The 47,710-nt window shown below is 73.6% G+C and carries 36 protein-coding genes and 1 pseudogene; 22 read left to right on the top strand and 15 right to left on the bottom strand.

Annotated features, from left to right (window positions below; genetic code table 11):
• The 3 genes from rlmB to R7226_RS17195 all read left to right on the top strand — a co-directional run.
• Positions 1-939, top strand: a 939-nt coding sequence (gene rlmB / locus R7226_RS17205) for a 23S rRNA (guanosine(2251)-2'-O)-methyltransferase RlmB (protein ID WP_318598463.1), incomplete at its 5' end; no start/stop codon positions are given.
• 359 nt (positions 940-1,298) lie between these two features.
• Positions 1,299-1,949 carry an RNA polymerase sporulation sigma factor SigH gene (gene sigH / locus R7226_RS17200; protein ID WP_404827867.1) on the top strand — a complete coding sequence of 217 codons (651 nt, stop codon included), beginning with the start codon at positions 1,299-1,301 and terminating at the stop codon, positions 1,947-1,949.
• A gap of 107 nt (positions 1,950-2,056) precedes the next feature.
• Entirely contained in the window at positions 2,057-2,449 is a 393-nt protein-coding gene (locus tag R7226_RS17195) for a hypothetical protein (protein ID WP_318598461.1), read from the top strand.
• A 10-nt stretch (positions 2,450-2,459) separates the two neighbouring features.
• Here the strand turns inward: R7226_RS17195 and R7226_RS17190 are convergent, their stop codons facing one another.
• Positions 2,460-3,272, bottom strand: a complete 813-nt coding sequence (locus tag R7226_RS17190) for a hypothetical protein (RefSeq protein WP_318598460.1) — start codon at positions 3,270-3,272, stop codon at positions 2,460-2,462.
• Positions 3,273-3,373: 101 nt separating this feature from the next.
• Between R7226_RS17190 and purU the strand changes: the two genes are divergently transcribed.
• Together purU and R7226_RS17180 are read left to right on the top strand one after the other, a co-directional pair.
• Positions 3,374-4,282, top strand: coding sequence for a formyltetrahydrofolate deformylase (gene purU / locus R7226_RS17185; RefSeq protein WP_318598459.1), 909 nt, complete (start codon positions 3,374-3,376; stop codon positions 4,280-4,282).
• 30 nt (positions 4,283-4,312) lie between these two features.
• Entirely contained in the window at positions 4,313-4,708 is a 396-nt protein-coding gene (locus tag R7226_RS17180) for a YidH family protein (protein WP_318598458.1), read from the top strand.
• A 6-nt stretch (positions 4,709-4,714) separates the two neighbouring features.
• On the opposite strand, the gene R7226_RS17175 is transcribed toward R7226_RS17180, so the two are convergent.
• The 6 genes from R7226_RS17175 to R7226_RS17150 form a co-directional block, all read right to left on the bottom strand.
• Entirely contained in the window at positions 4,715-5,107 is a 393-nt protein-coding gene (locus tag R7226_RS17175; protein ID WP_318598457.1) for a hypothetical protein, read from the bottom strand.
• 58 nt (positions 5,108-5,165) lie between these two features.
• On the bottom strand, positions 5,166-5,915 hold the full coding sequence (locus R7226_RS17170; RefSeq protein ID WP_318598456.1) for a hypothetical protein: 750 nt from the start codon (positions 5,913-5,915) through the stop codon (positions 5,166-5,168).
• Positions 5,912-6,454, bottom strand: coding sequence for an RNA polymerase sigma factor (locus tag R7226_RS17165; protein WP_318598455.1), 543 nt, complete (start codon positions 6,452-6,454; stop codon positions 5,912-5,914). The genes R7226_RS17170 and R7226_RS17165 overlap by 4 nt, the downstream gene beginning before the upstream one ends.
• Entirely contained in the window at positions 6,451-7,515 is a 1,065-nt protein-coding gene (locus R7226_RS17160; protein WP_318598454.1) for a type 2 periplasmic-binding domain-containing protein, read from the bottom strand. Before R7226_RS17160 ends, R7226_RS17165 begins: the two co-directional genes overlap by 4 nt.
• 26 nt (positions 7,516-7,541) lie before the next feature.
• Entirely contained in the window at positions 7,542-9,554 is a 2,013-nt protein-coding gene (gene ftsH / locus R7226_RS17155; RefSeq protein ID WP_318598453.1) for an ATP-dependent zinc metalloprotease FtsH, read from the bottom strand.
• 267 nt (positions 9,555-9,821) lie between these two features.
• A complete protein-coding gene (locus R7226_RS17150; RefSeq protein ID WP_318598452.1) occupies positions 9,822-11,813 on the bottom strand; it encodes a hypothetical protein in 1,992 nt (663 codons plus the stop codon).
• A gap of 482 nt (positions 11,814-12,295) precedes the next feature.
• On the opposite strand from R7226_RS17150, the gene R7226_RS17145 reads away from it, so the two are divergent.
• The 10 genes from R7226_RS17145 to R7226_RS17100 all read left to right on the top strand — a co-directional run bounded on the left by R7226_RS17145 (position 12,296) and on the right by R7226_RS17100 (position 30,848).
• Positions 12,296-13,759, top strand: a complete 1,464-nt coding sequence (locus tag R7226_RS17145) for a hypothetical protein (RefSeq protein ID WP_318598451.1) — start codon at positions 12,296-12,298, stop codon at positions 13,757-13,759.
• 205 nt (positions 13,760-13,964) lie between these two features.
• On the top strand, positions 13,965-14,609 hold the full coding sequence (locus R7226_RS17140; protein ID WP_318598450.1) for a hypothetical protein: 645 nt from the start codon (positions 13,965-13,967) through the stop codon (positions 14,607-14,609).
• A 197-nt stretch (positions 14,610-14,806) separates the two neighbouring features.
• On the top strand, positions 14,807-18,286 hold the full coding sequence (locus R7226_RS17135; RefSeq protein WP_318598449.1) for a hypothetical protein: 3,480 nt from the start codon (positions 14,807-14,809) through the stop codon (positions 18,284-18,286).
• A gap of 269 nt (positions 18,287-18,555) precedes the next feature.
• Positions 18,556-20,619 carry a hypothetical protein gene (locus tag R7226_RS17130; RefSeq protein ID WP_318598448.1) on the top strand — a complete coding sequence of 688 codons (2,064 nt, stop codon included), beginning with the start codon at positions 18,556-18,558 and terminating at the stop codon, positions 20,617-20,619.
• Entirely contained in the window at positions 20,616-22,376 is a 1,761-nt protein-coding gene (locus tag R7226_RS17125) for a hypothetical protein (RefSeq protein WP_318598447.1), read from the top strand. The genes R7226_RS17130 and R7226_RS17125 overlap by 4 nt, the downstream gene beginning before the upstream one ends.
• Positions 22,377-22,378: 2 nt before the next feature.
• Positions 22,379-26,764 (top strand): hypothetical protein, encoded by a 4,386-nt coding sequence (locus R7226_RS17120; protein WP_318598446.1) that lies wholly within the window; start codon positions 22,379-22,381, stop codon positions 26,762-26,764.
• Complete coding sequence (locus tag R7226_RS17115) at positions 26,761-27,696, top strand: hypothetical protein (protein ID WP_318598445.1); 936 nt, start codon at positions 26,761-26,763, stop codon at positions 27,694-27,696. Before R7226_RS17120 ends, R7226_RS17115 begins: the two co-directional genes overlap by 4 nt.
• Before the next feature lie 62 nt (positions 27,697-27,758).
• Complete coding sequence (locus tag R7226_RS17110; protein ID WP_318598444.1) at positions 27,759-28,718, top strand: CHAD domain-containing protein; 960 nt, start codon at positions 27,759-27,761, stop codon at positions 28,716-28,718.
• Between the two features lie 11 nt (positions 28,719-28,729).
• The gene (locus R7226_RS17105) at positions 28,730-29,197 is read left to right on the top strand and encodes a CYTH domain-containing protein (RefSeq protein WP_318598443.1); all 468 of its coding nucleotides are present in this window, start codon (positions 28,730-28,732) and stop codon (positions 29,195-29,197) included.
• Between the two features lie 76 nt (positions 29,198-29,273).
• Positions 29,274-30,848, top strand: a complete 1,575-nt coding sequence (locus R7226_RS17100) for a bifunctional DedA family/phosphatase PAP2 family protein (RefSeq protein ID WP_318598442.1) — start codon at positions 29,274-29,276, stop codon at positions 30,846-30,848.
• Here the strand turns inward: R7226_RS17100 and R7226_RS17095 are convergent.
• Positions 30,835-31,056 carry a hypothetical protein gene (locus R7226_RS17095; RefSeq protein WP_318598441.1) on the bottom strand — a complete coding sequence of 74 codons (222 nt, stop codon included), beginning with the start codon at positions 31,054-31,056 and terminating at the stop codon, positions 30,835-30,837. The two genes, R7226_RS17100 and R7226_RS17095, sit on opposite strands and share 14 nt — an antisense overlap.
• Before the next feature lie 168 nt (positions 31,057-31,224).
• Here R7226_RS17095 and R7226_RS17090 point away from each other — a divergent pair, with 168 nt between their 5' ends.
• The 5 genes from R7226_RS17090 (at position 31,225) to R7226_RS17070 (ending at position 38,520) form a co-directional block, all read left to right on the top strand.
• A complete protein-coding gene (locus R7226_RS17090) occupies positions 31,225-33,972 on the top strand; it encodes a helix-turn-helix transcriptional regulator (RefSeq protein ID WP_318598440.1) in 2,748 nt (915 codons plus the stop codon).
• Positions 33,973-34,040: 68 nt separating this feature from the next.
• The gene (locus R7226_RS17085) at positions 34,041-34,946 is read left to right on the top strand and encodes an ABC transporter ATP-binding protein (protein ID WP_318598439.1); all 906 of its coding nucleotides are present in this window, start codon (positions 34,041-34,043) and stop codon (positions 34,944-34,946) included.
• On the top strand, positions 34,943-35,701 hold the full coding sequence (locus R7226_RS17080; protein WP_318598438.1) for an ABC transporter permease: 759 nt from the start codon (positions 34,943-34,945) through the stop codon (positions 35,699-35,701). Before R7226_RS17085 ends, R7226_RS17080 begins: the two co-directional genes overlap by 4 nt.
• A gap of 105 nt (positions 35,702-35,806) precedes the next feature.
• Complete coding sequence (locus tag R7226_RS17075) at positions 35,807-36,601, top strand: ABC transporter permease (protein ID WP_318598437.1); 795 nt, start codon at positions 35,807-35,809, stop codon at positions 36,599-36,601.
• An 86-nt stretch (positions 36,602-36,687) separates the two neighbouring features.
• Positions 36,688-38,520 (top strand): metallophosphoesterase family protein, encoded by a 1,833-nt coding sequence (locus R7226_RS17070; RefSeq protein WP_318598436.1) that lies wholly within the window; start codon positions 36,688-36,690, stop codon positions 38,518-38,520.
• A 51-nt stretch (positions 38,521-38,571) separates the two neighbouring features.
• Here R7226_RS17070 and R7226_RS17065 read toward each other — a convergent pair whose 3' ends face one another.
• Both R7226_RS17065 and R7226_RS17060 read right to left on the bottom strand, forming a co-directional pair.
• A complete protein-coding gene (locus tag R7226_RS17065) occupies positions 38,572-39,513 on the bottom strand; it encodes a type IV toxin-antitoxin system AbiEi family antitoxin domain-containing protein (protein WP_318598435.1) in 942 nt (313 codons plus the stop codon).
• 60 nt (positions 39,514-39,573) lie between these two features.
• Positions 39,574-41,154, bottom strand: a complete 1,581-nt coding sequence (locus R7226_RS17060) for a DHA2 family efflux MFS transporter permease subunit (RefSeq protein WP_318598433.1) — start codon at positions 41,152-41,154, stop codon at positions 39,574-39,576.
• A 125-nt stretch (positions 41,155-41,279) separates the two neighbouring features.
• On the opposite strand from R7226_RS17060, the gene R7226_RS17055 reads away from it, so the two are divergent.
• Positions 41,280-41,729: a MarR family winged helix-turn-helix transcriptional regulator gene (locus tag R7226_RS17055; RefSeq protein ID WP_318598431.1), complete on the top strand. Its 450-nt coding sequence runs from the start codon at positions 41,280-41,282 to the stop codon at positions 41,727-41,729.
• On the opposite strand, the gene R7226_RS17050 is transcribed toward R7226_RS17055, so the two are convergent.
• From R7226_RS17050 to R7226_RS17030, 5 genes are all read right to left on the bottom strand, one after another.
• Positions 41,726-42,757, bottom strand: coding sequence for a FecCD family ABC transporter permease (locus R7226_RS17050; protein ID WP_318598429.1), 1,032 nt, complete (start codon positions 42,755-42,757; stop codon positions 41,726-41,728). The two genes, R7226_RS17055 and R7226_RS17050, sit on opposite strands and share 4 nt — an antisense overlap.
• On the bottom strand, positions 42,754-43,761 hold the full coding sequence (locus R7226_RS17045; protein WP_404827868.1) for a FecCD family ABC transporter permease: 1,008 nt from the start codon (positions 43,759-43,761) through the stop codon (positions 42,754-42,756). The genes R7226_RS17050 and R7226_RS17045 overlap by 4 nt, the downstream gene beginning before the upstream one ends.
• A complete protein-coding gene (locus tag R7226_RS17040; RefSeq protein ID WP_318598425.1) occupies positions 43,758-44,825 on the bottom strand; it encodes an iron-siderophore ABC transporter substrate-binding protein in 1,068 nt (355 codons plus the stop codon). The genes R7226_RS17045 and R7226_RS17040 overlap by 4 nt, the downstream gene beginning before the upstream one ends.
• Positions 44,826-44,967: 142 nt before the next feature.
• Positions 44,968-46,170 (bottom strand): ZIP family metal transporter, encoded by a 1,203-nt coding sequence (locus tag R7226_RS17035; RefSeq protein WP_318598423.1) that lies wholly within the window; start codon positions 46,168-46,170, stop codon positions 44,968-44,970.
• The gene (locus R7226_RS17030) at positions 46,170-47,231 is read right to left on the bottom strand and encodes a multicopper oxidase domain-containing protein (protein WP_318598421.1); all 1,062 of its coding nucleotides are present in this window, start codon (positions 47,229-47,231) and stop codon (positions 46,170-46,172) included. The genes R7226_RS17035 and R7226_RS17030 overlap by 1 nt, the downstream gene beginning before the upstream one ends.
• A gap of 97 nt (positions 47,232-47,328) precedes the next feature.
• On the opposite strand from R7226_RS17030, the pseudogene R7226_RS17025 reads away from it, so the two are divergent.
• Positions 47,329-47,710 (top strand): annotated as a pseudogene (locus R7226_RS17025) (hypothetical protein); the annotation flags it as partial.

Genomic DNA, 47,710 nt, shown 5'->3' with positions numbered 1-47,710 from the left:
GGCGAGCGGCGCGAGCGGCCGGTCACGCGCAGATCGCGCAGAGCGGGCGGCGCGCACGGGCCCGGTGCCAGAAGCGCTCGCGCGCGCAGCGCCCGCGGGCCGGCCGAGCCTGGCGTCCGCGGCCCCGGGCGGCCCGGATCGCGCCACGCGCAGCAGAGTCCGTCGCCGGAGGCTCCGGCGGCGCCGGCACGCGAGGAGCGCGCCTTCGACGACTCGATGGTCCTCTACGGGCGCAACGCAGTCCACGAGGCGTTGCGCGGCGCGCGCGAGGTCCAGCACATCTGGGCGACGCGCCACGCCGTCGAGGAGCCGTGGCTCGCCGCGGTCGCGATGGACGCCTCCGCGGTCGACGTCAACGTCGTCGCTGACGGCTCGTGGATCGAGCGGCGCGCCGGCTCGCCGGACCACCAGGGCGTCTGCGCCCAGGTGGGGCCGTTCAGATACGCCTACGTCGACGAGCTGCTGAAGGTGAAGCGGCCGCTGATCGTCGCGCTCGACGAGATCCAGGACCCGCAGAACCTCGGCGCGATCGCGCGCACGGCCGAGTGCGCCGGCGCGACCGGGATCGTGATCCCGGCGCGCCGCTCCGCCGACGTGACGCCGGCCGTCTGCAAGGCGTCGGCCGGCGCCGTCGAGCACATCCCGATCGCGCGGGCGCGCAACCTCGCCGACTTCCTCAGAGACGCGAAGGAGACCGGCGCCTGGATCTACGGCGCCGAGGGCGAGGGCGGCGTGCCGTACACCGGCGTCGACTACGCCGGCGCCGGCGTCGTGCTCGTGATGGGCTCCGAGGGCAGGGGCCTGCGCCCGCGCGTCGCGGCCAACTGCGACGGCCTCGTCGCGCTGCCGCTGCGTGGCCGGATCGAGTCGCTGAACGTCAGCGCCGCGGCCTCCGCGCTGCTGTACGAGATCGTTCGCCAGCGCGACGCCGCCGCCTGAGCGGCCCCACCACCGGAGTGGGGGAGAGGGGGCGATCGGCTGGCGCCGGTCGCCTCGCGAGATCGGCTGGGGCCGATCGCGCGGGCTCGCGCCCGCGCGTCCAGCCTTGGCTGGACGGCGCCTGCGCGCCATGAACCGCCGTCTGCGCGCGCATTCCTGCACATCCGCGTCCGCTCTGCAACCGATCGTGCAACGGTCGCTTGACAGGCGTTCCATAACTGTGGCAACCTGCACGCTCGATAAGGGTGGACCTCAGCTTGAGGCTCGACCCGGACCTATAAAGTGGCAGCGCCTGGGGAGGTAATGCGCTACGAAGCGGCGGCCGGCATTGAGCATGCGGCTGCTGGAAGGGTGTGCTCGTGGCTCGAATCTCCCATAACCCTCAAGGTCAAGTTCAGCTTGACGACGGGTTCCTCATCGCCCTCGCAAAGCAGGGCAACCCCGATGCGTACGACAGACTCGTGCGCCGCTACTACGGCTTCGTCCGCCTGAAGGCGTCGTCGTACTTCCTCGCCGGGGGCGATTCCGACGACCTCATCCAGGAGGGCCTCGTCGGGCTCTACAAGGCGATCCGCGACTACCGCACCGATCGCGAGTCGAGCTTCCGCAACTTCGCGGAGCTGTGCATCACGCGCCAGATCATCACCGCCGTCAAGACGGCGACGCGCAACAAGCACACGCCGCTGAACCAGTACGTCTCGTTCTCGGCCTCTCCCGCCTCGGCCGCCGGCGACGGCGATCCGACGCTCGACGAGGTGATCCCGGGCCCGACCGTCCACGACCCGGTCAACCAGGTGATCAGCAGCGAGGAGCTGCGCGCGCTCGTCGCCTGTCTCTCGACCGTCCTCTCCGACCTCGAGTCGCGCGTGCTGTCGCTCTACCTCGACGGCTACTCCTACGAGGCCGTCGGCGAGAAGCTCGGCTGCGACACGAAGACGGTCGACAACGCGCTGCAGCGCGTCAAGCGCAAGGTCGGCACGCACCTCGCCGCGCGCAACGTGCTGCTGTAGCGAGCCCGACGTCGAGGCCGGACCGGCGGCGCGCCCACACCCCGCGCCGCAGTTCCGCCGCGCCTCGTCACGTCGGCGCTCGTCGCCGACCACGTAGGATCCCGGGCGTGGACACCCTCCTGCTCGTCATCCTCGTCGTCGCCGGCCTGCTGCTGCTGATCGCCGCGCTCGGCGCGATCGCCACCACCCGCCGCACCCGCGCGGGGGCCGACGCCTTCAATCTGAGCCTCACCGCGATGGACCGCCAGCTGGCGGCCGCGACCGCCGAAGACCACGGCTGGGAGCGCGGGACGCTCGACGCGGCCGCGCGCGCCGCTTTCGCCGAGCATCGTCCCGGCGTCGAGCCGCAGACGCTCGAGCTGACGCAGATCGTCGACGAGCCGGGCACCGACTCCGATCTCGCGATCTTCCGCGTCACAGCCCCGGGCGGCACGACGCGCCTCACGCTCGGGCGCCGCAGCGGCGCCTGGTACGCCAAGGCCGTCGAAGACGAGCGCTGAGCCTCGGTCGCTATCTGGCGGCGCGGGCGACGGTGAGCACGTTGCCGCTGCCGTCGAGCAGGGCGTAGTCGCCGACCGACGTGCGCGGGCTCTCGAAGACGTCGTGCTGCAGATGCCAGGCGACGTTGCCGCGCACCGGCAGCCGCGTCGTGTGACCGTCGTCGAAGCGCAGCTCGACGTTCGCGACGCCGTCGGGCACGACGAAGACGTACCGGCCCGATCTGCGGTCGTCGGCGGTGAAGTAGGAGAAGCCGTCCTTGACCCCGGGCAGCGCGTCGCCGCAGGTGATGCTGCCGCCTGAGTATCGGGTCAGCTCGACGTAGAGGCAGAGCTGAGGTCTGTCGGCCAGCCAGCGCGAGCCGACCCACAGCTTGTAGGGGCCCGGGCCGCTCCCGCCGTAGCGCTGCTCGGCGGGATTGGTGCGAACCGTCGCCTGGTGCTCGGGGAGGACCGCGCAGACGGAGGTGTCGACGGCGGTCTGCGGGCGTCGCAGCAGCGCGTAGGCGTCGGCCAGCTCCCGCGGGAGCGCCTCCGTCGTCAGCTCCAGGTCGCTGCGGATGGCGCTCTCGGTGCAGCCGGCGCCGGCGACGGGGGGCGGCGTCGTGCGGGGGGCAGCGGCGGTCGGCGCCACCCGCCGGCTGTCGTGCGGCGGCCCGATCACGACCGCGAGCGTCACCGCGGCCAGCGCCGTCATGGCGGCGGCGGCGCCGACGGCGATCCGCAGGCGGCCGCGCTGCGGTACCGCCCCGCTCTCCTCGGCCTGGCGCCGCGCGGCAGCGAGCAGCTCGCGTTCGAGGCGATCCTCGAACCGGCGTCGCTTCACGGTCGTCGTCCGAAGCGTCTGCGGTCCATCATCTGCACGTTCTTCGCGCGAGCCGGTTCGCCTGTGACGAGCGCGCGCCGAGCACGTAGGATCGGCAGCGGATGGCGCACTCGCATGACTCCACCGAGCCGCTGCTCGGCAACGGCCGGCCCAACACGGCGCGGCTGCTGATCTCCTGCGCCGACCGGCGCGGAATCGTCGCCGCGGTCTCGCGCTTCCTGTTCGAGCACGGCGCCAACATCCTCGACGCCGACCAGCACTCGACCGATCCCTCCGGCGGGACCTTCTTCATGCGGATGGAGTTCCACCTCGAGGGGCTGGACCTCGGCAGACGGGAGTTGGAGCACGCCTTCGCGACGACCGTCGCGGAGCAGTTCGCGATGGAGTGGCGGATCGCCTACGCCAGCAGGCCCAAGCGCGTGGCGCTGCTGGTCTCGCGCGAGGAGCACTGCCTGCTGGACCTGCTGTGGCGCTGGCGCAGCGGCGACCTCGACGCCGAGATCGGCCTCGTCGTCTCCAACCACCGCGACGCCGAGCGCGACGTCGAGAGCTTCGGAGTCCCGTTCGTGCACGTGCCGGTCAGGCGCGAATCTAAGGCTCAAGCTGAGGGTGAGATTCTGGGTCATCTGAACGGTCCTCACGGGCCGTTCGAGCTGATCGTGCTGGCCCGCTACATGCAGATCCTGTCAGGTGACTTCCTCGCGGCCGCGAGCGCTCCGCTGATCAACATCCACCACTCGTTCCTGCCTGCCTTCGCCGGCGCCGACCCGTATCGCCGCGCCAGCGAGCGCGGGGTGAAGATCATCGGCGCCACGGCGCACTACGTCACCGAGGAGCTCGACGCCGGCCCGATCATCGAGCAGGACGTCGCGCACGTCAGCCACCGCGACAGCGTCGCCGACCTCGTGCGCATCGGGCGCGACATCGAGCGCACGGTGCTGGCGCGCGCGGTCGCGCGCCACCTCGCCGATCGTGTGCTGGTGCACGAGAACAAGACCGTCGTCTTCTGAGCGCGGCGGCGTCGGGTACCGTCCCCGGCGGTGACCAACGAGCGCAACCGCGACACCGCGCCCGCGCGCGGCGGCAGATTCGACGCAGACGGCGACGCGACCCGCCGCACCCACCTCGCCAACGAGCGCACGTACCTGGCGTGGTGGCGGACCGGCCTCGCCTGCATGGCCGGCAGCCTCGGTGTCGGCCGCGTCGTGCCGGCGCTGACGACCGGCAGCGAAGCGCTCGCGGCGATCGCGGGCGTGATCTTCGGCCTCGTCGGCGTGGCCTGCTTCGTCTACGGCTGGATGCGCTATCGCCAGGTCGACGAGGCGGTTCGCCGCGGCGAGTACCTGCGCCCGGACGACCGCTTCGTGACGACGCTGGCCGTCGTCGGCATCCTGCTGTCGGCGCTGATCGTCGCGATCGTCGTGATCGACGCGTAGCGCCGCTCAGGCGACGGCGGCGGCCGCGCGCGGCAGGCGCACGCCGCGGCCGTGCGCTTCCAGCTCGCCGACGCGCTTCAGCCGGCTGATCGTCGAGGCGACGACCGTCCGCTTGAGGCCGGTGGCGGCGGCGATCTCCGGCGCGGCGACGCCGGGCTGGCGGGCGACGATGTCGAGGATCAGCTGCTTGTTGGCGCCCTGCGGGGCGCGGCCGTCGCGCTGTCTGCGATCCGCGGGCCGCGTCGAGCCGACGGCGCTGAGGCGGGGCGGGAGCGTCGTGGACGGCGCGTCGATCGCCGCCAGCAGCACGCGCAGCTGCTCGGCCTCGGCAAGCACCGGCTCGAGCTCGCGCAGGCGCGCCTCCGCGGTTCGGCGTATCTCGTCGACGGTCGGGCTCACGGTGACGCTCATTATGAGGCAACACCGCCGTGAACATGACGACGAAATCACATCGTGTTCACATCTGGCGCGCCGGCCCGAGCGCGCGGCCGCGCCGATCGCGCGGGATCGCCGTGACGCGCGCGTCGTCGTGCTCGCCGCGCGGGAGCGCGACGACGATCCAGCGCAGCCCCGCGGGCAGCCGCGACGCCCGCGCCGCGGAACCGTCCGCGACCGCTCGGGTCGCGACCGTCCGCCGGCTTGCGCCGACCCGCAGCTCGATCGTCGCGACGGCGGGGCCGGCCAGCGCCACGACCCAGCGGCCGCGTGGGCTCAGCAGCCCGTCGAGCAGCAGGCCGCGGCGTCCCGGCGCGGGCCCGCAGCGCGTCGCGACGGTCCCGGCGACGATCAGCGCGTCGCAGAGGTCGCGTCCGCGGCGGGCGCCCGACAGCGTCCACGGCTCGCCGTCGCGGCTGCCGCCAGCCAGCTCGGTCGCGGCAGTCGTACGCAGCGACGGATCGTCGCCGGCGCGCTCCTCGCCGCTCACGAGCGAATGCGTCGCGAAGGCGGACGCGCCGACGAGGCCGGTCACACCGGCCAGCAGCGCGGCCCGTCTCAGCACGCGGCGGCCGCCGGCGAGGCGCGCGCGGGAGCGCGCACGGCCGGCCGGATGGGAGGACTCGCGGGCGGCCCGGCGGGCGGCGGGATGCGCGTCGGTCGCGGTCGCAGGCGCGCTCATCAGCGCGAGCGCGCGGGCGTGCAGCGTCTGCTCCAGCTCCGCGAGGATCGGCAGCTGCTGGTCATGGGTCGGGGTCGGGTCGGCGGTCACCGCTGCTCCAGGTTCATTTCAGCCTCGCGCAACCCACGGCTCAGCCTCCGCAGGCCGCGCGAGACGTGGGTGCGCACCAACGGCACCGGCATCCCCATGCGTGCCGCCACCTCCTTGTACGGCAACTCCTCCAGCACGCGCAGCTGCACCGCGACACGCTGGTCGCTCGGCAGCTCCGCGAGCACCCCGGTTATCAGCTCGCGCAGCTGCGTCATGCCGGCGATCTCCTCGATCCGCTCGATCTCGCGATCGGTCAGCGCCCGTCGTTCGACGCCGAGGCGGCGGGCCCCCGCCCGCTCCGTCGCGCCGCGCCGCTCGTAGTCGCGCAACGTGCTGCGGGCGATCGACCAGAGCCAGCCGGACAGCTCCGCGTCGGAGTCGCCGCGAAACTGCTCGTGGCGGTCGAGCGCGGTTGCGAACGTGTCGGACATCAGGTCGGTCGCGAGCTCCGCGTCGTGCACGCGGCGCTGGAAGAAGACCAGCAACGACTGGGCGTGGCGGCGATAGAGGCGGGCGAAGTCATCGGGCTGGAGGTTCACGGCGAGACGGCGAGGCGGTCGACGCGCGCGGCGGCGGTGGTCAGCGCGTCGGTCTCGGTCCAGGCGCGCGCGACCGTCCGCGCCGGCGTGGAGGCGGGCGCGCGGCCGAGCCCCGTGCGCCGCAGGACGCGTGCCCACGCCCTGCTGCGCACGAGCGCCCGCAGGCGCGGCGACAGCGCCCGCCGCTCGCGCGCCGGCAGGGTCGCCGGCGCGACGAGCGCGACCCAGCGGTGGGCGTGCGCGACCGGGCCGTCGTCGGCGAGCAGGTCCGCGAGCGGCGGCAGCGCGGCGTCCGCGCCGACCGCTGGACCGACGCGGAGGCGCCGGTCCACGCGCGGCCCCCTGTCGCTCTGCGCCAGCGGTCGCAGCGCGCCGCGCGTCGTCTGCCCGTGCAGCTCGCTGGCCGGGGCGAGCACGACGTCGACGTCGCGCTCGGCGAGCGCGACGTCGCTGCCGATCGCGGGGACGACGCGGTAGGGGACGCGGCCGGAGGCGTTCGCGCTGGAGACGAAGCCGGCGAGCGCCATGTACGACCAGGCGTCGCCGCCGATCCCGAAGACGAGACGGCCCGGCGCCCGCCGCAGCGACGCGAGCAGCGCGGCCGGCGTCCGCGGCCCGCTGCGGGCGGAGGAGGCGACGACGAGCGTGTCGTCGGCGAGCAGCGCCAGCGGCCGCGCCGCGCGCAGCAGCCGCGTCGCGCGGCGCGCCTGCTCCGGGACGCCGGGCAGTCCGGCGTCGCCGCGCTCGCGCGCGAGGTCGGCGAGCGTGCCGGCGTGGACGACGAGCAGCGGGGCGCTGGTGCCGGCCTCGTCGTCGAGCACGGCGAGCACGGCCGCGGAGGAGCCGCCCCGCACGGTCTCGACGCGTGCGGAGGCGCCGGGCTCGCCCAGCTGGCGGGCGGCGGCGCGGGCGAGGCGCGCCGGCACCGTGCCGGCGTCGGTTCCCGCCAGCCACAGCGTCACGTCGCGCCGCCCGCTCGCGGCGTCACCCGGCGCCGCGCCCTGGAAGGGATGGCGCACGAAGTCGGTCGCGACCATCGCGCAGGCGAGCAGCAGGACCATCGGCCACAGGGTCCGGCCGCGCCCGTTCATCGCCGGTCTGCGTCCCCTCGCGGGAGCTGACGGTTGGCGGGCCCGCTGCCGTTGCCGTTGCGATCCGGCAGGGGGATCTCGTGCAGGTCGACCGGTTCGACGGTCGAGAGGACCGCGTCGAGCGCGACGCCGGAGAGCGTCTCCTGCTCCAGCAGCGAGGTCGCGGTCTCCTGCACCGCCTTCCAGTTGGCGCGCAGGGTGTGCTCGGCGCGCTTCTCCGCGTCCTCGACGATCCGCGCGACCTCCTCGTCGATCACGTTGAGCGTCTCGGGGCCGATCGAGCCGAGGTCCTGCAGCGCGTTGCCGAGGAAGACCTCGCCGCCGGGCTCGCCGACGGTGACGTGGCCGAGGCGTGAGGACATGCCGAAGCTCGTCACCATCGAGCGCGCGAGTCTGGTGGCGGCGTGCAGGTCGTCGGAGATGCCGGTCGACTCCTCGCCGAACTCGATCAGCTCCGCGGCGGTGCCGGCGAGGATCGCGACCAGCTGGCGCTCGAGGTCGCTGCGGCCGTGCATGACGGCGTCGCGGTCGGTCAGCATGTGCGCGGCGGTGCCGAGCTGGCGGCCGCGCGCGACGATCGACAGCTTCTGGGCGCTGACGGTCTGGCCGATCGCGCGCGTGGCGACGGCGTGGCCGGACTCGTGCACGGCGATCGTCCAGCGCTCGTCCTCGGTCAGCACGTGCGACTTCTTCGCCGGGCCGGCGACGACGCGGTCGATCGCCTCCTCCATCGTCGGCTGGTCGATCTCTCTGCGGCCCTCGCGGACGGTCAGGAGGGCGGCCTCGTTGACGAGGTTCGCGATCTCGGCGCCGGAGAAGCCGGGGCAGAGCTTCGCGATCTCCATCAGGTCGACGTCCTTCGTGAAGGTGCGGCCGCGCGCGTGCAGCGTGAGGATCTCGTAGCGGCCGTGCACGTCGGGCACGTCGATCACGACCTGGCGGTCGAAGCGGCCGGGGCGCAGGAGCGCGGGGTCGAGGATGTCGGGGCGGTTGGTGGCGCCCATCACGACGACGCCGGCGTCCCCGCCGAAGCCGTCCATGTCGACCAGCAGCTGGTTGAGCGTCTGCTCGCGCTCGTCGTTGCCCTGGCCGACGCCGGCGCCGCGCTTGCGGCCGGCGGCGTCGAGCTCGTCGATGAAGATGATCGCCGGCGCGTTCTTGCGCGCCATCGCGAAGAGGCTGCGGATGCGGGCGGCGCCGACGCCGACGAGCGACTCGACGAACTCGGCGCCGGAGGCCGAGTAGAAGGTGGCGTTGGCCTCGCCGGCGGTGGCGCGGGCCAGGAGCGTCTTGCCGGTGCCGGGAGGGCCGACGAGCAGCACGCCCTTCGGCGCGGCGGCGCCCATGTCGAGGTATCTCTGCGGGTTGTCGAGGAAGTCGCGGATCTCCTTCAGCTCGTTGAGCGCCTCGCCGGCGCCGGCGACGGAGTCGAACGTGATCGACGCTCTGCCCTTCTTCTTGCCCTTGCCGCGGAAGTTCGAGAAGGCGCCGATGCCGCCGCCGGAGTCGGCGGCCTGGCGCGTGAAGAAGGCGAAGAGGCAGACGAGCAGCAGGATCGGCAGCAGGAACTGGATCACGATCGTGCGCAGCGGCTTGCCGGCCTGCAGGTCGACCTGGTAGTCGGCGCCCGCTCTGTCGAGCTCGTTCATCAGCTGCTGCGTGCCGGCGTCGGAGGCCGGGTAGTCGGCGTACAGCTGCAGGCCGGTGTCGGTCTCCAGCTCGATCTGCGAGTCGTAGTCGAGCAACGTCGCGTCGCGCACGCGCTGCTGGTCGATCAGCCGGTTGACGCTGGAGAGGTCGACCTTTCTGCCCGTCGCGTCGGGTCCGAGCCGGCCGAGCATCGTGAAGAAGGTGAACGCGATCACGATCGAGGCGATCAGCAGGAAGGTCGACAGCGGATCCTTCGCGAGCGCTCTCCCGACCCGCGCCAGCCCGTCGCGCACGCGCTCCGCGGCGAGCTGCCCCTGCGAGCGTCTGCGTTGGGCGGATGTGAGGCGGGGGTTGCTCATCGAGGCTCCTTCTTCGGGGGTCTGCGAGGCGCCGCTCGACGGTCCCCGGCAGCTGCGGTGGAGTCGTCAACACCTGCGACGACTGAGGGCGTTCGCGTAAACACCGGGACCGCGGCGCGCACGGAGACCGGCGCCGCGGTGCAGGCGTGATGGCGCATCGCGCCGAACGATAGGAGCGGCTCCGTCACGAAACCAGAGCGTTTCTCAGGGTCGTAACAACTGTCGTCGCGTCGGCCAGCGGCGACCGTGTTGACGGTGCTGTTGATGTCAGCCGATCGACGTTCTTCTCGGTCTGGCCGCGGCGCCGCGCGGCGCTCTGACGGTCAGGCGGATCGTGTCGAGGTTGCCGGCGGCGTCGAGCGCGCGCACGACGAGGCGGTAGGTGCCGGCTCTGCGGTAGCTGTGCGCGCGGCGGGCGCTGACGTCGTCGTCGCGTCTGCCGTCGCCCCAGACGATCGAGCTCGACTGCGGCGCCGGGCCCGCGACGGTGCCGCGTCTGCCGTCGTCGATCGTGACGACGACGCGTCTGCCGCGTCTGTCGACGCGCGCTATGGCAGTCGGCGCGACGCGGTCGGTCCGCAGCGGCCGCGGGTCGGTCGCGCTCGCCTCTCCGACGGCGTTGGTGGCGACGACGCGAACCTCGTGCGCGCCGTCGGCCAGCGCGCCCTCTCTGAAGCGGTAGCCGAAGCGGGTGGTTCGCGCGACCGCTCTGCCGTCCAGCTCGAGCGTGTACGAGCGCGGGCGGAAGCCGGGCGGCGCCGGGTCCCACGTGACGAGCGGCTCACGCGCGCGAGTCCAGTCGCCGGGCGTCTGCGCGGCGAACGGGACCGGCGGAGCGGTCACGCGCGCGACCGCGATCTGCCCCTCGTCGTCCTCGCCCTGGGCGAAGGCGACGAGCGCGTCGCCGGTGCCGGAGCCGGCGACCGCGATCGAGCGGATCGGACCGCCCTGCGGACCGGCGACCGGCTGCGTCGCGACCACGCGCGCGCCGTCGAGCTGCTGCACGATCACGCGCCCGCCGCCCTCCGGCGAGGCATAGGCGTAGGTGCCGCGGTTGGCGGCGCCGGCGTCGATCGCGGGAGCCGGCGGCTCGCCGGCGCTGGGGACCGGATCGCCGCCGCTGCTCTGGAGGTCGGCGACGCTGTCGTCCTCGCCGGCAGCGAGCGCGGTCGCGCCCGCGCGCGGGAAGGCGACGAGCAGGCTCGTGCGACCGCCGAGGCTGAGCGACGGCGGGCCCGGCGGGACCGTCGCCTTCGCGCCCGCGCCGTCGGCCGGCTGGGGGCCGGTGACGGCGAATCTGAGCGCGTTGTCGTCGGTCGACTCAGGCAGCTCGTTGACGAAGATCCGCGGGGCGGCCGCGCGGTCGCGTGCGTCGGGCAGTTGACGCGAGACGACGACGACGCGGCCGAACGCGGTCATGTCGATCGCGAGCGCATCGGCGTGCGAGCCGACCGGTCTGCTGTCGAGCGTCGCGGGGCTCGCCTGCAGCACCACGCCCGTGCGTGTGTCGAAGACCCGTCGCGCCCAGATGCGATCGATCAGCTGGTCGTCGGGCTCCTGCCAGGCGACGGCGCCTCTGCCGTCCGGGGCGATCGTGACCTGCGGCGAGTTGGCGGCGGTGGGGGCCCGCTGAGGCGCGAGCCGGTTGCGGTTGACCGGCGCGCCGAGCTTCTGCCAGCGCCAGCCGTCGAAGCGGGCGAGACGGATCTCGCCGCGGACGTAGCCGGGCAGCGTCTGCAGGTCGAAGGTCGAGATCGCGCGGTAGGCGAGCAGCGCCGAGCCGCTCGGGGCGATCGCCAGCGAAGGGTGGGTGGCGCGCGCCTCGCCGATCGTCCAGTCGATCAGGGTCGGTGCGAGGAAGCGCGTCGCACGGCGCGGCAGCACGGCCGAATGGAGGCTGTCCTGGTTCGGTGGACCGTCCTGGGTCCAGACGACGACGAGCCGCCCGCCGTCGGCCGCGGCGATCCGCGGCCAGTTCGAGTCGAACCGCTGACCGATGTCGACGCGCTGCGGCGGGTACCAGCGGCGGCCGTCGTAGCGCGCGGCGTAGATGTGCGCGCGGCCCTCCTCGAAGCGCCGGTAGACGAGACCGCCGCTGCCGTCTTCGGCCATCGCGACGCCGCCGAGCTCGCCGATCGCGGCGTCGGGTCCGTCGATCGGCAGGGCGCCCTCGACACGGGCGTGCGCGGGCGCGCACGGAAGCGCGAGCGCGAGCGGGGGAGCGGCGAGCAGGATCGCGGCACAGACGTGACGGCGCATCGGCGTCACAGTAGGGCGAGGGCGTCTGTTTACAAGCTTTGTTTACAGGATTTCAACGGCGTCCCGGCGGTCGATCGGCGATGATCCGCCGCGACCGTCCCGGCAATGGGACATGTCGGGGCGCAGACCGGACGACGTGGGGAGTCGGCGAACGCAAGGGGAACTGGGTCTGACGAGCGGGTGGGCCGCTCGCCAGACCGCCATCGATTGATCCGATAGGAGGATCATGGATGCGTGCGCAACGCTAGCAATGGCGTCGCTCGCACGCGTGCACGCGAGGGCGAACTGCATGGGGACCGGGACGCGAGGGCGCCGCCGGCGCTCGTTCGTTGTCAATCAACGTCGTGCGAAGTGACAAATCGTTGCCGGCATCGGTAACAAAATTAATACCTTCGGTCGTTCAATGATTGGGCTAGGATCAGCGACGGCGAGCGGGTGGGCCGCTCGTCGAGCACGTCATCAATTGATCCGATAGGAGGATCATGCGTCTCAACGTTACGAAGCTGAGCGCGCTGTCGGCCGCCGTCGCGGCTGCCGGCTCGCTCGGTCTCTTGGCCGGCACCGCGGGTGCGGCCACCTTCCCCGCCTCGCACGACACGCAGTGTGAGAACGGGGACAGCATCTTCGGGCGCGGCGCGTCGTTCGCCCGTGGCGCGCACATCGGCTGGGGAGCCGAGATCCTCACTCCCGACGCCTTCTCGCGTCTCGGCCAGGGCTTCGGCTACAACGCGGCCGGCTGCAACAACTCCACCTCGCCGCTGGTGTCGTTCGCGATCGGCAGAGAGTCCGTCTCGTACTACCCGAGCGGTTCCGGCTCCGCGACGGCCCTGTTCGGCTTCGCCAGAGCGAACTCGCGTGTGGCGAGCTCCTTCGAGATCAACTTCGGCGGCACCGACGAGCCGGGGACCTCGACGCAGAACGGCTTCGCCGTCGACGGCGATCCGGCCGTCAGCTACGACAACACCGATCTCGAGACGATCCCGCTGGCGGGATCCGCGATCGCGATCGACGTCAAGCTGCCGGCCGGCTGCTCGGTCGACCCGGCCGATCGCATCCTCTCGCCGACCCAGGTCGAGGGCGTCTTCGCCAACGACGCCGGCTTCACGAGATGGGGCAACATCTTCACGATCACGGGCACGTCGGGTGGGAACGCCTGCTCGTCGCTGACGATCAACCGCGTCGCCCGCTACGACAGATCGGGCACGACCTTCGCGCTCAAGCAGTTCCTGCATGCGGTCGACGGCGCGGAGGGCTGGGCGACCACGTACTCGACCGACAACCGCGATTGGCCGAACAGAAGCACCAACTGGTACACCTCCAACCAGATCAACGGCGCCGGCGCGCTGCTCGACTCGCTCTCCGGCACGACGGTCGCGCGCGACAACGCCGGCTCGACGTCGACGATCGCCGGCGGCATCGGCTACGCCGACCTCGCGACCTCGCGCGGCCGCGCCTACGGCTGGTACGACAGCGCCGCGCCCGACGCCAACGACGAGCGCTTCTGGGTCTACGTCAGACGTCCGTCGGACAACGTCGAGGTGAGCCCGGCCGCGCTCGACGACGCCACGACGACGACCGACTACGGCGCCGCCTGCGACGACGTCAGATACTCCAACATCCCGGCCACCACCGAGGGCGACTGGACCGGCCTCACCGGGACCCCGACCAACCAGGACTACCCGATCTGCACGCCCACCTACGCGCTCGCGTGGGAGGAGCCGGCGGACTTCAACCGCGGGTACAACAGAAGCATCGCGAGCGCGACCGGACCGTTCACGATCGACCAGGCGCGCTCGACGAAGGACTACATCACCTATGCGCTGAGCGCCCATGGCCAGGGTCTGCTGGCCGCGCGCGACTACTCGGCGCTTTCGCCCGACCTGCTGAGAGTCGCTCAGGCGGGCGCGGCGGTGCTCGGCTGGAACAACGCTGAGGCCGGCGAGTAGCAAGACGCTCCAAGGGGCCGCACGGCGGCTCCCAGGCAGCGACACAGGATGGCGGTGAGCGGCCGGGCGAGCGATCGCCCGGCCGCTGTCGTTCACGGGTGAAACGCAGCCGGTCGCAAGCTGTTTACAACGAGCCGGTGGCCTGTGTTTACGCTGGCGCCGCCCGGACCCGGGCTCAACCACTCACTCCACGAGGGAGTCTCCAATGAAGAAGTCGTTCGCCGCCGCGCTCGTCGCGAGCGCGGCGCTGCTGCCTGCCGCCACCGCCGTCGCGCAGGAGCCGGTGCCCGTCACGACCTGCAGAGGCGTGATCGAGAACCAGACGCTCGGTGACGTCAACGTGCCGCTCGGCGCCGACTGCACGCTGCGCAACGTCGTCGTGCGCGGCAGCATCACCGGCAGAAGCAGCTCGAGAGCGCTCGTGATCGAGCGGGCCGCGGTGACGGGGAACGTCACCGTCACGCGCGCTCGGGGCGCCTTCACGCTGCGGGATTCGGTCGTCAGAGGCACGGTCGCGGTCGCTGAGTCGCTCGGTGCGGTCACGCTGACCCGTTCGGCCATCGGCGGCGACACGGCGATTCGCTTCGCGGACGGCGTCGTCACCATCGGCGGCGCCGCGGCCGCCGGCAACCTCTTGGGCGGCGCGCTCGTCGTCGAGGGCAACGACGCGGGTGGCGCGATCGCCCGCAACGTCGTGGTCGGCGCGCTCTCGCTGCTCGACAACGAGGGCGCCTTCGAGGTCGTGCGCAACGTCGTTCGCGGCACGCTCGACTGCGCCGGCAACACTCCCGACCCGACCGTCGCCGACAACCTGGCGGCTGAGCAGCTCGGCCAGTGCGCGACGCTCTGAGCGCGAACGCGTGAACGATTGGCGGCGCCGTGCGGCGCCGCCAACTGTTCACATCGCGGTAGCAAGATGTTTACGTCGTTGGACGGGGGCGCTCATACCGTGGCAGCCCGCGCGCGACGTGTTGACGCTCGCGGCGCATCCGGCCGCTCGCTTCCCCGAGCGAGCGCTGATCGAACCAGCCAGGAGTGAGGATGACGATGCCTTCCAACGACCGCCACGGACGCAGACCGAGGTCGCGACCGCCACTCGCACGCGCAGCGATCGGGCTCTGCGCGACGACGCTGATGGTGCTCTCGGCGACTGTCGCGGAGGTCGCGGCCGCGCCGCTCAGCTCCGGCATCGACCGCAGCTCGCGCATCACCGTCGGCGTGCCGACCGGCTCCTCCAACGCCGTCACGGCGAGCGCCGTCCACGGCGACACGCTCTATCTCGGCGGCTCGATCCACGGCATCGGCCTGCGCGCTCCCGGGCTCGCGGCCTTCGACACCGGCGACGGCCAGCTCGACGAGCAGGTCGCGGAGCTGACCGGCCGCGACGCCGACAGCGTCGCCGCCGCGCGCACGGTCGTCGCGGACGGCAACGGCGGCGTCTACGTCGTCGGCCTCGACGGCAGCGGCGCGAGCGGGGTGCGCCAGAGCGGTCTGTTGCACCTCAGAGCTGACGGCAGCGTCGACGTCGCCTTCCGACCGCGCTTTCAGGACGGCGCCGGCGAGGCGAGCGTCGACGTGCGCGATGCGGCGCTGGGACCGGACGGAACGCTGTACGTCGCCGGCGGCTTCGCGCAGGCCGGCGGCGAGCCGCGCGACGGTCTCGCGGCACTGGACGTCGCGACCGGCGCGCCGAAGGCGTGGAATCCGCAGCTCGGCGGTGCGGGCGGCGCCGACGCGGTCGTCGACAATGTCGAGGTCGTCGGCGCGCAGGTGCTCGCGAGCGGATCGTTCAACAGCGTCGGCGGACAGGCGCGCGACGGGCTGGGGGGCATCGCCCGCGCCGACGCCACCGCCACGGCGTGGGCGCCCCCGGCACTCTCGGCCGCCTCGGCCGAGGTCGCGCTGCTGACCGACGGCGACGCCGCGATCCTCGTCGCGGCGAGAGCCGTCCGCTCGGTCACGACGAGCGGCAGCGGGACCGTCACAGACCTCCCGGTCGCGGCCGACGGCGACATCAAGGCCGCGGCGACGACCGGCGGAAGACTGTACGCCGCCGGTCTCTTCACGCAGATCGGCGGTTCAGCCCGGGACGGGCTCGCGGAGCTCGACCTCGCCACCGGCTCGGCCAGCGCGTGGAATCCCGGCCAAGCCGGCACGACGCAGGGCGTGGCGCTGGCCGTCGACGCCGAGCGCGTCTACGTCGCGCTGCCCGACGCGACCACGCAGGAGCAGGCGTGGGGCGGAGCGCTCCGCTGCGGGCTGGCGGCCGTCAGCCGCAGCACCGGCGCGGTCGCCGCGTGGGATCCCCGCCTCGGCTCTGACGGCGCCTGCAACCGCCCCCCGCGGGGTCTCGCGGTCAGCGGCGGAAAGGTGTGGGCGGCCGGAGGCTTCACGACCGCCAACATCGCGCGCCGCAGCGGCCTCGCCGCGGTCGACCTGAGAACGGACAGAATCCTGCCGTGGGCGCCGAACGCCGGCGCCACCAACGCGAGAGTGCAGGGCCTCGCCGTCTCGCCGGACGGCGCGACCGTCTACGGCGTCGGCAACATGACCGCCGGCCTCAACGGCCAGCCGCGCATCGGCGGCTGGGCGGTCGCGGCCAGCGGGACGGCGAGCAGCGCCGCCGACGTCCGCGCCTGGGACCCGAACATCAGCGGCATCGTCCGCGACGTCGCGCTCGAGCCGACCGCGGCCGGCGATGCCGTCAGACGTGTCTACCTCGGCGGCGCCTTCACACAGATCGACGGCGACGCCGCGTACACCCGTCTGGCGGCGGTGGAGCCCGACTCCGGCGACGCGATCACGAGCTTCAGACCGGCGCCTTCAGGGGTCGTCAACGACATCGAGCTGGCGTCCGACGGCGCGCTGTACGTCGCCGGCGACTTCGCCACGATCGGGCGCACCCCCGCGGCGCGCAGATACCTCGCCGCGTTCGCGGCGGGCAGCGACGAGGTCACCGCGGGCTGGGACGCCCAGGTCGGCGGGGACGTCGCCGGCAAGGTGTTCGACCTGGCACTGGGCGCCGACGCGGTGTACGCGGTCGGGACCTTCGACGGAACGATCGGCGGTCAGACGCGGCAGTACGCGGTCGCGCTCAGACGCGCCGACGGAGCGCTGCTGCCGGCGTGGGCGCCGGCGCCCGACGGCGGCGTGGTGACGGCGACCGCGGGGGCCGACGGCACCGTGTACCTCGTCGGCGGCAACGGCACGAGCGGCAGCGGCTTCGGCAGCCTCGGCGACCAGCCGCGGCCGGCCGGCGTCGGCTCGGTCCTCGGCGGGGCCGTCACCGGCTGGGCACCCCAGACGAGCCAGTTCCGCCCGGTCGCCACGCAGTGGGGCGAGGACGTCCGCGAGGTCGCCGGCAAGTCGGTCGTCGTCGGCCTGCGGCTGCAGGTCGACGGCATCGACGGCCTGCCGCAGGAGGGGATCTACGTCTACGACGACGCCGTCGCCCCAGCCGTCCTCGAGCGGCCGTCGATCAGCGGCTCGCCGAGAGAGGGCGAGCAGCTGAGATGCCAGCCGGGCTCCTACGGGTCCGAGCCGGTCTCGCTGGCCTACCAGTGGCGGCGCGACGGCCAGCCGATCGACGGCGCGAGCGCGACGACGTACCTCGTGCAGGCGGACGATCGCGGCACCGCGATCAGCTGCCGTGAGACGGCCGAGAACGCCGCGGGCAGCGTCAGCGCGACCAGCGACGAGCTCACGATCGCGGTGATCAGAGCGGTCAACCGCGAGCTGCCGGCGGTCTCGGGCGAGGTCAAGGTCGGCGTGCCGGCGCTGTGCGCCCGCGGCGCATGGAGCGACTTCCCGACCAGCTACCGCTACCGCTGGCTGATCGACGGCGCCGCCGTCGGCGGAGCGACCGAGCAGAGATACACGCCGGTCGCCGGTGACGCCAACCGCCAGCTCTCCTGCGAGGTCGTCGCCGTCAACGCGGCCGGCGACAGCGCGCCGGCGGGCAGCGCTGCGCGCGCGGTCACGCCTGGAGACACCCCGCCACCGACGTGCGAGCAGCTCGGAACCTGCCCGAGACCGACCTGCGAGCAGCTGGGAACCTGCCCGAGACCGACCTGCCAGCAGCTCGGCACCTGCCCGAGACCGACCTGCCAGCAGCTCGGCACCTGCCCGCCGCCGCCGTGCACGGTCGGTTGCGGCGGTCCGCCGCAGAAGGTCGATCCGCCGAGCAACCGCATCACGGTCACGGCCGGGAAGGCGAGCGCGCGCAAACTGCCGTTCAGAGTGCGGGTCGCCGCGGCCGGAGCGCTGAGAGTCGTCGCGACGGCGAGACTCCCGGGCGCGAGAAGAGCGCTTCAGCTCGGCAGCGCGCGGGCGAGCGCGAAGGGGGCCGGTGACCTGGCGGTCGACGTCGTGCTCGGCAGAGCGGCCAGCCGCGCGCTCGCGAGAGCGCGATCGCTGCGCGTCACCGTTCGCTTCACGTTCACGCCGGCCGGCGGGACGGCCGCCACGATCGTGCGGACGGTCACCATCAGAGCCGCGAAGGCGAAGGGGCGCGGCGGACGCAAGTAGGGCCGGGGAGGGCGTCTCGCGGCCTGCCGCGAGACGCCCGCGGACCCTGCGCGCCGTGTCGCGCAGGGTCTCGTTCGCATGGTGCGGAGCTGTCGACGCGTGTTTATCCGGATGTTTACAGCGGCCTCTCGATCGCGGCCTATCGTTGCGGGCCGTCGCTGGTTGAACGTCGCCGTTTCGGCGCGGGCCCGCGCGACCCACCCGTTGTGAACACTGCTCAGAGACATGGCCCGCGGCATCGCGAAGGCGCCGTCGCGCGATCCGCGCCGGTGCGCCGCTCAGTCGCGACGATCGCGCTTCTCGCCGGCGTCGCGCTGGGCGGCAGTACGCCGGTCGTGGCAGCCGGCTTCGCGCCGGGAGCGTTTCCGGCGTCGTCGCTCGGAAGCGAACTGGGCGACCGCGGCTCGTCGGCGCCGCTGCTCTCCGGCGACGGGCGCTACGTCATCTTCAACACCAGCGCGGTGACGCTGCTCGGCGCGCCGCCGTCGGCGGACGAGTACTACAGCGACGGCTGGGTCCGCAAAGACCTCGTCAGCGGCGCCGTCGAACTGGTCGCCGCGCCCGAGCGCCGCAGACGCGGCGACCGCGCGCTCGTGCGCGCCGGCGACGCCGACACGGTCGCCGGTGTCAGCGACGACGGGCGCTATGTCCTCCTCGTCAGCAGAGCACCGCTCGTCGACACGGTCAGAAGCAGCGTCACGCCCGAGGTCTACGTGCGCGACATGACGCAGCCGCGCAACGACCCGTCCGGCTACGAGCTGGTCTCGGCCGTCGACGGGGAGGAACGCCCGCCGAGCTACGAGGACCGCGCCGCGGGCAGCGCGCCCGGGGCCGCCGGCTTCTCGCTCAGCGACGACGGCCGGACCGCCGTCTTCGTCACCTCGACCGCGTCGAGCCTGCCGGGCGCGACGGGGCTGGCGACGCCGCGCTGGCAGGTGTTCGTGCGCGATCTCGACGCGCGTACGACGCGGCTGGTGACGCGCGACCGCAGCGATCAGACGTTGCCCGGCACGCCGGCGCCGATGGACGGGCAGGGTCTCTCGGCGCCGACGCCCGCGCTCAGCGGCGACGGCTCGGTCGTCGTGCTGTGGGCGGCCGCGAACGCCGATCGACAGGCGCGCTTCCTCGACGGCGAGCTGTCCGGCGCGCATGCGCGCGCGCTGCTGTGGCGCGACCTCGACGCCGGCCCCGGCTCCGCCGCCCGCCGCGTCGAAGGGCAAGCCGACCCGGAGGACCCTGCCTGCCCGCCCGATGCGGTCTTCGTGCCGAGCGAAACCGCGACGGGACCGTGCTACGGACCGTTCATCGGCGTCCAGGGCACGGATCCCTCCGCCTCCTCGGCGCCCAGCCTGATCGGCATCAGCGACGACGGGCGGCGGGTGCTGTTCGCCTCGTCGATCCCGCAGCGACCGTTCAACGGCATCGCGCGCCCGGACAGCGCGTATCTCGCCGACATGACGCCCGGGAGCTCGCGCAAGCAGGGGATCTCGCTCGCGTGGGGGCAGCGGACGAGCGACCTCGGCGTGGCGGCCGGGTTGCTCGCCGGCGGCGGCCGCCACGCCGCGCTGATCTCGCGCGATCGCGAGTTCGACCGGCTGCGGCCGCTCGGCGGCTTCCAGAACGGCGCGCTGACGACGCCCAACGTCTTCGCCGTCGACCTCGACGCGCGCACGATCGAGCGCGCGACGAGCGACCCGGTCGGCGGCGACTTCGAGCTCCGCAACCCCAACCCGGGCGGCGTGCAGCAGCTCGCGATCAGCGACGACGGCGCCACGATCGCGTTCTCGTCCGACGACGGCGACCTCTTCGTCGGGGACGTCAACGACGTGCAGGACGTGCTGGTCGTGCGCCGGGCCGTCGAGCAGGTCGGGCCGCCACGGCCGCGCGAGCTGCCGCCGCCGCCGGCGCCGCCGGAGGTGCACGAGCCGCCGCTGCACCCGCTCGGGCCGCTGCATGCGGTCGTCGGCCGCGTGCGGGTTGGTCGCGACGGCGTCGCGACGGTGCGCGTTCGCACGCCGCTCGCCGGGACGCTGACGGCGCAGGCGACCGGTCAGCCGCCGCGCGCGAGCGGTCGCCGCGGGACGCGCCTCGCCGTCGGCGCCGCCAGGCGCACGGTCGTGCGCGCGACGACGGTGCAGCTGCGCGTCGTACCCTCGCGCGCCGCGAGAAGCGCGCTGCGGCGCGGCGCTGGGCGCCTCGACGTGACGTTGAGGATCGGCTTCGCCAGCAGCGCCGGCGACAGCGTCTCCCATCAGCGCTACCGGCTCGTCGTCGCGCCGAAGCCGAAGCCGAAGCCGAAGCCGACGACCAGACGCGAGCGCGCCCGCCGATGAGCCTCCGATCGGCCCCTGCGACGCGAGCGGTCGCCGTGCTGCTCGCGTCGCTGCAGCTGCTCGTGGCGAGCGCGAGCGCCGGCGCCGCCGAGTGGCGTCCGTTCCCGCTCCCGGTCCCACCCGGCGGGCAGTTCTCCACGCCGCCCGGCTTCCCCGGCGACCTCTCCTTCTGGGCGCCCGACCGCGGCTTGATGACCGTCGGCGGCAACAGCAGCGTCCCGCGCGGCCTCTACAGCTGGGACGGCAGCAGCTGGCATCAGCTCGCGACCGTCTGCGGCTCGGGTGCCGGCGCGCGGATCGCCTGGGCGGGGCCGGCCGAGTTCTGGACGATCGCCGAGCCGAGTCCCGGTCACGACGGCGTCCACAGCGGCGCGCTCTGCCGCTTCAAGGACGGCGCCGTCATCGGCTCATACGCAACGGTCAACGCACCGGAGTACACGTCGACCGTACGCGCGGCCGCCTGCCGCGCGCCGGACGACTGCTGGTTCGCCGGCGGCTTCGCCGAGACCGTCGACGGCGCCCGCTCCGGCAGCTTCCACCTGCATTGGAACGGCGCCGAGCTGCGCGCCGTCTACGGGCCGCAGGGCCGCGCGGTGACCGACCTGCAAGCCCATCGCGGGCGACTGATCGAGAGCGTGCTCGTCGGTCCCGGGTTCGGGATCTTCGACGGGCCGGTGCTGCGCGCGCCAGAGGCGGCGCCGGCGCTGATCCACTGGGCCGACGGCGAGGTCTTCTCCAACGATGCGTGGCTGCCGCGGCCGCAGCCGGGCGTGCCCGCGGACGGCAGCGAGCTGCGTGCGCTCGACAGCGACGGAGCGACCGCCTGGGCCGTGGGCGGCGGCGCCTACAGCGGGCCGGCCGCCAGAGCTGGAGCGGTTGCGCGGCAGCCGCTCGCGGCGCGGCTCGACGGTGACGGCTGGACCGACCTCGACGCGCGTGGCGCCGGCCTCGCCGAGGGCGAGGCGTTCGGCGACGTCGCGGCGCTGCCCGGCACGCGCACGGCATGGGTGACGGTGCGGGACGTGCGCGACAGCCCGACTGGTGAGAGCGGCGAGGGCGAGCAGCCGCGCGTGGCCTTCGTCGACGCCGACGGTTCCGTGACCGTTCACCAGCTCGCGGGCGATGCCGAGCCGCGGCGCGGTGCGGCCGTCCGCATCGACTGCCCAGCGGCCGACGACTGCTGGGTGGCGACGGCGCGCGGGTACGTCTACCGCTGGGGCGGACGTGACTACGGCCCCAACGGCGATCCTGCCTTCCAGGGCACGATCACGGAGCGGCCGAACGAGAACGCGTCGCAGTTCGTCCCCGACACCCCGCCGGTCGACGACTCGCGGCTGTTCGCGCCGCCGGTCGAGGCCCTCCCGGAGGAACCGCCCGCGGCGCCGGCGTGCCGCCGTCCCGCGCGCCTGATGACCGCTGTCAGAGCCCCGAAGCGCACCCCGGTCCCGCCGCGGAGAGGCGAGCGCAGAGGGGTGCGCTTCCGCCTGGTCGTCAGCTTCAGGCTGGCGCGTCGCGCGCGCGTCGCGCTCGTCGCGGAACGGACCACGGGAGCCGGCGCCCGCGGCGCGGCGAGAGCGAGACGCGTCACGCGCGTCGTGGCGCGCACCCGCCTGACGACGCTGAGAGCGGGACGGCGCAGCCTCGCGGTCACGGTCCGCACCGAACGCTGGCCGAACAGACTCCGCTTCGTCCTGAGAGAGCTGGAGAGACCGCGCTGCGTCAGCGCGTCAGCGGCCCAGACGGCGGCGAGCAGATGAACGTGCGCGCGTCACGTCGCCGCCGCCTGCGGGCGGCGCTCGTCGCCGCGGCGGCGCTCGCGACCGCCGTCGCGGCATTGCTGCTCGTCACCGTCGCGCCGCGTGATTCGTCGGCCCAGCAGGGCGTCGGCGACGTCACGGTCGAGGGCTGGCCCAGCGCGCTCGGCCTGATGCCGCTCGGCGGCGCAGCGCAGGCCGGAGAGGTGTGGGCGATCCGCCGCGCGGCCGGCCGAGGCACCGAGCCGCAGCCGATGCTGGCGCGCTATCGCGCCGCTGAAGGATGGACGCTCGGCGAGACGGCGGTCGACGAGCAGGGGCACCCGTACGGTGGCGCCGCCCTGCGCGACGGCCGCGTCACCCCGGCCGGCGGGATCGTGCTCGTCGGCGATGACGAACGGCGCCCGGACGGCGAGCAGCAGGTGGTGCTCGCGCGCGATCCCGGCGGGCCCCCGCGCGTGCTGCCGGCGCCGCCCGCCGGCATGCTGCTGCCACGCGACGGCAGCGTTCCGGCCGAGGCGCTGTCAGGGCAGGTGCTCGCGGCACGCGACATGGCGAGCGGCACCGAAGCGTTCCTCGGCATCGCTGGCCGACCGCTGCAGACCGGCATCGCGCGATGGGCGGACGCCGCGTGGACGCGCGAGCCGATCTGCGTCGCGGCGGACGCGGGTGGCACGCCGCCGGCGGACTGCTCGCCGGCCGAGACGCTGACCGGAGCCGAAAGCTCGCTCAGAATCGTCGCGCTCGCGGCTGCGGAAGGGAGAGCATGGGCGCTGGCGCACGCGGAGGCGACCCCCGGCGCGGGACCCGTGCTGTTCGAGCGCGTCGACGACGGCGGCACGCCGCGCTGGCGCCGCCGCACGACGGCGGCGCCGCTGTTCGACGTCGCGGCGACCCCCGCGCGAGCGGTCGACGCGGTGCGGGCGATCGACTCCGGCTGGGCGCTGACCGCGACGCCCCAAGGCGTCTGGATCGACGGCAGCTTCAGATTCCGCGCCGAGCCGCGCAGCGTCACGATCTTCACCGACGGTGCGACCGCGACGACCTGGTGCGACGCCGAGGACACGACCGGAGCGCTCTGCGACCACCCGCTCGGGATCGCGTTGGCCGCGGGACAGCGCTCGTTCGCCTGGCCGGGCGCGGGTCACGGTGAGCGGATCGTCGGGCCCGTCGCGCTCGACGGCAGCCGTGCGCTTCACTATGCGACCTTCTCCGGCGACGCCGTCACGCTGCGGCCGACCTTCGCGCAGGCGGGCGCCGCGCTCGCCTTCGCGACGCCGACGGATGGATGGGCCGGCAACGTCCGCGTCACGCGCGAGGCGTGGACGTCGCCGATCGCGCCGTGGTCGGTGCCGGTGCGGCGGCCGCTGACGGCGATCGCCGGCGAGCCCGGCAGATCCCCCGGCGCCCTCGACGCGCAGGCGCTCGCGGTCGGGCTGCGCGGGACGATCCTGCGCTACCGGCCGGGACAGGGCTGGGACAGCGAGGCGCTGCTGTCGGCCGGAGGGGTCGCGACGCCGGCGCTGCGCGGCGTCGCCTGGCCGAGCCCCGAGGTCGCGCACGCCGTCGGCGACGAAGGCGCGATGTGGCGTTGGCGCCAGGCGACCGGCCTGTGGGAGCCCGATCCGGCGGCGCCGTTCGACGACCTCACCCCGTACACCGGCATCGCCTTTCAACCGGGCGTCCCAGAGCGCGGCTACGTGGTCGGCCGCGCCGGCACGCTGCTGCGCTACGGCAAGAGCTGGGAGCGCGAGCCGTTGCCGCCCGAGACGCAGACGGGTGGTCCGCTCGGCGGTCCCGTCGACCTGATGGCCGTCGCCTTCGCGGGATCTCAGGCGCTCGTCGCCGCGCAGCGCCATCTGCTCGTCAACGACGGCGCCGGCTGGCGCGTCGACAGCGGCGCGCAGGAGCTGATCGACCGCGCGAGAGGGACGATCCTCACCGTCGCCGGGCTGCCGGACGGCGGCGCCGTCGCCGCCGGCGACGGCGTCGTGATCGAGCGGGACGGTCCCGGCGCGCCATGGCGCTACAGCGCGCAGCCGCCACAGGGCGTGGCGGTCGCGGCGGCGGCCTTCCGCGACGGAGCCGCGGTGCGCGCGCTGATCTCGATCGCGCCGGCCGCGACGGAGGCCTATCCGCTGCGTGACGAGCTGCAGCCGGCGTGGGTCGATCCAAACGCGCCGCCGCCGCGGCTGGGCGGCTTCACGCTCCCGGCCGACGGCTATCTCGTGCGCGAGACCGCGACCGGCTGGCGCGACGAGGATCGCTCGATGATCGCGTCGCCGACGGCCGACACGGCGCGCAAGCACGATCCCGTGCTGGCACTCCTGACCGGCGCGGCCGGCAGCGGCTGGCTCGTCGGCGGCTGGAACGACTACGCCGACTCGGTCGGTCGCGGCACCCCGCCGGCGGTCGGCCCGCTGCAGCCGCAGCACGAGACGGCCGCGGTCGGCCGCTACGACGCCGGCGGCCCGCAGGGGTCGGACAACGTGCGTCCGGCGACCGTCGAGCTGAACCCCGGACGTGCTCGCTTCGCCGTCGGGGGTGGCGCGCGTTGCCGCGCGGCATGCGCGCAGCTGCGCTCACTCGGGGTCGCTCCCGACCCAACCCTCGCTCGTGCGCTCGCACTCGCCGGCCAGCTCGCGGCGCGGCCGGCCGGACCTCGCGCGTTGCTCTACACAGGCGGCCGCGCAGCGGTGTCCGGGATCGGCGAGCAGCAGCGTTTCGCCGAGCTGATGAGCGCGGCGACGCTGCCGTTGCTCGCCGCGATCGGCGACGGCGAGGCGGCCGGCGACAGCGACGCCTACGAGCAGGCGTTCGCGACCTTCCCGGCGCCGCTCGGGACGGCCGCGCCGCCGAGCGGGATCGCGCCCGTCGCGCTCGGAGCCGCCGCGACCGCCGCGCGTGCACGGACCCACTTCGCTGCCGACAGCGACGGCCCGGAGGGACCGGTCCGGATCGTCGTGATCGACAACGCGACCGGCTCGCTGGCCGCGCGCGATGGTGCCGGCAACCCGGTCGAGGACCAGAAGGCATGGCTGCGGACGGTGCTGGCCGACGCGAGAACACGCGGGATCCCCGCGATCGTCGTCGGCAACCGCTCGCTCAGCGCCCGCACGGAGGGCGCCGCGGCCGACGGCGACGAGGTCGCGGCGATCCTCCGCGACAACGGTGCGTCGGCGTACGTGTTCGAGGGCAGCCAGGAGCATCGCGCCACCACGATCCCGACCGGCTCGGGCGAGGTGCCGCAGTTCGCGACGGGGACGCTCGGCTACCGCGATCCGACGGCGACGCCGTTCTACGACGCGACCGGGCTGTTGCTGCTGGAGCTCGACCTTGCGGGACGCGATCCGGCGACCAACCGCGCGCCGGCGAGCGTGCGCCTGCTGCCCGTGATCGAGGAGCTCGCGCTCGAGGCGGTCGACGGCCGGGTGCTCGCGCGCAGCCAGCCGGGGCTCTTCCGCGGCCTCGGGCGCCGCCCGCGCTCCGGCGACGTCGAGGACAACTACGTCGCGCTTCCCTCCGACCAGTGCACGGGCGGCAACCGCTGCACCGACCGCATCGACCCCGAGGTCCGCTTCAGCTCCAGCGATCCGGACATCGCGCAGTTCGTGAGACTCGACCGCAGTTCTCCGAACCCGCGCAAGCCGTTCGTCGACCCCGCCACCGACAAGGTCGTCCCCGACGCTTCGTCGGGGCTGTTGTGCACCTTCAACGCCGGTACGACCACGGTCACGATCGAGGCCGGCGGTCTCGCCTACTCGACGACCGTCACAGTGCGCGACGGCAGCGTTCTGCGCCCGTGCGGCACGATGCCGCTTGACCCGCGACGGTTTCCGAGCCCGCCACCGTCGAGACCGGCGGTCACGCCTCCGCCTCCGCCGCCGGCATCGACGCCGCCGGAGGACGACCCGCCGCCGGTCGTCCCGCCGCCCCCGCCACCCGCCGAGCAGCCGGTCGTCGCGCCGCCGGTCGCGAGAGCGCCGCAGCCGAGACCGGCGCCGAGACCGCCGCCGACGCCGCGGCCGCAGCCCGAGCCGTCGCCGGTCCCGCAGGCGATCGCGCCGCCCGGCCTCGTGCCGCTCGCGCCGCTGCTGCCGCCGCCGTCGGTCGCGCGCCCGATCCCGCCGTCGGGAACGGCGCCGGTCAGCATCAACGTGCCGGTGGCCCAGCCGGTCGCGCAGGTCGAGCGGCAGAGAGAAGAGGAGGAGGCGCTCGAGCAGTCGCAGGCGTACGTGCGCGTCTCCGCCGACCATGACCCGGGCCGCGTCGCGGTGCCGTTGATCGCGCTGATCCTGCTGGCCGCGGCCGGCGCCGGCGCGATCCGCCGCCCGCGCCGCGACCGCGGCTACGCCTACGCCGACGACCAGTACCGGAGGTTCCGCAGATGACACCCGTTCCCGCGCCGCCAGGCGGTCCGCACCGCGACCCCGTCGCTCGCATGCTGAGCGGCGGAGCGCTGCTCGCCGCCCTTGCCGCGCTGGTCTTCTCGATGACCGGATCGTCGCCTGCCGCCCCCGACCAGGGCCGCGCCGGCGGTCCCTCGGCCGGCGCGTCGCAGACGATAGGCGGCGACGATGGCGGGAGCGACAGAAGCACCACGAGAAGAACGGGCGGAAAGGGCGGCAGAGCGAAGCCGCGCAGAGGGGCGCTGCCGGGCGCGAGCACGCGACCGCAGCCGCTCGGGATCCTGCGACTCGACAGAAGACGCCGCTTTCCCGCGTCGGTGATCCCGAAGGTCGCCGCCGCACGGCAGGCGGACCGGTTGGGCGATTCGCGCGAAGCCGACCTCCAGCTCAACTGCGCCGCGGAGGCCGTCGACCTCGGCAGCTGGTGCCTCGACAGCGCGACGTACCCGATCCCACCCGAGCAGGCCGGCAAGAACGACTTCCGCTTCGCGGCGAAGACGTGCGTCGCCCGCGGCGGCTGGCTGCCGACGGCCGCGCAGCTGATCGGCGCTGCCGAGCGCGTGAAGCTGTCGGGCTCGATCAACGACAGCGAGCTGACCGCCTCCGTCGACGAGAACCCCGTCGACGGGCTCAAGGACCAGCGCGAGATGAGCGCGACGCTGTTCACGACGACCGCCGGGTCGAGCGCCGCCGGATCTCAGGGGCCGTCGATCGGCTCGAAGGGGAACCCGCAGGAAGGGGAGCCCGATCCGATCCCGCAGCCGGCCGATCCAGAGCCGTCGACGCTGCAGTACGTGACGGTGTTCGACAACCGCGACCAGGGCGGCTTCGCCGGCGGCAAGCCGGTCGGCACGCCCGAGCGCTTCCGCTGCGCCTTCAACAAGGTCCAGGGGCCGGTCGAAGCGGAGAGATAGGACGGCGGCTGTCGCGGGCAGCGGGGGTTTCCACCCACGTCGCCCGCGGCTAGGCTCACACCATGTCGTATCGATTGAGCCTCGCCGACGCGCCTGCCGCCTCGATCCGCGCCTGCGCTCGCGAGCAGCTGAACGGCGCCGTGCGCGAACTGGAGTCGCCCGGCGACGATCCGGCGAAGGCGATTCACCAGGCGCGCAAGCACCTGAAGAAGACGCGCGCGCTGCTGCGGCTGGTGCGGCCGGCGCTCGGCGAGCGAGCCTACCGCGCCGAGAACGACGCGCTGCGCGACGCCGCCGCGAAGCTGTCGGCGACGCGCGACGCCGACGTGCTGGTGGCGACCGTCGACGCGCTCGCCGCCGCCGCGGTCGGCCGGCTGCCCGCGAGCGACCTCGATGCGCTGCGGGCGGCGCTCGTCGCCGAGGCGGCCGCCGCGCGCGCACACGCGCCCGTTGACGGCGCCGCGCCCACGGACGCGCCGGCCGGCGACGGGGCAACCGCCGTCGCGGCCGCCGTCGCGCAGGAGCTGCGCGACATCCACGCGCGCGTCGACAGCTGGCCGCTCGACGACAGCGACTGGGAGACGGTCGTCGCCGGCATCTCGCGCGCGTACGCGCGCGGGCGTGACGCTCGTGCGCTCGCGGAGGCCGACCCGACCGTCGAGCACCTGCACGACTGGCGCAAGCGCGTGAAGGACCTCTGGTACCACCACCGGCTGCTGAAGCCGGTCTGGCCGGCCGTCTTCGACGCCTGCGCCGAGGAGGCCCACGTGCTCTCCGAGCAGCTCGGCGACGACCACGACCTCGCCGTCCTGCGCGCGCGGCTGGAGCAGGGGATCGACGGGCTCGCCGTCGACCTCGATCCGCTGCTGGCCGTCGTCGAGGAGCGCCGCGGCGCGCTGCAGGCGCAGGCGCGCCAGCTCGCCGCCCGTCTCTACGCGGAGAAGCCGAAGGCGTTCGAGCGGCGCGTCACGACCTGCGTCGAGGCCGCCGTCGCTGAGACCGGCGCCGCGGCCGGCGCCTGAGGCGTCGTCACATGGCTGAGGAGATCGAGCGCAAGTTCGTCCTCGACGCCCCGCCGCAGGGACTCGACGACCATCCCTCGGTCGCGATCGAGCAGGGCTACCTGGCGCTCGACGGCGACGTGGAGGTGCGCGTGCGCAGGCGCGGCGAGCACGCCTTCCTGACCGTCAAGTCCGGCGGCGGCCGCCGCCGCGTCGAGCAGGAGCTGGCGATCGGGCTGGAGCAGTTCGGCGCGCTGTGGCCGCTGACCGACGGCCGCCGCATCTCCAAGCGCCGTTATCTGGTGCCCGCTCCCGACGGGCTCCAGTTCGAGGTCGACGTGTATGGCGGCGCGCTCGACGGCCTCGTCGTCGCCGAGGTCGAGTTCCCCGACGACGCCGCCGCCGACGCCTTCAGCGGGCCCGAGTGGCTCGGCCGCGAAGTGACCGACGACCCGCGCTGGAAGAACCAGGCGCTGGCGCTGCACGGCCGCCCGGAGTAGAGGCAGCCGCACGCCGCACCGCCGCGCGGTCCGTCAGGATGTCGGCCATGCGCCGCGTCGCCGAGCAGGTCCGCCGATGAAGCCGATCTGGTTCGTCGCCGCCGCGGCGGTGCTCGCCTTCGCGTGGTGGAGACGGCGCAGACTTGAGCCGCCGCTGCTGATCGGTCTGCTGCTGATCGCCGCCGGCAGCGTCGTGTACGCGACCGGGCTGGTCGAGTTCCCCGATCTCGAGGAGGTCCTGACCGACCTCGGCAGAGCGCTCGGCACCTGGACCTACCTGCTCGTCGGCGTCCTCTGCTTCCTCGAGAGCGGTGCCGGCATCGGCCTGCTGGTCCCGGGGGAGACGGCGATCATCGTCGGCGGCGTCGTCGCCGGGCAGGGCGAGATCGACATCGTGCTGCTGATAGCGATCGCCTGGGCCACCGCGGTCGCGGGCGACTTCACCAGCTTCCTGATAGGCCGCAAGCTCGGCCGCGCCTTCCTGCTCAAGCACGGGCCGCGCGTGAAGATCACCGAGTCGAGAATCGAGCAGGTCGAGGCGTTCTACGACAAGCACGGCGGCAAGGCCGTCTTCCTCGGCCGCTTCGTCGGCCTCGTGCGCGCCGTCTCGCCGTTCGTCGCCGGCTCCTCCGGCATGCCGGCACGGCGCTTCCTGCCGTACGACATCCTTGCCGCGGGCATCATGGTGACCGCCTTCTCGCTGCTGGGCTACCTCTTCTGGCACTCGCTCGACAGAGTCCTGAAGATCGCCAGACAGGGGACGCTGGCGCTCGGCACCGTGATCGTCGTCGTGATCGCGATCGTCGTCGCCGTCCGCTGGCTGCGCGTGGAAGCCAATCGCGACAGGCTCGACGCCTGGATCGAGCAGCAGTCGCACAAGCCCGGCATCGGCCCGGTGATCCGCTTCCTGCGGCTGCTCGGCCGCAAGCTCTCCGGCCCGGCGCGCTTCCTCTGGAACCGCCTCACGCCCGGCCAGCTGGGGCTGGAGCTGACCTCGCTGCTGGCGATAGCGGCGGTCGGCTCGTTCGTCTTCTTCGGCTACATCATCGCCCTGGACCCGATCACCGAGCTGACCCCCGGCGACCGTCGCGGCGTGCGCTGGTCGGGCGACCTCGAGTCCGCCTGGCTGACCGACCTCGCGAAGGTCGTCACCCATCTCGGCGCTCTGCCGATCGCCGGCGGCGCGCTCGCGCTCGTCGCAATCGTGCTGCTGACGCGGCGCGAGTGGCTGGAGGGACTGGCGCTGCTGTCGGGCGGCGTGTTGACGTACGCCGGCGTCCACCTCACCAAGAACGCGACCGACCGCCCGCGGCCGCTGGAGCCGCTCGTCGACGCGATGGGCTCCTCGTATCCGTCAGGCCACGCCGCCTACGCCGTCTTCTGGGTCGCGATCGCCGTCGCGCTGCGGCGCGCCTTCCCGGGGCTCGCCTCGCGCGCGATCGTGCTGACCGCCGGGATCGCGATCGCCGTCGCGGTCGGCCTGACGCGCATCTACCTGCGCGTGCACTGGTTCTCCGACGTCGCCGGCGGCTGGGGTCTGGCCGCGATGTGCTTCGCGCTGACCGGGATGATCGCGCTGATCGTCAGCTACTTCACAGGCGGCGACGCGGCGCATGAGGCCGACGCCGCCGCCCCTGTCAGCTCCCGCTGACGGCGCGTCTGAACAGCAGGAAGCAGACGACCGCGACGATCGCGGAGACGACCCACACGGCGTTCGGGAACGCGGTCACGATCGCGAGCAGGAGCCCGACGACGGCGACGACGCCGAAGACGCCGGAGGCCAACACGAGCTGGTAGGCCCGCTGCTCTCTCTGGCGGCGCGTGGGGCGGTTGGAGGAACGGCGCTGGATGTCGCTCATCGCTTCATCTTCGCATGCACCCTCTTCGGCGACCGGTCCGCGCCGCACGGACGAGCGGTACGAAGCCTGACATCGGACGTTCGTCCCGCGCCCTCGGGACCTTCGCGGGAGGGTGTTCCCATCTTCGGCCCTCACTTCTCGCGCGTTCGCGTGCCAGACTCGCTGCTCATGTTGGAGGGTCGAACGAGGGAGGTCGCCTGGCTGGGCGACCGCATACGAGGGTTGCGCGAGGGAGCGGCCTTCGCCGCTGTCGTGCGCGGCGAGGCCGGCGTCGGCAAGAGCGCGCTGATCGACGCGGCGCTGCTCGACGAGCCGGCGTACGGCACGCGTGTGCTGCGGGCGCGCGGCTACGAGTCCGACAGCGAGATCCCCTACGCCGGCCTGCTCGAGCTGGCGACGCCGCTGCTCGACCTGCGCGAGACGCTGCCGCAGGCGCAGCGGGCGGCGATCTCCTCGGCCTTCGCGCTGGAGCCGCCGACCCCGCACGACCGCCTCGCGGTCGCCGCCGGGCTGCTCGGCCTGCTCGCGCAAGCCGCCGAGCGCGAGCCGCTGCTGGCCGTCGTCGATGACGTCCACTGGCTCGACGACGCCTCGCGCGACGCGATCCTCTTCGCCGCCCGCCGGCTCGTCTCCGGCGGCGTCGGGATGGTGCTCGCCGCGCGCGACGGCGCCGCGCCCGAGCTGGACCTCGGCGGCGTGCGCGAGCTGCGCCTCAACGGATTGGAGCTGCCCGACGCGCTGAAGCTGCTGCGGCGCGGCGCGCCGAAGCTGCCGGCCAGCGTCGCCGAGTCGATCGTCGTCGCGACCGCCGGCAACCCGCTCGCGCTCGTCGAGCTGCCGGGGGCGCTGACGCCGGCGCAGCTGGCCGGCGAGGCGCCGCTCGCCGACCCGCTGCCGGCCAGCGCCGCGATCGAGCGCGCCTTCTCGCGCCAGGTCGCCGAGCTGCCGCCCGACACGCGCCGCGCGCTGCTCGTCGCCGCCGCTCTGCATCGCGGCCGGCTCGACCTGCTGACGGCCGCGCTGCGCAGGCTGGAGCTGCCCGAGGACGTGCTCGCGCCGGCCGAGCAGGCGCGCATCGTCGCCGAGCGCGACGGCGACCTCCTCTTTCGTCACCCGCTGCTGCGCGCCGCCGTCTACCACGCCGCGGCGAGCAGCGAGCGGCGCGTCGCACATGCCGCGCTCGGCGCCGTCGCGACCGATCCGCGCGTGCGCGCCTGGCATCTCGCGCATGCCGCCTCCGGCGCCGACGAGACGGTCGCCGCGGCGCTCGAGGAGGCCGCCCACGACGCCCGCGCTCGCAACGGCCACGCCGAGGCGGCGCGCGCCTTCGAGCGCGCCGCGCAGCTGTCGACCGACTCGGTCGCGCAGGGCCGCCGCGCGCTCGACGCGGCACAGGAGCACGCGGTCGCCGGCCACGTCGGCAGCGCCCTGGCGCTGCTCGACGAGGCCGAGCCGCGCGTCGAACCCGCGCTCGCGCCTGCCGTCGCACGGCTGCGCGGCAACCTCGCGATGCGCCGCGGCGAACCGCTCGCGGCGCAGCGGATCCTCGAAGGCGAAGCGGAGCGCGCGCTCGCCGTCGGCGACCACGCGAGCGCCGCGACGCTGCTGCTGGAGTCGTCGATCAGCTACACGATGACCGGCGACCACGCCGGCATGTTCGCCGTGCTGGAGCGGGCAAGCACGTCGGCGGCGGTCGCCGGCGGCCCCGCCGAGCTGATCACGCGGATCATGCTCGCCGTCTCGCGCTCGGTCGCCGGCGGCGCGCGGCAGGGCGCGGCACAGGAGCTGGCCGTGATCGAGCCGCTGCTGACCGACTTCGACCCGACCGGGCTCGGCGAGCCGCTCGGCCTCTACGCGCAGGCGTCGATGTGGCGCGACCCCGACCGCGCCGCGCGCGTGCTCGACTGGCTGATCGGCCGCTACCGCGACGCGAGCGCCTTCGGCGCGCTGCCGTTCCCGCTGACCGTGCGCGCGATGCTGCACGAGCGGCGCGGCCGCTGGACCGAGGCGGAGGCCGACGCGGAGGAGGCGGTGCGGCTCGCGCGCGAGATCGACCAGGCGACGATCTTCGGCTTCTGCCTCTCGACGCTCGCGCTCGTCGAGGCCGGCCTCGGCAGGGTCGAGGACGCGCGCGCGCACGCGCGCGAAGGTCTGGAGCTGACCGACGCCGCGCACGCGCGCAACCTCGGCATCTACCTGCTCGCCGCGCTCGGCCGCGCCGAGCTGGCCGACGACCGCCCCGAGGCCGCGGCCGCCGCGCTCGACCACGCCGCCGAGCGCGCGCAGGAGCTGAACTGGCGCGAGCCGAGCGTCGTGCAGTTCTCCGGCGACCACATCGAGGCGCTCGTGCGGATCGGTCGCGAGGCCGACGCGCGCACGGCGCTCGAACGGCTCGCCGCCGACGCCGAGCTGACCGGCGGCCCGTGGGGCAACGCCGTGCTGGAGCGCGGCCGGATGCTGCTCGCCCCGGCCGACGAGCTCGACGCGCACGCGCAGGCGGCGCTCAGATGGCACGAGCTCGACGGCGGCCCCTTCGACCGCGCCCGCACCGAGCTGGCGTGGGGCGAGCGGCTGCGGCGCCGGCGCCGGCGGATGGACGCGCGCGAGCCGCTCGAACGCGCGCTGCAGACCTTCCGCGCGCTCGGTGCCGAGCCGTGGGCGCGACGGGCCGCCGACGAGCTGGCGGCGGCCGGCGGCACGCGGCCGTCGGAGGGCGCGCCGCGGACCCGCGACGAGCTCAGCGCGCACGAGCTGAAGGTCGCGCTGATGGTCGCCCACGGGATGACGAACAGAGAGGTCGCGGCGGCGCTGTTCCTGTCGCCGAAGACGATCGAGCGCCATCTCAGCCGCATCTACCGCAAGCTCGACGTGCGCTCGCGCACCGAGCTGGCGCGGCTGCTCGCCGCCGACACCTGATCGCGCCGACGACGGTGCGGCCAGCCGTACCGTGTCGCGACCGCGCCAGAGGGTAGGGTCCCGACGGGATGGCGCAGGCGATCGACGTGCAGGGGCTCAGCAAGCGGTTCGGCGACAAGCTCGCCGTCGACGACCTGTCGTTCTCGGTCGAGTTCGGTCGCATCGTCGGCTTCCTCGGCCCCAACGGCGCCGGCAAGACGACGACGCTGCGCGCGCTGCTGGGGTTGATCGCCCCGACCGGCGGCACCGCCACGATCGTCGGCCAGCCGTTCACCTCGCTGAGCGATCCGGCCGGCACCGTCGGCGCGGTGCTCGACGGCGGCATGTTCCACCCCGGCCGCAGCGGCCGCAACCACCTGCGCACGCTCGCACGCGCCTCCGGCGTCTCCGACGCGCGCGTCGAGGAGCTGCTGGAGCTGGTCCAGCTCAAGCAGGACGGCAGACGCCGCACGAAGGGCTATTCGCTCGGCATGCGCCAGCGGCTCGGGCTCGCGGCGGCGCTGCTCGGCGACCCGAGAGTGCTCGTGCTCGACGAGCCGGCCAACGGCCTCGACCCGCAGGGGATCCGCTGGCTGCGCGACTTCCTGCGCGCGCTCGCGGCCGAGGGGCGTGCGGTGCTCGTCTCCTCGCACGTGCTCGCCGAGGTCGCGCAGACCGCCGACGACGTCGTCGTGATCCACCGCGGCAGATCGATCCTGCAGTCGTCGCTGCCGGAGCTGCTCGCGCAGCATGCCGGCGGCACGCGTGTCGCCGGCCCGGACGTCGGCCGCCTCGCCGAGCTGCTGCGCGCCGACGGGGCGGCCGTGCGCGCCGCCGACGGCGACGGCTCGATCGTCGTCAGCGACCGCGACGGCGTGCAGGTCGGCCGCATGATCGCCGCCAACGCGATCGTCATCTCCGAGCTGGCGCCGGTCGCGCAGTCGCTCGAGGACGTCTTCTTCGAGCTGACCGGAACGCAGGGAGGCCCGGCATGAGCCGCGCACTGTCGAGCGAGCTGCTGAAGCTCCGCACCACCCGCACCTTCTACGCGCTCGTCGGCAGCTCGCTCGGGCTGGTGCTGCTGATCGTCGGCCTCGCCGCCGCGCTCGACAACAACTGGGAAGGCAACTCCACGCCGCCGTCGATCGACCTGCTCGGGATCGCCTTCCTCTGTCAGCTGTTCGCGCTCGTGCTGGGGATCCTCGCCGTCACGAGCGAGTTCCGCCACGGCACGATCACGCCGTCGCTGCTGGCCGTGCCGAGCCGCACGCGGCTGATCTCGGCGAAGCTCGCCGTCCACCTCGGTGCCGGGCTGCTGTTCGGCCTCGCCACCGTCGTGCTGATCCTGGTGCTGTCGTCGGCGATCTTCTCGCTGCGCGACATCGACAACTCGGTCGGCGGCAGCGAGCTGCTGAAGGTCGGTCTCGGCAACGCCTTCTCGATCGCGCTCTACGCCGCGCTCGGCGTCGGCATCGGCGCCGTCGTGCGCAACCAGGTGGGCGCGATCATCGGCGCGCTCGCGTGGATCTTCGTGATCGAGTCGCTGCTGACGATCATCCCCGGCTTCGAGGACACGATCACCAAGTACGGCCTCGGCGGCGTCGCCGGCGGCCTCTCCGGCAGCGACGAGTTCACCGACGGCGGCGAGCTGCTCGCGCAGGTGCCCGCCGGCCTGCTGCTGGCGGCATACGTGGCGATCTTCGTGATCGCCGGCACGGTGCTGCTCAAGCGCCGTGACATCAGCGCGTAGCGACGCTCGCGCCCGCCCGCGGCGGGAACCGACGCCGCCCGCCTCCGCATCGCTTAGTATCGCCTCCGGCATGGCCCGGTGGAGAGTGAACGGCGGCGCGAACGCATGAGCTGGTGGGCTGTCCCGCGCGGTTGGATCGAGTCGTTCGGCGACATCGTCCGCTTCGCGATGCGGATCTTCGGCGAGGTCTACGGCGGCCGCGTCTTCCGCTTCTTCGGCGAGGCGCTGCGGCAGGCCGGCCTGCTGATCCTCTCCTCGACGCTCGTGATCTGGGGCCTGGTGTTCATCATCGGCCTGCAGTGCGGGATCGAGGGCGCGTACTTCACGCGCGGCACCGGCACGCCGAACTACGCCGGCGTCTTCACCGCCTGGTGCGACCTGCGTGAGCTGGTCCCGTACGCCTTCGGCTACATGATGGCCGCGAAGGTCGGCACCGGCATCGTCGCCGAGATCGGCTCGATGCGGATCACGGAGGAGATCGACGCGCTCGAGGTGATGGGCATCAGCTCGATGACCTTCCTCTGCGGCACGCGCCTGCTCGCCTCCTGGATGGTGCTCCCGTTCGTCTACATCGGAGGCGTCGGAGCCGCCTTCATCGCCTCCTACCTTGCGGTGGTGGTGCAGATCCACGAGGTCTCGGCCGGCGGCTACGAGCTGATCTTCTGGGCCTTCCAGAATCCGACCGACCTCTTGTACTCGCTGCTGAAGGGCGCCTTCATGGCGACCGGCATCGTCGTCGTCGGCTGCTACTACGGCTACAACGCCTCCGGCGGCCCGGTCGGCGTCGGCACGGCGACGGCGAAGTCGATGGTGCTGAACCTCGTCTATGTCCACCTGATCGGCATGATGGGCACCCAGCTGTTCTGGGGCGCCAATCCACGAGCGCCGATCGGCGGTTAGGGCCCGCCGCGAGCGGGCCGCGCACGCAGCATCCGACGCCGCCGGCTTTCGGGCGGCGTTCGTCGTTCCGGGGTAGGCTCGCTCCCATGAGGAGAATCGCGCTGCTGGCGGCCGCAGGGCTGCTGGCGTCCCCCGCGGCCGCGCTCGCCGAGCCGGCCGGGAAGTCGACCCTGCAGGAGACGATCAGAGTCCAGGGCGGGTACGGGAAGGGTCCGTACCACCCGCTGGAGCGCGGGGGAGGGGAGCGCTACACGGTGCGGACCACGCTCGCCCCGGCCGGCAGAGCGCGCGCCAGAGCGCGTCGCTCGCTCGCCTTCTTCGGCCAGCTGACCGATCCGCAGATCGCCGACGAGATGTCGCCGGCGCGCGTCGAGCTGCTCGATCCGGCGGGCGGCGCGGTGAGCGCCTCGTGGCGACCGCAGGAGGCGCTCGGCACGCACGTCTTCGACGCGACGATCCGCAACGTCAACCGCAACCGCGTCAGCCCCGTGAAGCAGGGCGACGGCAAGCGGGCGAGACTCGGCTTCGCGATCACGACCGGCGACCTGCCCGACAACACCCAGCGCAACGAGACGCAGTGGATGGTCAGCGTGCTCGAAGGCGGCCGTGTCGATCCCTTCTCCGGCAAGCCGCTCACCGCGACCAACTCCTGCCCCGGCGCGACGCCGGAGCAGATCGCGCAGATGAACGACGATGTCGCCAACCGCCGCTACACCGGCGTGCAGGACTACAGCGGCTACCCGTCCGCCGGCGCCGACCGCCAGGCCGGCTTCTGGGACCCGGACGTCGCGCCGCGGGGCGGGGCGTACGCCTCCTTCCCGCGCTATCCCGGCCTGATGGACCGCGCCCAGCAGCCGTTCACGGCCGAGGGCCTGAGAATGCCGTGGTACTCCTCGCGCGGCAACCACGACGGGCTCGTGCAGGGCAACGCCTCGGCCTCCAGCCCGATCTTCCAGGCGATCGTCAGAGGCTGCCTGAAGATATACCCGACGCAGGCGTTCGACCCGGCGCTGTTGATCGGCAGAAGCGGCGACGAGGCGCTCGCGGCGATCGGCAACCCGGCCTTCGTCGGCAGACTGCTCAGTGGCGCCGGCAGAACGCCGCCCGACCCAGACCGCGCCTTCGTCTCCAAGCCCGAGTACAAGCAGCTGCAGGGCACCGGCGACAGACGCCACGGCTTCGGCTTCACCGCGAAGGATGAGCTGACGGCGTCGAGAGGGACCGCGCTCTACTACTCGTTCAGCCCGCGCAGAGGGCTGCGCTTCGTCTCGCTCGACACGGTCGCCGAGGGCGGCGGCTCGGAGGGCAACGTCGACGACCCGCAGTACCGCTGGCTGGTGAAGACGCTGAGAACGGCGGCCAGACGCGACGAGCTGGTGATCGTCTACTCGCACCACACGCTCGAGACGACGACGAACAGAACGCCCGACGAGGAGGCCGGCTGCGACAACCCGCAGGGCGCCGGCTGCGACGGCGACCCGCGCAGATCGACGCCGCTGCACCTCGGCCTCAGCGGCAGAGCGAGCATCCGCGACCTGCTGCTGGCGAACCCGCACGTGATCGCCTACGTCAACGGCCACACCCATCGCAACGCGGTGAAGGCGTTCAAGCGCGGCAGATCGGGCTTCTGGCAGGTCAACACCGCCTCCCACGTCGACTTCCCGCAGCAGTCGCGCACGCTCGAGCTGCTCGACAACCGCGACGGCACGCTGTCGCTGTTCGGCACGATCCTCGACACCGCCGCGCCGATCGCCGAGCCGCCGCCCGGCCCGGCCGCGGCGTTCAGCGACACGCAGCTCAGCTCGCTCGCGCGCACGCTCGCCGCCAACGACCCGCAGACCCGCCCCGTCACCAGCGGCGATGGCCCCGGCCGCAAGAGCGACCGCAACGTCGAGCTGCTGATCCGCGACCCGCGCTAGCGGGTCGGGTCGGCGGCTCCTCCTCCCGGAGGAGCGTCATCTGGCATCCCCTCAGGGGACGCTGGATGACGCTCCTCGGGCGAGTGCGGCGCGGAGGGCGGCGGCGGTCTCGGCGGGGCGGCGGACGACGTCGTCGTGCGTGAAGCGCAGGACGGTCCAGCCTTCGAGCGTCAGCGTGTTCGACTTGCTGCGATCGCGGTGGAAGGCGTCGCGCGTGCGGTGGTGCTCCCAGCCATCCAGCTCGACCGCCACCCGCGGCTCGCGCCACAGCGCGTCGACCTCGAAGGCGTGGGCGGGGAACCAGACGTTCGTGCGCGGCTGGGGGAGGCGGGCGCGCGTCACGAGCGTCAGGAAGCGCTCCTCCAGCTCTCTGCGCGTGAGCTGCGTCGCGCGGGCGCGTGCTTCGTTGAGCGCCGCATGCATCGCGGCATGACCGCGGCCGCGGCGGCCGGCGGTGCGCGCCAGCGCCGCCTCGATCGTGCGCAGGTCGAAGCTGCGCAGCTCCTCGGCGCGGCGCAGCGCGCGCAGGAGCTGGTCGGCCGGCACGATGCCGGCGAGGTCGACGAGCGTGCGCGCCACGGTCGTGACCGGCATGCCGTCCGCTCGCGTGCGATCGGCGTCGTCGAGCCGCTGGCGAGCGTGCAGCCTGATCCCGTCGAGCCCGGTGCGGTGGGCCGCCGTGGCGACGTCGATCGCCGCGCCGTTGTGCGGCCGCAGCCCGTGCAGCGATGCGGCCGAGCGGTGGCTGAGGACGGCACCCGGGCCGCTCGCCAGCACCGCCGCAAGCCACCGCCCCTCGCGTCTCAGCTGCGCGTGCCCGACCGCGTAGACGCCGGGGTGGAGGCGCAGCAGGCGCCCGTTGCGCACGCGCGACGCGATCGGCTTCGCGCCGAGCCCCGCCCCGAGCAGCTGACTCCTGCTCACCACCCCGTGCTGCCCAGCCGCCAACTCCCCGATCACCCGATCCACAGACCGAGGAGCGTCATCTGGCATCCCCTGAAGGGACACTGGATGACGCTCCTCCGGTGGCGGGACGGTGGCGCTGCGCACCTCCTACACGGTGGCAGGGGAACTGTCGCGTGTCGGCTCGGCTTCGTGCGGATTCTGCGGAGGGATTGCGGGCTCCGGCGCGTCCGGTCTGCGGCGCGGCAGGAACAGCGCCGGGATCAGGGCGAGCAGGAGGATCGCGACCGGCCACCAGAAGGTGTGGGCGAACGCCTCGGCGAGCGCGGGGGCGACTCTGTCGCGCGCCGCCTCGGGGATCGCGGCGATCGCGCCGAGGCCCGACTCGCCGCCGGCCGCGCCGGCGCCCGCGCCGCCAGCCGGCGCCACATCTCTGAACTGGTGCTGGAGCACGACGGCGAACAGCGCGGTGCCGATCGAGCCGCCGACGCGCATGAGGATGTTGAGCGTGGTGGTCGCGCGCGGGACGGCCGCGTGCGAGAGCGTCTGGTACGCCGCCGCCATCGACGGCATCATCGTCGCGCCGGTGCCGAGGCCGGCGACGAACAGCGATCCGGCCAGCAGCGCGTAGCTGGTGTCGGCGCCGAGCTGGGTGTAGGTGAAGTAGCCGAGCGCGACGAGCGGCAGGCCGCAGAGCACGACCTTGCCGGCGGCCCCTCTGTCGACGATCCGCCCGGAGATCGGCATCATCACCGCCGCGCCGAGGCCCTGCGGGGCCATCAGCAGGCCGGCGTCGAGGGCAGACTGGCCGCGGACGATCTGGTAGTAGAGCGGGAACAGCAGCATCGCGCCGAACATCGCGCTGCCGAACAGCACGGTCACGCCGGCCGCGGCCGAGAAGGCACGGACCTTGAACAGCCGCAGGTCGAGCAGCGGGTGGTCCGAGCGCAGCGAGTGGACGACGAACAGCACCACGAGCACGAGCCCGGCGATCATCGGCAGCAGCGCGCCGGCTGAGCCGAAGCCGCGCGTCGGCGTCTCGGCGAGGCCGTAGACGAACAGCGCGAGGCCGGGGGAGAGCAGCAGCAGGCCGAGCAGGTCGAGCTTCTCGCCCGGTCTCGGCACGTCCCTGTCGAGGATCCGCCACGCCAGCGGCAGCGCGATCAGCCCGATCGGGACGTTGACGTAGAAGATCCAGCGCCACGAGACGTCGTCGACCAGCCATCCGCCGAGCACGGGGCCGAGGATCGGGCCGAGCAGCATCGGCACGCCGACGATCGACATCACGCGCCCGACGCGGGCGGGGCCGGCGGTCTGCGCGAGCACGGTCATGCCGGCCGGCATCACCATGCCGCCGCCGATCCCCTGGAGGATCCGGAACGCTATGAGCGAGCTGGCGTCCCAGGCGAGGCCGCAGAGCGCCGAGCCGAGCACGAACAGCGCGACCGACGACATCCACAGCCGTTTGGTGCCGAAGCGGTCGGCCGCCCAGCCGGTCAGCGGGATCACGGTCGCGAGCGCGAGCAGATACGCGGTCGAGACCCATTGGATCGTCGACAGCGAGACGTCGAAGTCGCGCGCCAGCGTGTCGATGGCAACGTTGACGATCGTCGTGTCGAGGATCGTCATGACGGCGCCGAGCACGACGACGGCGGCAACCATCCAGACGTGTCTCGGCAACGGCTCGCCGGCGGCGGTATGGGACTGAGCTGGGGTGTCGGGGCCTGACATCGGTAGCTCCTCGGATTGGACTCGCCGAGAATCGTTCCAGATCTGAATGATTCATGCAAGTAATGGTTCAGACATGGAATGACTGTTATGCTGGCCATGTCATGTGCCCGCCAGCACCAGATGCCATGCAGGGAGTGACGTTCACGCTCTCGCAGCTCGGCTTCCACGTCGCGACGCGCTTCGCCGAGGCGATCTCGCCGCTGGGGCTGGTGCCGCCGCACGTCGGGATCCTCCAGATCGTCGGGCGCGAGCCGGGTCAGAGCCAGCAGGCGCTCTCGAACAAGCTCGGAATACCGCCCAACCGCCTCGTCGCGCTGATCGACGAGCTGGAGGCGCGCGGCCTGATCCGACGTGAGCGCCCGCCGACCGACCGCCGCGTCTTCGCCCTGCACCTGACCGACGACGGCGAGCGGATGCTGAGACGCGTGCGCGACCTCGGGATCGAGCACGAGGCCGCGATCACCGCCGCGCTCAGCGACGAGGAGCGGGCGACGCTCGCCGAGCAGCTGCGCCGGATCGCCGCCGAGCAGGGCCTCGCGCCCGGCGTCCACCCGGGCCTGCTGAAGCTGCGCTAAGCCCCCCGGCTCGGCCGCCACTCCCGCAGCAGCAGCGCGATCAGGTAGACCCCGCCGAGCACGCCGGTGACGATCCCGACCGGCATCCGCGCCGGCAGCAGCCGCTGGGCGATCAGGTCGGCGCCGAGCAGCAGTGCCGCGCCCATCAGCGCGGCGGCGATGACGCCAGGCCCGCTGGCGCGCGTCAGGCGGCGCGCGATCTGCGGCGCGGCGAGCGCGACGAAGAGGATCGGGCCGGCGGCCGAGGTCGCGACCGCCGTCAGCGCGACCCCGCAGCCGAGCAGCCCGAGGCGGGCCCGCTCCAGGCGCACGCCGAGCGCGCCGGCGGCGTCGTCACCCAGCTCCAGCGTGCGCAGCGATCGCGACAGGGCGACCAGCAGCGGCACCAGCGCGACGAGTGCGACGGCGAGCGGCCGCACGTGCTCCCAGCCGCGGTCGTCGAGGCTGCCGACGATCCACGTCGAGGCGACCAGCGCGTCCTCGATTCTCGCTCTCGTCAGCAGGTAGTCGGTCAGCGCCAGCAGCATCGCCGACAGCCCGATCCCGATCAGCACGAGCCGGTAGCCCGACACGCCGTCGCGCCACGCCAGCAGGTAGACGGCGATCGCGGTCAGCAGCCCGCCGACCAGCGCCGAGCCGGCGATCGCGAAGCTGCCGCCGCCGAAGACGACGATGGCGAAGACGGCGGCGGCCGAGGCGCCGGAGGTGAAGCCGATCACGTCGGGGCTGCCGAGCGGGTTGCGCGTCAGCGACTGGAAGATCGCGCCGGCCGCGCCGAGCGCCCCGCCGACTAGCAGCGCCGTCAGCGCGCGCGGCAGCCGCAGCGTCTCGACGACCAGCTGCGTCAGCTCGTCGCCGCCGCCGAGCAGCGTGCTCACGACCTCGCCGAAGGAGAGCGGGTAGTCGCCGGTCCCGATCGAGAAGACGAGCAGGACGAAGCAGACGAGCGCGAGCAGGACGCCGACGACCAGCGCACGCGGGTCGACGCGGGCGCTCGCGGGGCCGAGGCGGACGCTGCGGGCTCTCACAGCCGCGCCACTCTCCCGCGCCGCACGAGCGCGATGAAGACGGGGCCGCCGAGGAAGGCGGTGACGATCCCGACCTGCACCTCGGCGGGGCGGCTGACGACGCGCCCGAGCGTGTCGGCGGCGAGCAGCAGGATCGGTCCCAGCACGACCGAGTACGGCAGCACCCAGCGGTTGTCGGGGCCGGCGATCGCGCGCGCGATGTGCGGCACGCTCAGCCCGACGAAGACGATCGGGCCGGCGGCGGCGGTCGCGGCGCCGCACAGCAGCGTGACGGCGAGCGCGCCGGCCGCGCGCGTGCGACCCGGGCGCGAGCCGAGCGCGCGGCCCAGCTCGTCGCCGAGCGCGAGCGCGTTGAGCGGTCGCGCGAGCAGCAGCGCCAGCAGCAGCCCCGCGACGATGAACGGCGCGACCTGCTCGACGATCGCCGCGTCGCGCCCGGCCAGCGAGCCGACGGCCCAGAAGCGGTATTGCGAGAAGGTCTGCGGATCGCCGAGCGCGATCCCCTGCACGGCCGCGAGCAGCGCGAACGTGACGGCGGTGCCCGCGAGCGCGAGCCGCACGGGCGAGGCGGCGGCGCGGCCGCGCGCGCCGATCCCGTACACGAGCGCGGCGGCGAGCGCCGCGCCGAGGAAGGCGAACCAGACGCGCTCGGCGCCGTCGCCGACGCCGAACCACGCGAGCCCGGCGACGACGGCGAAGGCGGCGCCGGCGTTGACGCCGAGCAGGCCGGGGTCGGCGAGCGGGTTGCGCGTCAGCCCCTGCATCAGGGCGCCCGCGGCGCCGAGCGCGGCGCCGGCGAGCAGGCCCAGCAGCGTGCGCGGGATCCGCAGGTCGTGGACGACGAGCGCGTTCTGCGAGCCGTCGTTGTCCCACACGAGCGACCAGACCTGGTCGAGCGGGATCGAGCGGGTGCCGATGCTGACGCTCAGCAGCGCAACGAGCGCCAGCGCGGCAAGCGCCGCGGCGAGTCCCGCGGCGCGGCCGGCGTTGCGCCCGCTGGTCAGCCTCTCACCGCTCTGTCGAGCTGCGGCAGCACTCTCTCGAGCGCGTACGGGATGCTGAGCACGGTGCTCCACGTCAGCGCGGCGGATGCGAGCGGGTCGGTCACGTAGACGACGCGGCCGTCTCTGACGACGTCGAGCGCCTGGTAGACGGCGAGTCTGTCGAGCTGTCTTCTGATCTCAGGGCTGAAGCCGAGGTTCCACACCAGCAGGTCCTCGTCGAGCAGGTCGATCCGCTCGTCGCTGATCGTCGCGCCGTCCTTGTCGCCCGACAGTCTGCCGATCTCGTCGCTGAGCCCGAAGCCGAGCGAGGTCATGAAGCGCGAGCGCGGGTCGGTCGGGCTGCGCGCGAACGAGCTGCCGGGCTCGAAGCGCTCGGCGACGACGGCGGTCTTGCCGGCGAACTGCGGGTGGTCTCTGGCGGCGGCGGCGAACTGCGCGTCGACGTCCTCGACCAGTCTTCTCGCCTCGGCCTCTCTGCCGAGCGCCTTGCCGACGACCTCAGTCGCGTCCTGCCAGGCGATGCCGTAGTCGACGGTCCCCCTCGGCTGCAGCACGGTCGGGGCGATCTTCGAGAGCGTGTCGTACTGCTTCTTGCTGACGCCGCCGTAGAGCGCGAGGATCAGGTCCGGTCTGAGGCCGATGATCTGCTCGTAGTCATACGACTGGTTGCCGGTGAACTCGCCTCTCGCGAGCACGGTCGGTCTGGCGGCGGTCGCGGCGAGCGCCGCGTCGGCCCACGGCCAGGTCGCGTACTCGTAGTCGCCGTACCAGTCGGTCACGGCGATCGGCGCGACGCCGAGCGCGAGCACCGCGTCCTGGTCGCTGAGGCCGAGCGTGATCACGCGTCTGGGCTGCGACTCGATCGTCGTGGAGCCGAGGTTGTGCTCGATCGTGACGGGGAAGGCGCTGTCGGCCGGCGCGGTCTCGGTCTGGGTCGCGGCAGCGGCGGTGCCGGTCGCGCTGTCGTCGTCATCGCTGCCGCAGGCGGCGAGCGTCAGCGGGACGGCGAGCAGCAGCAGCAGCGCGAGCAGCCGCAGGCCGCGGCGCGCGGAGATGGGGGACACGATGGACTCCGGGACGTTCGAGGAGGGAGAGGAACCTTAGGGAACCCTAACAAGGCTTCCCGCCGCGCGGGCCCGCCATGCAGCGGCGCCGCGTGCGCCCAGCGCGCGGCACGCTGCGGACCCCTCGCGCGCGGCCGCCTCCCTACGCCGCCACCAGCAGGCTCGTCCCGTACAGCGCCAGCGCGCCGGCCGCGATCCCGAGCGCGGCGCGCGGGTGCAGCAGGCGGCCGTCGCCGTCGCGCATGGCGGGGGCGATCTGGACGATCACCTGCACGATCGCGCCGACGCCGACGCCCAGCAGCAGCGTCGACAGCTCCGGGTTGGAGACGGTCGCGCCGAACAGCGCGCCGAGGATCGCCGGGCCGCCCGCGATCAGCCCGAGCCCGAGCAGCACGAGCAGCGACGGCCGTCTGTCGGCCGCCAGCGGCGCGACGATCGCCAGCCCCTCGCTCGTGTTGTGGATCGCGAAGCCGACGACGAGGAAGGCGCCGAGCGCGAGCGCGCCGATCGCGTACGCCGAGCCGATCGCGAGCCCCTCACCGAAGTTGTGCAGCCCGATCCCGATCGCGATCAGCAGCGCCAGCCGTCCGCCGGAGGCACCGGCCGCCTCGGCGCCGCTGCGCCGCCGCCGCATCCAGGCGTCGAGCCCCGCGAGCGCGAGGTAGGCGAGCCCGGCGCCGAGGAAGACCAGCTCGCCGCCGCCGAAGGCGCCGCCGCTCTCGTTCCCGGCCTCCAGCCCTTCGAGCGTGCCGTCGAGCGCGAGGAAGGCGAGCAGGCCGACGGTGAAGGCCATCAGCAGCTCGATCCAACGGCTGCCGGCACGCCGCAGCAGCGGCAGGAAGAACATCCCGAGCGTGACCGGGATGACGCCGACGTAGAGGCCGAGCAGCACCATCAGGCCAAAGAAGTCGCCGTCGGTCGCGGGCGTCTCGACCGCGAACGGGATCTCGGCGGCGATCACCGCGCCAGTCGAGGTCAGCAGGTTGATCGCGTACGGCGAGCCGTCCTGCCACGGGTAGTCGAGCGTCAGCGTCGCCGAGGAGAGGCGGCCGATCTCCGGCGTGCTGCGCGCGAAGTCGACGAAGGCGTCGTTGACCGAGACCTGCGCGATCGCGACCGGGTCGGGGCCGGTGTTGCGGACGGTCAGCTCGATCTCGCCGGGCCGCAGCACGGTCCGCTCGACGGCCAGCTCCTCGATCGGCGGGCCGCTGCGCTCCGGCAGCGAGTCGCCGCCGGCGAGCGCGAGCGCCACCAGGACCGTCACGACCAGCGCGACGATCCCGGCGGCCAGCAGCGGCAGCGGCAGGCGGCCGCTCGCGGGCGGGCTCTGCGCGGCGCCGGACATCAGGCGACCACCTCGAACAGGCCCATCCAGCCGAGCTCGGCGAACTCGCTCTTGTGGGCGTGGAACATGAACTGCCCGAGGTGGGGGAAGCGCAGCTCGAGGATCCCGCGCTGGCCCTGCACCTGCGCGATCGTGTCGGTGAACTCGATCGGCTGCAGGCTCGTCCCGGTCGGGAAGTGGTGGAAGAAGTTGCCGTGCAGATGGAACGAGTTGACCGGGTCGTACTCGAGCAGGTTGGAGAGGTAGATCCGCACCAGCTCGCCGCGTCTGACCCTGATCGGCTCGTGCACGTAGTGGAACGGGATCCCGTTGACGTGGTAGAGCTGGTTGCCCTCCGCGTCGAAGGTCGTGTTCCAGCCGGCCTGCACCATCACCAGCTCGTCGGCGTCGGGCCGGCCGGCTCTGGGGTCGATCACGAACGTGCCGAACATGCCGCGCGCGATGTGCTCGGCGAGCGGAGCGGCGTGGCAGTGGAAGAGGTGCAGCCCGAACGGCTCGGCGTCGAACTCGTAGACGGTCTTCTCGCCCGGTTGCAGCAGCCCGGCGCCCTGGCCGGCGACGCCGTCCATCGCGCTCGGGTGGATCCCGTGGAAGTGCATCGTGTGCGGGTGCGCGGAGCCGTTGATGAAGGTGATCCGCAGCAGCTCGCCCTCGCGGCAGCGCAGCGTCGGGCCGGGGACGCGGCCGTTGAAGGTCCAGGCCGGGAAGCTGACGCCGGGGGCGACCTCGATCTCCTTGTCGAGCGCGTAGACGGTCCACTCGCGCAGCGCGCGGCCGTTCGGCAGGCGGCGGGTTCTGCCCCAGTCGAAGTCGCGCAGCAGCTCGGTCGGGTGGAAGCCGTTGCGGACGTGGTCGACCGTCTCGCCGGCGCGGAACGTCGGGCCGGCGGCGCCGCCGTGGGCCATCCCGGGGTCGCCGGCGCCGTTCGGCGCGGTGCCGTTCGCGGTGCCGTGGCCCATCGCGGCGTGGTCGTGGCCGGCGGCGAGCGCCTTCGCGGTCGGCAGGGCGACGGCGGCGAGGCCGGCGGACGAGAGCAGCGAGCGACGCGTGGTCTTCTGCATATGGTCCAAGTAAACCACAGTTAAGGCACGCCAAAGTTTTGAGTTCGCCGGAGTTGGAACTGGGCGCGGCAGCGCTTCGGTACCGTGGCGATTCGTTGTGACGCGAGCCGTGGCGATCCTGGAGCGACTGCCCGCGTGGGCGACGACGGGCGTCGGATCGCTGCCGCACGACGATCCGGCGCAGGCCGTCGCGCACTGCGTCGCCGCCTATGAGCTGCCGTTCTGCCCGCAGCTGCCGCGCCTCGACGGCGACATGGTCAGCGAGTGGCTCGGCGCCGATCTCGCCTCCGCCGGCTGGACGCGCGCACGTGAGCGCGGGCGCCCGCGCGCGTGGGAGGCGCTGCTGGCGCGGCTCGACGCCGCCCCGCCCGCGCACCGGATCGTGAAGCTGCAGGTGACCGGGCCGGCGACGCTCGCCTGCGCGCTGGAGCGGGCCCGCGGCGCCGCCGGCTCTGGCGCGGTCGCCGCCCCGCCCGCCG

This window comes from Conexibacter stalactiti, assembly GCF_033542075.1.
In the GTDB taxonomy this organism is placed as follows: Bacteria; Actinomycetota; Thermoleophilia; order Solirubrobacterales; family Solirubrobacteraceae; genus Conexibacter; species Conexibacter stalactiti.
Note: the sequence above shows the minus strand (reverse complement) of the source record. Positions and strands in the feature narration are given on the sequence as shown.

Coding starts and splice junctions, on each gene's coding strand:
- purU (WP_318598459.1), top strand. CDS start 3,374: ATGGCGCACTCGCATGACTCCACCGAGCCGCTGCTCGGCAACGGCCGG.
- R7226_RS17160 (WP_318598454.1), bottom strand. CDS start 7,515: ATGGTCCTGCTGCTCGCCTGCGCGATGGTCGCGACCGACTTCGTGCGC.
- ftsH (WP_318598453.1), bottom strand. CDS start 9,554: ATGAGCAACCCCCGCCTCACATCCGCCCAACGCAGACGCTCGCAGGGG.
- R7226_RS17150 (WP_318598452.1), bottom strand. CDS start 11,813: ATGCGCCGTCACGTCTGTGCCGCGATCCTGCTCGCCGCTCCCCCGCTC.
- R7226_RS17145 (WP_318598451.1), top strand. CDS start 12,296: ATGCGTCTCAACGTTACGAAGCTGAGCGCGCTGTCGGCCGCCGTCGCG.
- R7226_RS17140 (WP_318598450.1), top strand. CDS start 13,965: ATGAAGAAGTCGTTCGCCGCCGCGCTCGTCGCGAGCGCGGCGCTGCTG.
- R7226_RS17135 (WP_318598449.1), top strand. CDS start 14,807: ATGCCTTCCAACGACCGCCACGGACGCAGACCGAGGTCGCGACCGCCA.
- R7226_RS17125 (WP_318598447.1), top strand. CDS start 20,616: ATGAGCCTCCGATCGGCCCCTGCGACGCGAGCGGTCGCCGTGCTGCTC.
- R7226_RS17115 (WP_318598445.1), top strand. CDS start 26,761: ATGACACCCGTTCCCGCGCCGCCAGGCGGTCCGCACCGCGACCCCGTC.
- R7226_RS17110 (WP_318598444.1), top strand. CDS start 27,759: ATGTCGTATCGATTGAGCCTCGCCGACGCGCCTGCCGCCTCGATCCGC.
- R7226_RS17105 (WP_318598443.1), top strand. CDS start 28,730: ATGGCTGAGGAGATCGAGCGCAAGTTCGTCCTCGACGCCCCGCCGCAG.
- R7226_RS17100 (WP_318598442.1), top strand. CDS start 29,274: ATGAAGCCGATCTGGTTCGTCGCCGCCGCGGCGGTGCTCGCCTTCGCG.
- R7226_RS17095 (WP_318598441.1), bottom strand. CDS start 31,056: ATGAGCGACATCCAGCGCCGTTCCTCCAACCGCCCCACGCGCCGCCAG.
- R7226_RS17090 (WP_318598440.1), top strand. CDS start 31,225: ATGTTGGAGGGTCGAACGAGGGAGGTCGCCTGGCTGGGCGACCGCATA.
- R7226_RS17085 (WP_318598439.1), top strand. CDS start 34,041: ATGGCGCAGGCGATCGACGTGCAGGGGCTCAGCAAGCGGTTCGGCGAC.
- R7226_RS17080 (WP_318598438.1), top strand. CDS start 34,943: ATGAGCCGCGCACTGTCGAGCGAGCTGCTGAAGCTCCGCACCACCCGC.
- R7226_RS17075 (WP_318598437.1), top strand. CDS start 35,807: ATGAGCTGGTGGGCTGTCCCGCGCGGTTGGATCGAGTCGTTCGGCGAC.
- R7226_RS17070 (WP_318598436.1), top strand. CDS start 36,688: ATGAGGAGAATCGCGCTGCTGGCGGCCGCAGGGCTGCTGGCGTCCCCC.
- R7226_RS17065 (WP_318598435.1), bottom strand. CDS start 39,513: ATGCCAGATGACGCTCCTCGGTCTGTGGATCGGGTGATCGGGGAGTTG.
- R7226_RS17060 (WP_318598433.1), bottom strand. CDS start 41,154: ATGTCAGGCCCCGACACCCCAGCTCAGTCCCATACCGCCGCCGGCGAG.
- R7226_RS17055 (WP_318598431.1), top strand. CDS start 41,280: ATGCAGGGAGTGACGTTCACGCTCTCGCAGCTCGGCTTCCACGTCGCG.
- R7226_RS17035 (WP_318598423.1), bottom strand. CDS start 46,170: ATGTCCGGCGCCGCGCAGAGCCCGCCCGCGAGCGGCCGCCTGCCGCTG.
- R7226_RS17030 (WP_318598421.1), bottom strand. CDS start 47,231: ATGCAGAAGACCACGCGTCGCTCGCTGCTCTCGTCCGCCGGCCTCGCC.